Source organism: Microbispora triticiradicis (assembly GCF_005864065.1).
GTDB lineage: Bacteria > Actinomycetota > Actinomycetes > Streptosporangiales > Streptosporangiaceae > Microbispora > Microbispora triticiradicis.
In genome coordinates this window covers 1-57,671 of record NZ_VANP01000008.1, presented here as the reverse complement: position 1 = coordinate 57,671, position 57,671 = coordinate 1, and the positions used below count along the sequence as shown (strand labels likewise).

The 57,671-nt window shown below is 72.0% G+C and carries 48 protein-coding genes (1 of these 48 running past the window's edge); 20 read left to right on the top strand and 28 right to left on the bottom strand.

Going from position 1 to position 57,671, the window contains the following annotated elements; all coding sequences use genetic code 11:
* Positions 1-930: the 5' portion of an SGNH/GDSL hydrolase family protein gene (locus FED44_RS21110; protein WP_117410457.1), read on the bottom strand. The gene continues 6 nt to the left of window position 1, outside the view; only the first 930 of its 936 coding nucleotides appear in the window; it begins with the start codon at positions 928-930; the stop codon falls past the left edge of the window.
* Positions 931-1,108: 178 nt separating this feature from the next.
* Here FED44_RS21110 and FED44_RS21105 point away from each other — a divergent pair, with 178 nt between their 5' ends.
* Positions 1,109-2,479, top strand: a complete 1,371-nt coding sequence (locus tag FED44_RS21105; protein ID WP_117410468.1) for a cystathionine beta-synthase — start codon at positions 1,109-1,111, stop codon at positions 2,477-2,479.
* Between the two features lie 103 nt (positions 2,480-2,582).
* The gene (locus FED44_RS21100) at positions 2,583-3,722 is read left to right on the top strand and encodes a cystathionine gamma-synthase (protein WP_117410456.1); all 1,140 of its coding nucleotides are present in this window, start codon (positions 2,583-2,585) and stop codon (positions 3,720-3,722) included.
* 61 nt (positions 3,723-3,783) lie between these two features.
* Here FED44_RS21100 and FED44_RS21095 read toward each other — a convergent pair whose 3' ends face one another.
* Positions 3,784-5,040: an MFS transporter gene (locus tag FED44_RS21095; protein ID WP_138461792.1), complete on the bottom strand. Its 1,257-nt coding sequence runs from the start codon at positions 5,038-5,040 to the stop codon at positions 3,784-3,786.
* A 52-nt stretch (positions 5,041-5,092) separates the two neighbouring features.
* Between FED44_RS21095 and FED44_RS38160 the strand changes: the two genes are divergently transcribed.
* Positions 5,093-6,052, top strand: a complete 960-nt coding sequence (locus tag FED44_RS38160; RefSeq protein ID WP_262367125.1) for a CGNR zinc finger domain-containing protein — start codon at positions 5,093-5,095, stop codon at positions 6,050-6,052.
* A 10-nt stretch (positions 6,053-6,062) separates the two neighbouring features.
* Here FED44_RS38160 and FED44_RS21085 read toward each other — a convergent pair whose 3' ends face one another.
* Both FED44_RS21085 and FED44_RS21080 read right to left on the bottom strand, forming a co-directional pair.
* The gene (locus FED44_RS21085) at positions 6,063-6,494 is read right to left on the bottom strand and encodes a hypothetical protein (protein ID WP_117409295.1); all 432 of its coding nucleotides are present in this window, start codon (positions 6,492-6,494) and stop codon (positions 6,063-6,065) included.
* A 461-nt stretch (positions 6,495-6,955) separates the two neighbouring features.
* Positions 6,956-8,926: a vWA domain-containing protein gene (locus FED44_RS21080; RefSeq protein ID WP_138461791.1), complete on the bottom strand. Its 1,971-nt coding sequence runs from the start codon at positions 8,924-8,926 to the stop codon at positions 6,956-6,958.
* Positions 8,927-9,169: 243 nt separating this feature from the next.
* Between FED44_RS21080 and FED44_RS21075 the strand changes: the two genes are divergently transcribed.
* Positions 9,170-9,649 (top strand): SRPBCC family protein, encoded by a 480-nt coding sequence (locus FED44_RS21075; RefSeq protein WP_138461790.1) that lies wholly within the window; start codon positions 9,170-9,172, stop codon positions 9,647-9,649.
* Here FED44_RS21075 and FED44_RS21070 read toward each other — a convergent pair.
* On the bottom strand, positions 9,637-11,046 hold the full coding sequence (locus FED44_RS21070) for a sigma 54-interacting transcriptional regulator (protein WP_244302118.1): 1,410 nt from the start codon (positions 11,044-11,046) through the stop codon (positions 9,637-9,639). The genes FED44_RS21075 and FED44_RS21070 overlap by 13 nt on opposite strands.
* Positions 11,047-11,227: 181 nt before the next feature.
* Here FED44_RS21070 and FED44_RS21065 point away from each other — a divergent pair, with 181 nt between their 5' ends.
* The 3 genes from FED44_RS21065 to ilvA all read left to right on the top strand — a co-directional run bounded on the left by FED44_RS21065 (position 11,228) and on the right by ilvA (position 14,767).
* Complete coding sequence (locus tag FED44_RS21065) at positions 11,228-12,424, top strand: FIST signal transduction protein (RefSeq protein ID WP_117409291.1); 1,197 nt, start codon at positions 11,228-11,230, stop codon at positions 12,422-12,424.
* Positions 12,421-13,440, top strand: coding sequence for an ROK family protein (locus tag FED44_RS21060; RefSeq protein ID WP_138461789.1), 1,020 nt, complete (start codon positions 12,421-12,423; stop codon positions 13,438-13,440). Before FED44_RS21065 ends, FED44_RS21060 begins: the two co-directional genes overlap by 4 nt.
* Before the next feature lie 64 nt (positions 13,441-13,504).
* The gene (gene ilvA, locus FED44_RS21055) at positions 13,505-14,767 is read left to right on the top strand and encodes a threonine ammonia-lyase (RefSeq protein ID WP_117409289.1); all 1,263 of its coding nucleotides are present in this window, start codon (positions 13,505-13,507) and stop codon (positions 14,765-14,767) included.
* 9 nt (positions 14,768-14,776) lie between these two features.
* Here the strand turns inward: ilvA and FED44_RS21050 are convergent, their stop codons facing one another.
* The 3 genes from FED44_RS21050 to hppD form a co-directional block, all read right to left on the bottom strand.
* Entirely contained in the window at positions 14,777-16,255 is a 1,479-nt protein-coding gene (locus FED44_RS21050) for a M1 family metallopeptidase (RefSeq protein ID WP_138461788.1), read from the bottom strand.
* A 76-nt stretch (positions 16,256-16,331) separates the two neighbouring features.
* Positions 16,332-16,838: an RDD family protein gene (locus FED44_RS21045; protein ID WP_138461787.1), complete on the bottom strand. Its 507-nt coding sequence runs from the start codon at positions 16,836-16,838 to the stop codon at positions 16,332-16,334.
* Between the two features lie 57 nt (positions 16,839-16,895).
* Positions 16,896-17,972: a 4-hydroxyphenylpyruvate dioxygenase gene (hppD, locus tag FED44_RS21040; RefSeq protein WP_464515802.1), complete on the bottom strand. Its 1,077-nt coding sequence runs from the start codon at positions 17,970-17,972 to the stop codon at positions 16,896-16,898.
* Positions 17,973-18,095: 123 nt separating this feature from the next.
* Here hppD and FED44_RS21035 point away from each other — a divergent pair, with 123 nt between their 5' ends.
* Complete coding sequence (locus tag FED44_RS21035) at positions 18,096-18,563, top strand: Lrp/AsnC family transcriptional regulator (protein ID WP_117409285.1); 468 nt, start codon at positions 18,096-18,098, stop codon at positions 18,561-18,563.
* A 187-nt stretch (positions 18,564-18,750) separates the two neighbouring features.
* Positions 18,751-21,102 carry a transglycosylase domain-containing protein gene (locus FED44_RS21030; RefSeq protein ID WP_244302116.1) on the top strand — a complete coding sequence of 784 codons (2,352 nt, stop codon included), beginning with the start codon at positions 18,751-18,753 and terminating at the stop codon, positions 21,100-21,102.
* Between the two features lie 123 nt (positions 21,103-21,225).
* Here FED44_RS21030 and FED44_RS21025 read toward each other — a convergent pair whose 3' ends face one another.
* The gene (locus FED44_RS21025; RefSeq protein ID WP_138461785.1) at positions 21,226-23,298 is read right to left on the bottom strand and encodes a thioredoxin domain-containing protein; all 2,073 of its coding nucleotides are present in this window, start codon (positions 23,296-23,298) and stop codon (positions 21,226-21,228) included.
* Positions 23,299-23,460: 162 nt separating this feature from the next.
* Between FED44_RS21025 and FED44_RS21020 the strand changes: the two genes are divergently transcribed.
* Positions 23,461-24,624, top strand: a complete 1,164-nt coding sequence (locus tag FED44_RS21020) for a hypothetical protein (RefSeq protein ID WP_138461784.1) — start codon at positions 23,461-23,463, stop codon at positions 24,622-24,624.
* Between the two features lie 5 nt (positions 24,625-24,629).
* Here the strand turns inward: FED44_RS21020 and FED44_RS21015 are convergent, their stop codons facing one another.
* From FED44_RS21015 to mca, 3 genes are read right to left on the bottom strand one after another with little or no spacing between them, the layout of a single operon-like run.
* Entirely contained in the window at positions 24,630-24,929 is a 300-nt protein-coding gene (locus FED44_RS21015) for a GNAT family N-acetyltransferase (protein ID WP_117409282.1), read from the bottom strand.
* Positions 24,926-25,093 carry a hypothetical protein gene (locus FED44_RS35900; RefSeq protein ID WP_167521547.1) on the bottom strand — a complete coding sequence of 56 codons (168 nt, stop codon included), beginning with the start codon at positions 25,091-25,093 and terminating at the stop codon, positions 24,926-24,928. Before FED44_RS35900 ends, FED44_RS21015 begins: the two co-directional genes overlap by 4 nt.
* A 9-nt stretch (positions 25,094-25,102) precedes the next feature.
* Complete coding sequence (mca, locus tag FED44_RS21010; RefSeq protein ID WP_138461783.1) at positions 25,103-25,984, bottom strand: mycothiol conjugate amidase Mca; 882 nt, start codon at positions 25,982-25,984, stop codon at positions 25,103-25,105.
* A gap of 146 nt (positions 25,985-26,130) precedes the next feature.
* Here mca and FED44_RS21005 point away from each other — a divergent pair, with 146 nt between their 5' ends.
* The 3 genes from FED44_RS21005 (at position 26,131) to FED44_RS20995 (ending at position 28,611) form a co-directional block, all read left to right on the top strand.
* Entirely contained in the window at positions 26,131-26,556 is a 426-nt protein-coding gene (locus tag FED44_RS21005) for a DUF4307 domain-containing protein (RefSeq protein WP_117409280.1), read from the top strand.
* Positions 26,557-26,631: 75 nt separating this feature from the next.
* Positions 26,632-27,132, top strand: a complete 501-nt coding sequence (gene greA / locus FED44_RS21000) for a transcription elongation factor GreA (protein WP_117409279.1) — start codon at positions 26,632-26,634, stop codon at positions 27,130-27,132.
* Positions 27,133-27,258: 126 nt separating this feature from the next.
* Positions 27,259-28,611: a C40 family peptidase gene (locus tag FED44_RS20995; protein ID WP_244302115.1), complete on the top strand. Its 1,353-nt coding sequence runs from the start codon at positions 27,259-27,261 to the stop codon at positions 28,609-28,611.
* Here the strand turns inward: FED44_RS20995 and FED44_RS20990 are convergent.
* Positions 28,580-29,176 (bottom strand): TetR/AcrR family transcriptional regulator, encoded by a 597-nt coding sequence (locus FED44_RS20990; RefSeq protein WP_117409278.1) that lies wholly within the window; start codon positions 29,174-29,176, stop codon positions 28,580-28,582. The genes FED44_RS20995 and FED44_RS20990 overlap by 32 nt on opposite strands.
* A gap of 101 nt (positions 29,177-29,277) precedes the next feature.
* Here FED44_RS20990 and FED44_RS20985 point away from each other — a divergent pair, with 101 nt between their 5' ends.
* Positions 29,278-30,273 (top strand): NADP-dependent oxidoreductase, encoded by a 996-nt coding sequence (locus tag FED44_RS20985; protein WP_244302114.1) that lies wholly within the window; start codon positions 29,278-29,280, stop codon positions 30,271-30,273.
* Here the strand turns inward: FED44_RS20985 and FED44_RS20980 are convergent.
* The gene (locus FED44_RS20980; protein ID WP_117409277.1) at positions 30,246-30,878 is read right to left on the bottom strand and encodes an acyl-CoA-like ligand-binding transcription factor; all 633 of its coding nucleotides are present in this window, start codon (positions 30,876-30,878) and stop codon (positions 30,246-30,248) included. The two genes, FED44_RS20985 and FED44_RS20980, sit on opposite strands and share 28 nt — an antisense overlap.
* Complete coding sequence (locus FED44_RS20975; protein ID WP_117409276.1) at positions 30,856-32,367, bottom strand: DHA2 family efflux MFS transporter permease subunit; 1,512 nt, start codon at positions 32,365-32,367, stop codon at positions 30,856-30,858. The genes FED44_RS20980 and FED44_RS20975 overlap by 23 nt, the downstream gene beginning before the upstream one ends.
* 76 nt (positions 32,368-32,443) lie before the next feature.
* Between FED44_RS20975 and FED44_RS20970 the strand changes: the two genes are divergently transcribed.
* The 4 genes from FED44_RS20970 (at position 32,444) to FED44_RS20955 (ending at position 37,473) form a co-directional block, all read left to right on the top strand.
* Entirely contained in the window at positions 32,444-32,962 is a 519-nt protein-coding gene (locus tag FED44_RS20970) for a hypothetical protein (protein ID WP_138461782.1), read from the top strand.
* Positions 32,963-33,243: 281 nt separating this feature from the next.
* Entirely contained in the window at positions 33,244-35,040 is a 1,797-nt protein-coding gene (locus FED44_RS20965) for a phosphoenolpyruvate carboxykinase (GTP) (RefSeq protein WP_187405970.1), read from the top strand.
* Positions 35,041-35,154: 114 nt separating this feature from the next.
* On the top strand, positions 35,155-35,916 hold the full coding sequence (locus FED44_RS20960) for an isoprenyl transferase (RefSeq protein WP_117409274.1): 762 nt from the start codon (positions 35,155-35,157) through the stop codon (positions 35,914-35,916).
* A gap of 246 nt (positions 35,917-36,162) precedes the next feature.
* Complete coding sequence (locus tag FED44_RS20955) at positions 36,163-37,473, top strand: PhoH family protein (RefSeq protein WP_182877657.1); 1,311 nt, start codon at positions 36,163-36,165, stop codon at positions 37,471-37,473.
* A 6-nt stretch (positions 37,474-37,479) separates the two neighbouring features.
* On the opposite strand, the gene FED44_RS20950 is transcribed toward FED44_RS20955, so the two are convergent.
* From FED44_RS20950 to FED44_RS20940, 3 genes are read right to left on the bottom strand one after another with little or no spacing between them, the layout of a single operon-like run.
* Positions 37,480-38,073, bottom strand: a complete 594-nt coding sequence (locus FED44_RS20950) for a hypothetical protein (RefSeq protein ID WP_138461781.1) — start codon at positions 38,071-38,073, stop codon at positions 37,480-37,482.
* Complete coding sequence (locus FED44_RS20945; RefSeq protein ID WP_138461780.1) at positions 38,070-39,515, bottom strand: sensor histidine kinase; 1,446 nt, start codon at positions 39,513-39,515, stop codon at positions 38,070-38,072. Before FED44_RS20945 ends, FED44_RS20950 begins: the two co-directional genes overlap by 4 nt.
* Positions 39,512-40,186, bottom strand: coding sequence for a response regulator transcription factor (locus FED44_RS20940; protein WP_117409270.1), 675 nt, complete (start codon positions 40,184-40,186; stop codon positions 39,512-39,514). The genes FED44_RS20945 and FED44_RS20940 overlap by 4 nt, the downstream gene beginning before the upstream one ends.
* Before the next feature lie 214 nt (positions 40,187-40,400).
* Here FED44_RS20940 and FED44_RS36530 point away from each other — a divergent pair, with 214 nt between their 5' ends.
* Together FED44_RS36530 and FED44_RS37505 are read left to right on the top strand one after the other, a co-directional pair.
* Positions 40,401-41,090 carry an aggregation-promoting factor C-terminal-like domain-containing protein gene (locus tag FED44_RS36530; RefSeq protein ID WP_225311981.1) on the top strand — a complete coding sequence of 230 codons (690 nt, stop codon included), beginning with the start codon at positions 40,401-40,403 and terminating at the stop codon, positions 41,088-41,090.
* A gap of 94 nt (positions 41,091-41,184) precedes the next feature.
* Positions 41,185-43,233, top strand: coding sequence for a glycosyltransferase family 2 protein (locus FED44_RS37505; RefSeq protein WP_138461779.1), 2,049 nt, complete (start codon positions 41,185-41,187; stop codon positions 43,231-43,233).
* 27 nt (positions 43,234-43,260) lie between these two features.
* Here the strand turns inward: FED44_RS37505 and FED44_RS20925 are convergent, their stop codons facing one another.
* The 10 genes from FED44_RS20925 to FED44_RS20880 form a co-directional block, all read right to left on the bottom strand.
* The gene (locus FED44_RS20925; RefSeq protein WP_138461778.1) at positions 43,261-44,277 is read right to left on the bottom strand and encodes an alpha/beta fold hydrolase; all 1,017 of its coding nucleotides are present in this window, start codon (positions 44,275-44,277) and stop codon (positions 43,261-43,263) included.
* Positions 44,274-45,626 carry a 3-hydroxybutyrate oligomer hydrolase family protein gene (locus FED44_RS20920; protein WP_138461777.1) on the bottom strand — a complete coding sequence of 451 codons (1,353 nt, stop codon included), beginning with the start codon at positions 45,624-45,626 and terminating at the stop codon, positions 44,274-44,276. The genes FED44_RS20925 and FED44_RS20920 overlap by 4 nt, the downstream gene beginning before the upstream one ends.
* Positions 45,627-45,640: 14 nt before the next feature.
* A complete protein-coding gene (locus FED44_RS20915; RefSeq protein ID WP_138461776.1) occupies positions 45,641-46,978 on the bottom strand; it encodes an MFS transporter in 1,338 nt (445 codons plus the stop codon).
* 76 nt (positions 46,979-47,054) lie between these two features.
* A complete protein-coding gene (locus tag FED44_RS20910; protein WP_138461775.1) occupies positions 47,055-49,016 on the bottom strand; it encodes a helix-turn-helix domain-containing protein in 1,962 nt (653 codons plus the stop codon).
* Entirely contained in the window at positions 49,001-49,774 is a 774-nt protein-coding gene (locus tag FED44_RS20905) for a 3-hydroxybutyrate dehydrogenase (RefSeq protein WP_117410243.1), read from the bottom strand. The genes FED44_RS20910 and FED44_RS20905 overlap by 16 nt, the downstream gene beginning before the upstream one ends.
* Positions 49,775-49,841: 67 nt before the next feature.
* Complete coding sequence (locus FED44_RS20900; RefSeq protein ID WP_138461774.1) at positions 49,842-51,233, bottom strand: class II fumarate hydratase; 1,392 nt, start codon at positions 51,231-51,233, stop codon at positions 49,842-49,844.
* Between the two features lie 110 nt (positions 51,234-51,343).
* Positions 51,344-51,892 (bottom strand): hypothetical protein, encoded by a 549-nt coding sequence (locus tag FED44_RS20895; protein WP_138461773.1) that lies wholly within the window; start codon positions 51,890-51,892, stop codon positions 51,344-51,346.
* Between the two features lie 106 nt (positions 51,893-51,998).
* Entirely contained in the window at positions 51,999-53,018 is a 1,020-nt protein-coding gene (locus FED44_RS20890; RefSeq protein ID WP_167521546.1) for a COG1470 family protein, read from the bottom strand.
* Positions 53,019-53,136: 118 nt separating this feature from the next.
* The gene (locus FED44_RS20885) at positions 53,137-53,766 is read right to left on the bottom strand and encodes a hypothetical protein (protein WP_208759105.1); all 630 of its coding nucleotides are present in this window, start codon (positions 53,764-53,766) and stop codon (positions 53,137-53,139) included.
* Positions 53,767-53,879: 113 nt separating this feature from the next.
* Positions 53,880-57,671 (bottom strand): PKD domain-containing protein (locus FED44_RS20880; RefSeq protein WP_138461771.1); only part of this gene is annotated, 3,792 nt, incomplete at its 5' end.

Genomic DNA, 57,671 nt, shown 5'->3' with positions numbered 1-57,671 from the left:
GTTCGGAAGCGGCCCGGGTCTCCGGCGGAGCAGCGTCGCCCACCGTCCATGGGGGCCGACCGCCCGGCCGGCGACACGGGTCGCGGTGACCTCGGTGCCGGGCTCCTCCACGGCCATTGCGGCCAAGAGGTGTTGCGATCCTTCGACGCGTACGGGTTCCGGCTCGGGCCACAACCCCAACGCGGTGCATACAGACGGTAGCACTGCGTACGCGGCCTGTAGGTAACCTCGGGCAGATGGATGAAAACGATCAGGTCCGAACATCTCGGCCGGGTTGGCCTCGAACTCGGGTCCGAGCAGGTCGGCGAACGCGACGGTCCGCCCGCCCGTCTCGACGACGGCGACCGTCTGGGCCGCGGCGAGCCGGCGCGACCAGCGCCGGGTGACCCAGCGCAGGGGCTGGGCGATCGGGCGCACGGTGCCGAGGTCGGGGCAGGTGCCCACGACCACCTCCGCTCCGGCCTCGCGCAGCCTGCCCACCGCCTCCCGCAGGTGCTGTACGGCCCGGGCCGGCGGGGTCGCCGTGGTCACGTCGTTGGCCCCCACGAAGATGATCGCGATCTCCGGGCGGGTCTCCAGCACGCGATCCACCTGGCCGCCGAGGCAGGCGGAGGAGGCCCCCGACCGCCCGGCCACGGTGAGGCGCACCGGCCGCTCGGCCACCTCGGCGAGGCCGTACGCGATCAGTACGCCGGGGGTCTCCTGGGGGCGGGTCATGCCGAGACCGACCGAGGTCGAGTCGCCGAGCACGGCCATCCGGATCGGCTCCCCGGGATAGGCGCCGTACAGGCCGTCGGCGTCGGGGCCGTCGAGGCCGTGCGGCTGTCCCACGATGCGGCGGGCGACGGCGGCCTCGGCGAAGAGCAGGCCGTACGTGATCGCTCCCAGGGCGGTGAGGCCGCCCCCGCCCAGGGCGGCGGCGGTCGCCATGCGCCGCGCGGCCCGCGTCGTGCCGGATGTCGGAATCACCGGCCCTCACCCTCACGGTACGGTGTGGAACCTGACGGTACGGTTTGAAGGTAGGAGACACGCCGAGGTCCGGCCACCCCTACGGACCCCCGGCGTGAAGACGGCCGACAGGCCTCGGGCGGACAAGGTGGTCCTCGCGGTGCGCGTACACGACTCGCTGATCGAGCTGATGGGGAACACCCCGCTCGTCCGGTTGCGCAAGGTCACGGCGGGCGCGCCCGCCCAGGTGCTGGCCAAGGTGGAGTACTTCAACCCCGGCGGCTCGGTGAAGGACCGCATCGCGGTGCGGATGATCGAGGCGGCCGAGCGGAGCGGCGCGCTCAAACCCGGCGGCACGATCGTCGAGCCGACCTCCGGCAACACCGGCGTGGGCCTGGCCATCGTGGCGCAGGAGAAGGGCTACCGCTGCCTGTTCGTCTGCCCGGACAAGGTCGCCCAGGACAAGGTCAACGTGCTCCGGGCGTACGGCGCGGAGGTGGTCGTCTGCCCGACCGCCGTCTCGCCGGACCACCCCGACTCGTACTACTCGGTGTCGGACCGGCTGGCCCGCGAGGTCCCGAACGCCTGGAAGCCCGACCAGTACTCCAACCCCGGGAACCCGGAGAGCCACTACCTCTCCACCGGCCCGGAGATCTGGGAGCAGACCGAGGGCAGGATCACCCACTTCGTCGCCGGTATCGGCACCGGGGGGACCATCAGTGGGACGGGTAAGTACCTGAAGGAGATCTCCGACGGCCGGGTGAAGATCATCGGCGCCGATCCGGTGGGGTCGGTCTACTCGGGCGGCACCGGCCGGCCGTACCTGGTGGAGGGCGTCGGCGAGGACATCTGGCCCGCGACCTACGACACCACGATCTGCGACGAGATCATCGCGGTCTCCGACAAGGACTCGTTCGGCATGACCCGCAGGCTCGCCCGGGAGGAGGCGCTGCTCGTCGGCGGCTCGTGCGGCATGGCGGTGGTCGCGGCGGTGCGGGTGGCCCAGGCGGCCGGGCCGGACGACGTCGTGGTCGTGCTGCTGCCGGACGGTGGCCGCGGCTACCTGTCGAAGATCTTCAACGACGAGTGGATGGCGGACTACGGCTTCCTCACCGAGACGAGCGAGGAGGGCCTGGTCGGCGACGTGCTGGGCCGCAAGTCGTCCGGGCTGCCCGAGTTCGTGCACGTCCACCCGCACGAGTCGGTCGGCACCGCGATCTCGATCATGCGGGAGTACAACGTCTCCCAGCTCCCGGTCATGAAGGAGGAGCCGCCGGTCATGGCGGCGGAGGTCGTCGGCTCGATCGTCGAACGCGACCTGCTGGACGGCCTGTACCGCGGCCGGGTGCGGTCGGAGGACGAGATCGGCGGCCACATGTCCGCGCCGCTGCCGATGATCGGCTATGGCGAGCCGGTGGCCCGCGCGGTCGAGGCGCTGGAGAAGGCCGACGCCGCGGTGGTCCTCGACGACGGCAAGCCGGTGGGCATGGTCACCCGTCAGGACCTGCTGGCCTTCCTCGCCAACCACTGAGCCGGCCAGCGGGCCGGCCCCTGGGCCGGCCCTCGGCCATCTGTGTGTCAGCCACTGACGCGCCCGCCGGGACCAGGCGGGACGGGCGGCTACGCTCGACCCCATGAACCATGGTTTCGAGACACTCGCCATCCACGCGGGCCAGGAGGCCGACCCCTACACGGGCGCCGTCGTGCCTCCCATATATGCCGTTTCCACCTACAAGCAGGACGGCGTGGGCGGCCTGCGGGCGGGATACGAGTACAGCCGGTCGGCCAACCCCACCAGGACCGCCCTGGAGGAGGCGCTGGCCGCCGTCGAGGGAGGCGTGCGCGGGCTGGCCTTCGCGTCGGGCCTGGCCGCGGAGGACACGCTGCTGCGCGCCGTCTGCAAGCCGGGCGACCACGTGGTGATCCCGGACGACGCGTACGGCGGAACCTACCGGCTGTTCGCCCGGGTGCTGGAGGAGTGGGGGGTCACCTTCGACCCGGTGCCGCTCGGAGACGTGGACGCGGTGCGCGCCGCCGTACAGCCGCGGACGCGGGCGATCTGGGTGGAGACCCCCACGAACCCCCTGCTAAACGTCGCGGACATCGCCGCGCTGGCGAACGTCGCGCACGACGCGGGCGCGCTGCTCGTCGTGGACAACACCTTCGCCTCGCCGTACCTGCAGCAGCCGCTCGGCCTCGGCGCGGACGTGGTGGTCCACTCGACGACCAAGTACGTCGGCGGCCACTCCGACGTGGTCGGCGGGGCGCTGGTGACCCGGTCGGCGGACCTCGGCGAGCGGCTCGCCTACCACCAGAACGCCATGGGCGCCGTGGCCGGGCCGTTCGACGCCTGGCTCACCCTGCGCGGGCTCAAGACGCTGGGCATCCGCATGGACCGGCACTGCGACAACGCCGAGCGGGTGGCCGACCTGCTGCTGTCGCACCCGAAGGTCGTCCAGGTCCTCTACCCCGGCCTGCCCGAGCACCCGGGTCACGAGGTCGCGGCCAAGCAGATGCGGCGTTTCGGCGGGATGGTGTCCTTCCGGGTCGAGGGCGGCGAGGAGGCGGCCGTCGCGGTCTGCGACCGGGCCCGCCTGTTCACGCTCGGGGAGTCCCTCGGCGGCGTCGAGTCGCTGATCGAGCACCCCGGGCGGATGACCCACGCCTCCGCCGCGGGGTCGCCGCTGGAGGTTCCCGCCGACCTGGTGCGCCTGTCGGTCGGCATCGAGAGCATCGACGACCTGCTCGCGGACCTCTCCCAAGCCCTGGGCTGAGTTCTGCCGCACGTGGCCCACGGCGCCTCGCAGCGTCGTCGCCCCATCCACGCCGATTCTTCTAGGCGGAGGTGTGGGAGGGGGTCCGCCCGGCCGGTTTCGCCGACCGGGTCCGGCGGCCCGGCGCCCGCCCGCGCGCCGATCGCGCGCCCGTCGCCGCCCAGGGCTCGCCGAGCAGCGCGGCGAGCGCGACGGCGGCCAGGACCGCCCCGGCGAGGGTCACGCTGTGGACACCGGGCCCCTCGATCAGCGCGCCGCCGAGCATCGACCCGGCGGCGATCCCGACGTTGAACGCCGAACTCGTCCCCGCGGAGGCGAGGTCGGTGCCGCCGGGGGCGATCTGGAGCGTACGGTTCTGGATCGCGGCGGCGAGGGCGCTGAAGGCCATGCCCGCCAGGCAGAGGCAGACGACGGTCGCGGCCTTGACGGCGCCGAAGGCGTGGAGGCCGAGCAACGCGCAGGTGATCACGGCGAGCGGCGTCAGCAGCGCGCCCCTGGGGCTCCGGTCGAGCGCCCGGCCCACCAGCACGGTGCCGGTGACCCCGGCCACCCCGCCCGCGAGCAGCAGCGGGCTCAGCGAGCCCGGCGCGAAATCCCCCACTTCAAGCAGGTACGGCGTGATGTACGTGTACGCCGTGAAAAAGCCGGTCACGCCGACGACCGTGGCGACGACGAGGGTCACGTACCGCCCGAGGTCGGGCGCGGGGGCTCGGCCCACCTGCCCGCCGTCCTCGCCTCCCGGCCCGGCGGCGGCCGGGGGCAGGAGCGTGGCCACCGTGACGCAGGTGACGAGCCCGAGGACCGCGAGCGCCGCGAGCGCCACCCGCCAGCCCGCCTGCTGCCCGAGCCACGTCCCGGCGGGGACGCCGAGGACGGGCGCGAGCGCGTTGCCGATCGCCATCCGGGCGACCACGCGTCCGCGTACGGCAGGGGGGAACATCGCGGTGGCCGTCGGGGCGACGACCGACCAGAAGAGCGCCTGGGTCAGCGCGATCAGCAGCCGCCCCCCGAGCAGGACCGGGTAGCCGGGCGCGACGGCGGTGAGCAGGGAGCCCAGCACGAGCACCCCCAGGGTGGCGGTGAGCAGGGCGCGCCGGGGCACCCGCCGCGTGAGCCGGGTGAGCGGCAGCGACGCCAGCACCACGACGGCGGCGTATCCGGTGACGAGGAACCCGGTCTCGGACGGGGATCTGCGCAGATCGTGCGCGATCACGGTGAGCAGCCCGATCGGCAGGACCTCCGTGGTGACGTAGGCGAAGCAGGCCACGGAGAGGGCGGCGAGCGCCCACTTCTCCCGGCGTCCCGGTAAGGGCGTCATGTGTCCTCCATCTGCTACCGGTAAAACTCTCTTTACTGGTAGCATGACATGCGTGACTGAGGCCCACAACGGTGATCCGCGCATCGTCGGCGGACATCTCGCGCTCGACCTGGTCAACACGGTGGCGCCTCGGGTGCCCGGCGGGTCCGAGCATCACGAGTACCTGCCCGGCCCCGCCGCCCTGCTGGCGTGGGCGGAGCGCGCGGGAGTCGCCGACGCCGAGGAGGCGCGGGCGGTGGCGGCCGCCTGGTCGGCCGTCCCCTCGTCCGCCGCCCAGGCGTGGCACGCCGCCCTGGAGATCCGGGAGTCCGTCTACACCGTGCTGGCGGCCGGCCTGCCGGCGGCCGGGGCGCAGGGGGTCGGGGCGCAGGGGGTCGGGGTGCCGGCGGCCGGCATACCGGCGGCCGGCATACCGGCGGCGTCTTCGCCGGAAGCGGCCCCCGGAAGCCGTCCGAGCGCGGAATCCGAGGTGGTCGCGGCGCTGGAACGGCTCGGGCTGCGGTGGGCGGGCGCCGCGGCGCGCTCGGCTCTCGTCCCCGACACCGCCCTGGCTGTCCCCGACACCGCCCTGCCTGTCCCCGACACCGCCCTGCCTGTCCCCGAGGGCGCCCCGCTTGTCCCCGGCAGTGCCCAGCTTGTCCCTGCGAGCGCCTCGCCTGTTCCCGAGAGCTCCCCGCCCGTTCCCGGGAGCGCCCCGCTTGTCCCCGGGAGTGCCCCGCCCGCTCCCGAGACCGCCCCGGGCCGGGTGGTCCGCCTGCTGGTGGGCACCAGTCCCGCCCTCCTGGTGCCGGACCGGCTCGCCCACGCGGCCGTGGAGTTCCTGTCCACGGCCGACCTGCGGCGGCTGCGGGTGTGCCCCCTGGCGGAGGGCGGGTGTGGCTGGCTGTTCCTCGACCACAGCCGCAACGGCTCGCGCCGCTGGTGCGCGATGGCCGACTGCGGGTCGCAGGCCAAGGCCCGGCGTCTCACGGAGAGACGCCGGGCCAGGCGTGCTACCGGTGTATCAGGCTAGACCAGTAGCGTCAGGGGTTGAAGAAGACCATCAGGAAGAGGATGACGAGCCAGATCAGCGCGCTGATCCCGCCGAGCGCGGCGATCCGCCCGGTCTGCACCTTGGCGTCGTCCGCCGGCGACTCGGTGGACAGCGCCTCGATCGCCGTGCGCTGGTCCCGCTCGACGATCACCAGCAGGACGGCCGCCACCACGAACAGCGTCATCGACACCGACAGGTAGGGCGCGCCGAGGGCGCTGCGGCCCAGCAGCAGGCCGAACAGGAACACTCCGATCGTGAGCAGCCCGAACAGCCGGGTCGAGCGGTGCAGATAGCGCAGCACACCGATCTCCCGGGCCCTGATGTAGCGCGGCGTGACGCTCGTGACCGCCGTCAGCGGGCCGAGCGCGAAGATCGCGAATCCTATGTGCAGCCACAGCAGCAGATGGTCGAGAGGCGACATGGGGCAGAGGCTATCGCGTCGGTTCCGTACCGCACCCGTCGCGGCACGAAGCGCGTTGCCGCGGACAGGGCGGGCCGGGCCGCGCGGCCCGGCACCCGGCCTCATTTCCGGCGGCGCGGGCGGTTGTGGACCGACATCTCGTAGAGGACTCCGGTGAGGATCATCAGGACGACGAGGCCGACTGCTGCGAACATGGGAGCGCTCCTTCCACCGGCGTGTGGAACGACCAGCGCGAACACGGGGAGTGTCTGTCTATCGTCCGCCGATTGCAGCCCGGTCGGCAATGGATTATCGATCCCGCCGGCGACGGTCCCCGGATCCCGGGCCCACGATCGGATCGTGCCGCCTGTCCGTACGCCTCCTTCCGCACGTGCGGCGTGCCGGTGCGGGGCCGTCCCCCGTGACGCCCCTGTCCCACCAGGGTGCCACGCGCGGGCCCGGTGCACCCCGTCCGGGGCCGCTCAGCGGGTGCGGCGGGCGCGCAGGAAGTCGCTGACGACGTACTCGCCGAGCCGGTCGGCGCTGGCGGAGAAGACCCGGCCGCCGTTGCGCCTGGCCACCTCGTTGACGAACTCGCGCAGCCGGTCGTCGGCGGCCAGCATGAAGACGTTCAGCGTCGCGCGGCGCCGGGTCATCTTGTCCACCTCGGCGAGCGTGAGCGTCAGCGTCTCCTGCGAGGGCGGCCACTCGAACCGGGGCGCGCCGTTGCGCATCAGGTGCGCCGTGGGCTCACCGTCGGTCACCACGAGCACCACCGGCTCGAAGTCGGGGTGCCGGTCCAGGTGGCGGCCCGCGATCAGCAACGCGTGGTGCAGGTTGGTGCCCTGCACCATGTCCCATTCGAGCCCGGCGAGTTCGTCCGGCCGCAGCACCCGCGCGTAGTTCGAGAAGCCGATGATCTGCACCGCGTCCTGGGGGAACTTCGAGGCCACCAACGCCTGGAGCGCCAGCGCGGTCTGTTTGGCCGCCGCCCAGGTGCCGCGCAGGGCCATCGAGTACGACAGGTCGACCAGCAGGCACACGGCCGCCGCCGAGCGCCGCTCGGTCTCCACCACCTCGAAGTCGTCCACCGACAGGGCCACCGGGGCGCCCCCGCCCCGCCGTACGCCGTTGACGACGGTCCGTACGACGTCGATCGGCTGCTCGTCGCCGAAGCGCCACTGCCGGGTCGATCCGGTGGGCTCCCCGGCCGTCCCGGCGTCGCGCTGGTCGTGGTCGCCGCGCCGGCCGGATTCGAGCGAGGAGAACACGCGGCGCAGGGCGGTCTCGCCGAGCCGCCGTACGGCCTTGGGGGTGAGCTCCAGCTTGCCGCGGTTGCGCCGCAGGTAGCCCTGGGCCTCCAGCTCGCGCTCGACCTGGCGCAGGGACTCCAGGTCGTCCACCGCCGAACGGCCGAGAGCGCGGCGTACGGCCTCCTCGTCGATGTCGTCGAGCCGGGCGCCGGGGTAGTCCTGCCGGAGGGCGGACTCCAGGTCGCCGAGGTCGGCCAGTTCCTGCAGGGCGGTCACGGCGTCGCCCATCGCCATCGGCCGCTCGCCCGACACGCGTTCGGGAGCGCCCCAGGCGAGGTCGGGGCGGCGGGCGTGGAGGGCCTCGCCGAGCCGGCTCATCTGCTCGGCCAGGCCCGCCTGCTCCAGCGTGTGGTTGATCAGCCCGGCCAGCTCCTCGCGCTGCTCGGGGGTGAGCGAGGCCAGCAGCCGCTGGGCGGCGGCGGCGCGGCGGGCCAGCTGGTCGACCAGCTCCTCCAGGTTCCGCGGATTCTCGGGGTACATGTCCCCGTATTTCTGCATGAACCGGTCGAAGTCATCCTGGGTATGCTCGCCCCGGGCGTCCCGGTCGAGCATGTCGTTGAGATCCGACATCATCTGCCGGACCCGTTCCATCGCCGCCGGATCGGGGTTGGCCAGAGCCTCCTGCATGCCGCGGAACCGGCTGTCGAGGACCTCCCTGCGCAGCAGGTCGCGCAGCTCCTCGAACGTCTGCCGAGCGGAGGCCGACCGCCAGGCGTAGCCGGCGAGCTCCTGCACGGCGCGGGCGGTGTCGGAGGGCAGCGTGTCCAGCATCGCCTCCCGGAACCGGGCGTCGTCCAGAGCTTCCCCGGTCTCTCCCGAGTCCTCGGACTCCCGCTGGAGCTCCGCCCGCTCCTGGCCGATCGCCTTGTCGAGCAGGGCGCGGGCCCGCTCCAGCGTCCCGTCGAGCCGGGTGCCGTCCCTCAGCTCCCGGCGGCGGCGCCGCACCTGGCGGAGCAGATCCTCCAGGCCGCGGCGCCCGGGCGCGCCGGGCAGCCCCCGGCGCAGCAGGTCGCGCAGCGCGTCGAGCGGCGTCGAGCCGGACAGGACGGCGTCGCCCATCTCGTCCAGGGCCGCGCGCACGTCGTACGGCGGAGCCAGCGGATCCGGCCCGTCGTGGTACTCCCCGTAAGCGTAGGACACGCGACAACGCTACCCCCGGGGGCTGGAATGCGCGCCGTACGTGGAATCCGCCGATTCGACCGCGCGGACGGCCCGCCCCATGGCCGCTGCCCACACGGTCCGGGGGCGGTGGGCGTCAGGGGTGTCGGGGCCGGGCGCCGTCTTCCGATTTTTTTCCGTGGTGGTGTCGAATGGCGCCGATCCCTTTCGTAGCCAGGGTGAGAGGCCGGCGACGGGCCGGTCGCCACTCACCGGAGGCCCACCATGTCCGTGGAGAACGTGAGCGCCACCTTGACCGTCGCCGTGCCCGCCGCGAGGGTGTTCGCGGTGCTGGCGGACCCGACGACCCATTCCGCGATCGACGGCACCGGCTGGGTTCAGGAAGCCGCCGACCGGGCGCCGCTGACCGAGGTGGGGCAGGTCTTCCGGATGGACATGCATCACGCCCGCCATCCAGAGGGTGACTACCAGGTGGTCAACAAGGTCGAGGTGCTCGATTCGCCGCGCGCGATCGCCTGGCAGACGGGGCAGGAGAAGGGCGACGGCCAGATGGAGTTCGGCGGCTGGGTCTGGCGGTACGACCTGGCGCCGCTCGGTCCGTCCGAGACCGAGGTCACGCTCACCTACGACTGGTCGGCCGTGCCCTGGTTCATCCGGGAGCGGGGCATCCGGTTCCCGCCGTTCGGCCCCGAGCACCTCGTCAACTCGCTGCACCACCTGGCGGAGCTCTGTCACGTCCGGTAGACGGAACCTCCCGCCACGTCGTCCTTGGACAGCCTGCGCATCAGGTACAGCCCCTCCAGGGCGAACTCCAGCGCCGCGGCGGCGTGGCCGGGCGACTCGTCGCCCTCGCCCATGCCGAGCCTGGCCATGATCTTCGACAGCCCCTCGACGCGGCCGATGCGGCGCAGCAGCTCGGGGGCGGGCACCAGATCGCCCGACTCGACCCGCGCGCCCTCGCCGAACCGGTCCAGCAGCGGCGTGAGGTCGGCCCCGCCGAGAGTGCCGCGGAAGGTCTCCGCGGTCGCGCGGCGCAGTAGGTGGGAGAGCACGTCGACCTCCCGCCCCTCCTCGCTGACCTCGAACTCCACCTTGCCGCGCAGCGTGTGGACCACGCCGGGCAGGTCGCACACCCGCGTGACCGGCCGTTCCTCCCCGCTCAGCGCGGCCCGCCGTACGGCGGAGGCGGCGGCGGTCTCGGCGGCGGCGATCGAGAACCGCGCCGACACGCCGGAGCGGGAGTCGACGGCGGTCGACTCGCGGACGAGGCGGGTGAACCTGGCGATCACCTCCACGAGGTGGTCGGGCAGGTCGGCGCCGAGCTCGTCGAGGTCGGCCTCCTGGCGGATCAGGACCAGCTCGTCCTCGATCGTCTGGGGGTAGTGCGTGCGGATCTCCGCGCCGAAGCGGTCCTTCAGCGGCGTGATGATCCGGCCGCGGTTGGTGTAGTCCTCGGGGTTGGCGCTGGCGACGAGCAGGACGTCCAGGGGGAGGCGCAGGTTGTAGCCGCGGACCTGGATGTCGCGCTCCTCCAGCACGTTCAGCAGCGCCACCTGGATGCGCTCGGCCAGGTCGGGCAGCTCGTTGACGGAGAAGACGCCCCTGTTGGTGCGGGGGACCAGGCCGTAGTGGACCGTCTCGGGGTCGCCGAGCGTGCGGCCCTCGGCGATCTTGATGGGATCCACGTCGCCGATCAAATCGCCGACGGAGGTGTCGGGGGTGGCCAGCTTCTCGCCGTACCGGTCCTCGCGGTGCTTCCAGGCGACCGGCAGGTCGTCGCCGTGGGCGGCGGCCAGCCGGCGGCACCGGACGCAGACCGGCGCGTACGGGTGGTCGTTGATCTCACAGCCCTTGACCACGGGCGACCACTCGTCGAGCAGGCCGGTGATGGTGCGGATCAGCCGGGTCTTGCCCTGGCCGCGCTCACCGAGGAGCACGAGGTCGTGCCCGGCGATCAGCGCCCTCTCCAGGTGCGGCAGGACGGTCTCGTCGAAGCCGACGATGCCGGGGAACCGGGGCTCGCCGGAACGCAGTCTGGCCAGCAGGTTCTCCCTGATCTCGGCCTTGACCGTCCGGTATCGATGTCCACTCTCGCGCAGTTCACGCAGAGTGCTGGGGGCAGGCGTGGGCGATTTGTGCACGGAGTCGAGCCTACGTCCCCGCCCGGTGATCCGGCAGCAGGGTCGCGTCATCCGGGCCGCGCGATCGGGCCGTACGAGCGCGATTCGCCGGGCGTACCGCGCGTTGACCTCCGTTCAGTGGGGAGAATCGTGGAAACGACCGGCCGACGAGAAGCGGTCGCGCGAAAGAGAGGGCGAGACGATGGCGGTATTGACGAGCCGCTTCGCCGACGGTCTCGCCGTGGGCGCCAACCTGGAGGAGGCGGCCGAGACCGCCGTACGCCAGGCGTTGGCCGGCCTGTCGGGTCCGCCGGACCTGGTCTGTTTCTTCGTCTGCGGCGACGACCCCGACGACGTGGCCCGCGCGGGGCAGCGGGCGATGTCCGTCGCGTCCGGGGCCGACGTGATCGGGTGCAGCGCGACGGGCGTGATCGGCCACGGCCAGGGCGTGGAGCTCGCCCCGGCGGTCAGCGCGTGGGCCGCGTCCCTCGACGGGGCCAGGATCGACGCGTTCGCGCTGGAGACGCTGCGGACCGAGGACAGGTTCGTGGTCGTGGGGCTGCCCGAGCGGATCCCGGACGACCGGGTGGCGATCCTCCTGGCCGATCCCTACAGCTTCCCGACGGACGCCTTCGTCGAGCACTCCGACGAGGTGCTGGACGGTCTGCCGATCGTCGGCGGCCTGGCCAACGGGCTGCAGGGCCGCGGCTCCGTCCGGCTGTTCGCCAACGGCGAGGTGCACGAGTCGGGCGCCATCGGGGTGGTCATCGGCGGCGAGGTGAACGTGAGCACGGTGGTGAGCCAGGGCTGCCGGCCGATAGGCCCGACCATGGTCGTCACCCGCGCCGAGGACAACGTGCTGCTCGAACTCGCCGGGCAGCCCGCCCTCGCCCGTCTTGAGGACATCGTGAGCGATCTCGACGAGGAGGACCGCGAACTCGTCGCCGCCGGCTTACAGATCGGCGTCGCCATGGACGAGTACGCCGAGCGCCACGAGCGGGGCGACTTCCTGATCCGGGGGGTCATCGGCATCGACCCCGAGCGGGAGGCGGTCGCCATCGGCGACGTGGTCGAGATCGGCAGGACCGTGCGGTTCCAGGTCAGGGACGCCGACGCGGCCGACGAGGACCTCTACGAACTGCTCGACGCCCATCTGCGCGACACCGGCAGGGCCGACGGCGCGCTGCTGTTCTCCTGCAACGGCCGCGGCTCCGGGATGTTCGACTCGGCCGACCACGACGCGCTGGCCGTACGCGAGACGCTGGGGCCGATCGGGGTCGCGGGGTTCTTCGCGGCCGGAGAGGTCGGGCCGGTCGCGGGGCACAACCACGTCCACGGGTTCACCGCCTCGCTGCTCGTCTTCTCCTCCGGCCCGTCCGGCGCGGGGAAGGGCGCGTGAGCGATCTCACCCTGGCCGTCGACATCGGCGGCACGAAGTTCGCGGCCGGGCTGGTGGAGCCGGACGGGAGGGTCGTGGCCGCGCAGCGGTCCGCGACGCCCCGGGGAGGCGACGCGGAGACCCTGTGGAAGACCCTGACCGGCCTGCTCGACCGGCTGGAACCGCCCCCGGGCGTCGCGGGCGTGGGGATCGGCTGCGGCGGCCCGATGACCTGGCCCGCCGGGGAGGTCTCCCCGCTCAACATGGGCGGCTGGCGCGGCTTCCCGCTGCGTGAGCGGCTCGCCGCCCGGTTCCCCGGCATACCGGTCCGCATCCACAACGACGCGATCTGCCTGGCCGTGGCCGAGCACTGGCGCGGCGCGGGGCGGGGGAGCGCGGCCATGCTCGGCATGGTCGTGTCGACCGGCGTCGGCGGCGGCCTGATCCTCGGCGGCAGGCTCATCGACGGCGGGACGGGCAACGCCGGTCATATCGGCCACGTCGTGGTCGACCCCGGGGGACCGCCGTGCGGCTGCGGCGGCAACGGCTGCCTGGAGGCGATCGCCCGGGGTCCCGGGCTGGCCGCCTGGGCGGTCGCGCAGGGCTGGTCACCCGGCCGCGCCGGTTCGCCCCAGGAGCCGGGCAGGGCTTCGGAGCCGGGCGGGGAGCCGTCCGGGCAGGGCGGGGAGCTCTACCGGGAGGAGGGGACGGCCACCGCGCGGCGCCTGGCCGCCGACGCGGCGGCGGGCGACCCGATCGCGCTGGCCGCGATGACGCGGGCCGGGCGGGCCCTCGGCGTCGCCATCGCCTCGGCCGTCAACCTCTGCGACCTCGATCTCGTGACCGTCGGCGGCGGGCTCAGCCAGGCCGGTGACCTGCTCTTCGGGCCGCTGGAGAAGGCGCTGCGCGAGCACACCCGGATGGGCTTCGCCGGGCGGGTGCGGGTCGTGCCCGCCGCGCTCGGCCAGGACGCCGGCCTCGTCGGCGCCGCCGCCCTGGTGATCGCGGGCGACCGGTACTGGTCACCCGGGCCGTGACGACGCGTTCCGCCCGCGCCCACTCCGCACGCCGCCTCTCCCCGGAACCTGTGATGATGGGCGCATGGCTGTCCCACAGGTGACGTACGACGACGTCGTCGCCGCGCGCGAGATGCTGTCCGAGGTGGCGGCGCTGACGCCGGTGCTGCACTCGCGGGTGCTGTCCGAGACCGTCGGCGGCCCGGTCCACCTCAAGTGCGAGAACCTGCAGCGGGCCGGGTCGTTCAAGATCCGCGGCGCGTACGTGCGCATCGCGCGGCTGACCGCGGAGGAGCGGGCCCGTGGGGTGGTCGCGGCCAGCGCGGGCAACCACGCGCAGGGAGTGGCGCTCGCCTCGTCCCTGCTCGGGGCCAAGTCGGCCGTCTACATGCCCGAGGGCGCGCCGCTGCCGAAGGTGGAGGCCACCCGGGCGTACGGCGCGGATGTGGTGTTCGCCGGGCACACCGTGGACGAGGCCCTCCGGGCGGCCAGGGAGCACGCGGAGCGCACCGGGGCGGTGTTCATCCACCCGTTCGACCACCCCGACGTCGTCGCCGGGCAGGGCACGGTCGGCCTGGAGGTCCTGGAGCAGCTTCCCGGCACGGCCACGATCGTGCTGCCGATCGGCGGCGGCGGCCTGGCGGCGGGCGTCGCGCTCGCGGTGAAGTCCCAGCGTCCGGGGATCAAGGTGGTGGGGGTGCAGGCGGAGCGGGCCGCCGCCTATCCCGACTCGCTGGCCGCGGGCCACCCGATCACGGTCGTGCCGACGTCCACGATGGCCGACGGCATCGCGGTCGGGCAGCCGGGCGACCTGCCGTTCGAACTGATCCACTACCTCGTCGACAGCGTCGTGACCGTCTCGGAGGAGTCGCTGTCGCGGGCCCTGCTGCTCTGCCTCGAACGCTCGAAGCTGCTGGTGGAACCGGCCGGCGTGGCGGGGGTGGCCGCGCTGCTCGACCACCCCGAGGCGTTCGAGCCGCCGGTGGTCGCCGTGCTGTCCGGCGGGAACATCGACCCGCTGCTGCTGGCCCGGGTGCTGCGGCACGGCCTGGCGGCGGCCGGCCGCTACCTCGCCTTCCGCATCCGGCTGACCGACCGGCCCGGCGCGCTCGCCGTGCTGCTGGCCAGGCTGGCGGACCTCGGCGCCAACGTGCTCGACGTGGTCCACGAGCGGTTCGGCTCCCGGCTGCACCTCGACGAGGCCGAGGTCCTGCTGCAACTGGAGACCCGGGGGCCCGCGCACGGCGACGAGGTGCTCGGCGCGTTGCGGCGGCACGGCTACCGGATCGACGCGGAGTACGGCCTCCAGGTGGGCGGCGAGGGCGTCGTCGCGGCCTTCAGGCCCTGACCCGGCGGGTCAGGCGACCGGCGCCGGGCGCCCCGGCCGGAACAGCCAGGCGTCGAAGAGCGGCGTGAGGTTCTTCCCGGAGACGCGCTCGGCCAGCGCGAGGAACTCGGGCGTCGTGACGTTGCCGTACCGGTGCGCGGCGGTCCACTGCCTGATCAGCGGGAAGAAACTCTGATCGCCGATCTCCCGGCGCAGGGCGTGCAGCGCCATCGCGCCACGCGTGTAGACCGCGGCGTTGAACAGGTCGTCGGCGCGGGCCACGCCCGGGGGATAGCTCCACATCGGGTCCGCCTCGTTCGCGTAGTAACGGCGGAAGGTCGCGTCGGCGGTGCCCTGGCCGCTGTGCTCCGCCCAGAGCCACTCGGCGTACGTCGCGAAGCCCTCGTTCAGCCACAGGTCACGCCAGCGGCTGACGCTCAGGCTGTTACCGAACCACTGGTGGGCCAGTTCGTGGGCGATTATGGCGGGCTCGGGCGAGAAACCGCCGTAGATCGGCTTGGTCTGGTTCTCCAGCGCGTACCCCACCGCGTGGTCGTCGATCACCCCGCCCGTGGAGGAGAACGGGTACGGCCCGAAGACGCTCGACCAGTAGTCGGTGATCGTCCCCGTCTGGGCGATCAGGGTGTCGAGCGAGCCGCGGAACGAGTCGGCGACGGCCGCGTAGATCGGCAGCCCTCCGGCGCTCGTGCCGGTGCGCACCTGGAACTTCCCGGTGGTCATCGTGGCGAGGTAGCTCGCCATCGGGTGCTTCTCGCGCCACACGAACGTGGTCTTGCCCGCCGTGGTCCGCGGCGTTCCGGACATCTCGCCGTTGGCGATCGCGGTCAGTCCCGCGGGCACGGTGATCTGGAAGTCGTACGTCGCCTTGTCGGCGGGGTGGTCGTTGGAGGGGAACCACGTCTTGGCGCCGTCCGGCTCGCAGGTGACGAATGCGCCGTCCGGCGTGGCGATGAAGCCGTACTCGCCGAGGCTGGCCGACCGCAGCGACCGGGGCACGCCGGAGTAGCCGATCGTGACCGCGAACTTCCCGCCGTCGGCGATCCGCCCGGCCGGTGTCACCACGAGTTCGTCGTCCCGCCGGCTGAACGCGGCCGCCGTGCCGTCCACCGTCACCCGGCTCACCGTGAGCCCGTGCAGGTCGAGGTCGAACGACGTCAGGTCCTGCGTGGCCTTCGCCCGGATCGTCGTGCTGCCCGCGAGGTTCCGCGACGCCGGGTCGTAGGACAGCTTGAGGTCGTAGTGCTCGACGTCGTAGCCGCCGTTGCCGCCGCCGGGGAAGTCGGGATCCCCGATCCCGGGGGCGCCCGTCGTGCTTCCCGTACCGGCCGTGCTTCCCGTGTTCGCCGTCGGAGCGGTGACGCCGGCCGTGCCGGGGGAGGCCGAGGCGGCGGCGCTCTGGGACGGCGCGCAGGCCGTGGCGGTCGCGACGGCCACGGCGCAGACGACCGCCGGAACGGCCGGGATGACTGGGAAACGGTTCAGCGGCATAGAGTCGCCACTCTACGCGAGGCGACGGCGTGCTCCGTATCGCCACGTCAGGGTGTCTCCCCTGCTCAGAGGGGGTTCAGGCGTCCACGACGAGGGTCCGGGCGGCCTTGTCGTGCAGGGCCTGCTTCCTGGGGTCGAACAGGATCCAGGCGAGGTCGACCAGCCCCAGGCAGCAGAGCGAGCCGAGCACGGTCATCACCGCCTGCCGCAGCGCGACCGGCCGGACACCGGCCGGCTCCCCGCTCTCCCGGACGACGCGCATGCCGAACAGCCGTTTCCCCACGGTCTGCCCGTTCCAGTACGACTGGAGCAGCCAGTAGTAGAGGAACCCGATCACCGCGACGAGGAGGCCGTCACCGGCCGGGACCCTCGTCACCGCGCCCGCCACGTCGTCGTACACGGCCCTCCAGTCGTCCCAGGTGACCGGTGTCGTGATCAGCGAGACGATCACGGCGTCCACGATCCCGGCGAACAGCCGCCGCCACCGCCCGGCGAGCCGCGGCGCCGTCTGCCCGAACGGAGGGGGCGTCCAGGGAGTCCTCGGCTCCTCGTACGGGCTTCCCGGAGGCGGCGGCGTTCCCATGGCTGAATGGTCACCCCGCCGCCCTTCCGGCAAAGCCCGGCATGCGCAAAGTGTGCGTTAGAGGGTGCCCCGGCGTTCCTGCTCGCGCTCGATGGCCTCGAAGAGGGCCTTGAAGTTGCCCTTGCCGAAGCCGAGGGAGCCGTGCCGCTCGATGAGCTCGTAGAACACGGTCGGGCGGTCCAGGACGGGCTTGGTGAAGATCTGCAGCAGGTAGCCGTCCTCGTCGCGGTCCACCAGGATGCGGCGCTTCTTCAGCTCCTCGACCGGCACGCGGACCTCGCCGATGCGGGAGCGCAGTTCCGGGTCGTCGTAGTAGGAGTCGGGCGTGTCGAGGAACTCGACGCCCGCCTGCCGCATCGCGTCCACCGTCGCGACGATGTCGTTGGTGGCCAGCGCGACGTGCTGCACGCCCGGACCGCCGTAGAACTCCAGGAACTCCTCGATCTGGGACTTCTTCTTGCCCTCGGCGGGCTCGTTCAGGGGGAACTTGACCTTGCGGGTGCCGTCCGCGACGACCTTGGACATCAGCGCCGAGTACTCGGTCGCGATGTCGTCGCCGATGAACTCCGCCATCTTGGTGAAGCCCATGACCTTCTCGTAGAACCCGACCCACTCCTCCATGTGCTCGACGTTGCCGACGCAGTGGTCGACCGCCTGGAAGAACCGGCCGTTCCTCACCGCGGGCGGCGCGACGATCGGCTCGGCCGCGACGTATCCGGGCAGGTACGGACCGGTGTAGTTGGCCCGGTCGACCAGCGTGTGCCGGGTCTCGCCGTACGTCGCGATGGCCGCGACCACGACCTTGCCGTGCTCGTCCTCCACGACGTGGGGCTCCTCCAGCCCCCGGGCGCCCTGTTCCAGGGCGTACCGGTAGGCCGCCTCCACGTCCGGCACGTCCAGCGCGAGGTCGACGACGCCGTCGCCGTGGTCGGCCACGTGCCGCGCGAGCGGCGTTCCCGCACGTACGGCTCCGCGCAGCTCGAAGCGCGCCGAACCCGAGACGAGGACGTACGCCACCTCGTCGCGGCTGCCGGTCTCCGGCCCCCGGTAGGCCACCAGGCGCATCCCGAAGGCGGTCGAGTAGTAGTGGGCGGCCTGCTTCGCGTTGCCGACCGCGAAAACCACCGCGTCCATGCCGTGAACCGGAAAGACATCGTTCATGTGACAACTGTCGGTTGGCATGGCCAATTTGTGCAACAGTGAGTTGATTCGGTGGACAATTTGCTCAGTCTCCGCGCCACGGAAGGGGAAACGGTTATGACGATTGACCACCTCGACGCCCGGCTCGTCGCCCTGCTGGCCGCCGAGCCCAGGATCGGCGTGCTGGAGTGCTCCCGCAGGCTCGACGTCGCCCGGGGGACGGTGCAGGCCCGGCTCGACCGGATGGCCGCGAAGGGGGTCATCACCGGCTACGGCCCGGACATCGATCCGGCCGCGCTCGGCTTCGACGTGACCGCGTTCGTGACGTTGCACATCAGGCAGGTCGCGGGGCACGTGCCGGTGGCCGACCAGCTCGCGCTCGTCCCCGAGGTCCTGGAGGTCCACACGATCACCGGCGGGGGGGACATGCTCTGCCGGGTGGTCGCCCGGAGCAACGCCGACCTCCAGCGCGTCATCGACCTGATCGTGGACGTGCAGGGGGTCGTGCGGACCGAGTCGGTGATCGCGCTCGACACGCCGGTGCCGTACCGGACCCTTCCCCTCGTACGGGCGGCGGGCGGCTGATCGGGCCACCGGGGGGCCATGTTGGCGTGGTTTATCCACAGGTGCTTGTCCGCGGGGCATCTTTTCCACAGAGGTGACGGGGAGTGCGGAACCATCGTGGGCCATCGTTTACCGTGGTTGCATTCGCCCAGCTCACAGGGCCACAAGCGGGCGTATCGGGGGTATCGGACTTATCGGGGGTCGCAGGGTGGACAACACCGGGGAGGGCCCGATCGGGGAGGGCTCGGCCGAGAGGGACGCCGGCGACGGGGCGGGCAGGCCGGAACGCCGCCGGCGGCGACGGCTGCCGCGCGTCCTGCTCGCCTGCCTCGTCACCTCGATCGCCGGACTGGTCGTGTTCCTCGCCGTCGTGTGGGCGCTGACCCCGATCCCGGGCGGCACCCAGGAGCTGGCGACGGCCCAGGGGTCGGTGATCTACTACCGGGACGGCAGGACCGTCCTCGCCACCGAGGGCGTGAACCGCAAGAACGTGCCGCTCGCCCGGGTTCCCAAGGCGGTCAGGGACGCCGTGATCGCCGCCGAGAACCGCACCTTCTACCGGGACCAGGGCGTCTCCATGTCGGGCACGGCGCGCGCCCTCTGGTCGACGGTCACCGGACGCCAGCTTCAGGGCGGCTCCACGATCACCCAGCAGATGGTCCGCAACTACTACAGCGGCCTCGGCCAGGAACGCTCCGTCGGGCGCAAGCTCAAGGAGATCATGATCGCGCTCAAGGTGGATCGCTCCAAGCCGAAGGATTGGGTGCTGGAGCGCTACCTCAACACGATCTACTTCGGCCGCGGGGCGTACGGCATCCAGGCCGCCGCCCGCGCCTACTTCGACAAGGACGTGCAGAACCTCACGGTGGCCGAGGGGGCCTATCTCGCGGCCGTGATCCAGCAGCCCACCCGGTTCGCCGATCCCACCGGCCCCGCGCTCGACGCGGTCCGGGCGAGGTGGGCGTCGGTGATCCAGGGCATGCGTGAGATCGGCGCGATCGGCCGCGAGGAGGCCGGGTCGCAGACGTTCCCGACGCTCGCCCGGCAGCGGCCGCCGCTGTCCCTGGGCGGCCAGAACGGCTACATGCTCGCGCAGGTGCGGGCCGAACTGAACCGGCTGGGCTTCACCGACGAGGACATCAACCACGGCGGCCTGAAGGTCACCACGACGTTCGACAAGAAGCTCATGTCCCTCGCCGCCGAGGCGGTCAGGTCGGTGCTGCCCGAAGGCACCCCCAAGAAGGTGCGCACCGGACTCGCGGCCGTCGACCCCGGCACCGGGGAGGTCGTCGCCTTCTACGGCGGGCGCTACGAGACCAACCAGTACGACAACGCCTTCTCCGCCAAGGTCCAGGCCGGGTCGACCTTCAAGCCCTACACGCTGGCCGCGGCGCTCGAAGCCGGGTACGGGCTCGACACCCTGGTGAACGGCAACTCGCCCGTCACCATCGGAGCCGCGAGCATCCCCAACTCCGGCGGCAGGTCCTACGGCCCGGCGATCCCGCTGGTCCAGGCCACGCAGTATTCGGTCAACACCGCCTTCGTCGACCTCGGGCAGCGGATCGGCCTCGACAAGGTCGTCGCGGCGGCCCGGGCGGCCGGCATCCCCGAAGCGCAACTCGCCCCCCACTCGGGGGCCGCCACGCTCCCGCTCGGGGTGGCGTCGGTGAGCGCCGTGCAGCAGGCCTCGGGGTTCGCCACCTTCGCCGCCGGGGGGATCCACCGCGAGGCCCACGTGATCAGGTCCGTCACCGACGGCACCGGGCTCGTCCGGACGTTCTCGCGGCCCGGCGTCCGGGCCTTCAGCGAGAACACGGCCGCCGACACGACGTACGCGCTGGAGCAGGTCGTGCTGAACGGCACCGGCACGGCCGCGCGGCTGTGGGACCGGCCGGTCGCGGGCAAGACCGGCACCACGGACGAGTCGGCCGCCGTCTGGTTCTCCGGGTACGTCCCGCAACTGGCGGTCGCCGTCGACATGTTCCGCGACGACAACAAGCCGGTGACCGTCCCCGGATACGGCGAGTTGTACGGCGGCACGCTTCCGGCGGAGATCTGGAAGACCTTCGTGGGCGCCGCGATGGAGGGCAAGCCGGTGAAGGAGTTCCCCGAGCCGGTCACGTGGAACCCCTACTACTCCTGGGACTACGGCAGGGCCACGCCCCGGCCGAGCGGCGATCCCAACGCCATCCCGATGGACCCTTCGGGCACCTTCCCGCCGTACACGCCGGGGGCGCCGGGGCTGCCTCCCGGAGCGCCCGGAGACGCGGAGCAGTCCGGCGGCGCCGGCCAGGAGGGCACGGGCCAGGAGGGCGGTGGCCCGCGGGGCGGCGCCGACAACTTCGCCCCGAACCTTCGCCCGAACGGTTTCGATCCCAACGATCCGGACCGGTCCGACGACCCGGGGACCGCGCCGGGCGGGCCCGTCACCGGGCGGAACGCCCCCGCCTCCGGCGGCACGGACCGCACGGGCACGGACCGCACGGGCACGGGCATCGGGGGCACCGGCACGGGCGGAAGAAGGAGCGCCGGTGACGCCCCGGCACGCCTGCTGCCGTAACCGCCGGAAGAGCTGCCCGGACGGAGCGATGTCCGGATACGGGCGAAGACGACCCCGGGTGAGGCGACGCCGCGAGATGCCGCGCCAGCTGACGGAGACGATCGCCGGGGGGTCGGCCCCGCGTCAGTTCGCCAGTTCGGCCCGGAGCTCGGCGGGGGTGGTCACCGGCGCCCGGCAGGTGAAGCGGCGGCACACGTAGGCGGCGGGCGAACCGCCGATCATGCCGCGTCCCTCCAGCAGCGGCACGTCCACGGCTCCGTCACCCACGGCTCCGTCACCCACGGCTCCGTCACCCACGGCTCCGTCACCCACAGCTCCGCCGTCCACCGATCCGCTGCCGGCGGATCCGTCGCCGAGCGCCACCACCAGGCCCGGCGCGCCGGACAGGAGGGCCGCCCGGTGCAGCGCGCGGGTGCGGGGGTCGCCGGACGGGCCGACGATCGCCACCTCCACCGGCCCGCGCAGGGCCGCCTCCGCCACGGCGAGACCCCATCCCGCGAAGCGGGCGTACCGCCCCGCCAGCGTGGAGACCGCGCCGAGCGCCGCCTCGGCCGCCTCCCGGTGCCGGGCCGAACCGGTCAGCGCCGCGTACGACAGCAGCGCGCCCGCCGCCGCGAAGCGCCCGGACGGCGTGGCGTTGTCGGTGGGGTCGGCGGGTCGCTGGAACAGCCGTTCGCCGTCGTCCGGGGCGTCGTAGAACCCTCCGGAGCCGTCGGGGAACCGGGTCAGGACAGTCTCCAGCAGGTCACCGGCCCGGTGGAACCAGCGGCTCTCGCCGGTGACGCCATAGAGGGCGATGAACCCTTCCGCCGTGTTCGCGTAGTCCTCCAGCATGCCGGCGTTGGTCCCCGCCCGGCCGTCGCGTGAGGTGCGCAGCAGCCGGGCCGGACCGCGGGCCACCGTGTGCAGGTCGTCGAGCAGCACGGCCGCCTCCCGGGCGGCGTCCACCAGCACGGGCCGCTCGAACAGCGCGCCCGCCTCGGCCAGGGCGGCGATCACCAGCCCGTTCCACGAGGCCACGATCTTGTCGTCCCGGCCCGGCCGCGGGCGCCGTTCCCGCGCGGCCCGCAAGGCCGTACGGATTCGGTCGAACCGCTCCGGGTCGTCGGGGTCGGCCAGAAGCTGGAGCACGGACGTGCCGTGCTCGAACGTGCCCGTGACCTCGAACACCGAGGCCGCCCAGGCGCCGTCGTCCTCCCCGAGGACCTCGCGAAGCTGCTCCGGAGTCCAGACGTAGAACAGGCCCTCGCCGTGGGCGCCGTCCGGTCCCTCGCTGTCGGCGTCGAGAGCCGAGGCGAAACCGCCCTCCGGGGTGCGCATCTCCCGCAGCAGCCATTCGGCGGTCTCCAGGGCCACCCGCCTGGCGAGGACCGAGCCCGTCGCACGCCACCAGTGGGCGTAGACCCGCAGCAGCAGCGCGTTGTCGTAGAGCATCTTCTCGAAGTGCGGCACGACCCAGTCGGCGTCGACGGAGTAGCGGGCGAAACCGCCCCCGATCTGGTCGTACATGCCGCCCCTGGCCATGGCCTCCATGGTCGCCTCGGCCATGGACACCGCCTCGGGCGTGCCGTGCCGCAGCAGGAACTCCAGGGCCATGGACGGCGGGAACTTCGGCGCCCCGCCGAAGCCGCCCCGCCGCTTGTCGAAGCCCTCCGCGAGATTCCGTACGGCGAGGGCGAGCGTGCCGGCGTCCGGCAGCGGGCCCGACGGCACCCCGGTCCGCTCGCCGAGTGCCTCCACCACCTTCGCGCCCTGGGTCAGCACGCCCTCCCGGTCCTGCCGCCAGGCCTCCGAGACGGCCTGCAGCAACCGGTGGAGGTGCGGCCGGGGAAAGTAGGTCCCGGCGTAGAACGGATGGCCCTCCGGCGTGGCGAACACCGTCATCGGCCAGCCGCCCTGCCCGGTCATGGCCTGGACGGCGCCCATGTAGACGGCGTCCACGTCGGGGCGTTCCTCGCGGTCGACCTTCACGTTGACGAACAGGTCGTTCATCTGCCGCGCGGTGGCCTCGTCCTCGAACGACTCGTGGGCCATGACATGACACCAGTGACACGCCGAGTAGCCGACGCTGATCAGCAGGGGGACGTCGCGCCTGCGCGCCTCCGCGAACGCCTCCTCGCCCCACGGAAACCAGTCCACCGGGTTGTCCACGTGTTGCAGGAGGTAAGGAGAGGTCTCGCCGCCCAGCCGGTTCATACGGCCAGCCTCTCACACGCTCAGATGCGCGATCCCTCGTCTTCCGGCCAGGGCAGACGGGCTCCCGGGGCGTTCGCCGGGTTCGGGGGAAAGGCCCGGTGGGAACGCGCGGGGAGAACGTGGGGATGTGTTCGGGCGCGTCCGGGCGTAGGCTCACAGGACGTGGGCTTGGATCTGGACTTCGCGGTCAGGCACTCGGGGCGCCCGGCGGCCGCCATGACGCGGCGGGACGTCGCCCGGGTGCTGCTGGCCGTGCCGTCGGGGCAGGCCCTGGTCGCCCTTCCCGACCTGCGGCGGCAGTTGCTCGCCGTGGGCAATCCGCTGTCGGTCACGTTCTGGGAGTCCGCCAAGGCGGTGCTGACCAGCATCGAGTCGGGCGTGGCCACGGTGGGCGAGGTGCAGCGCTGGCTGGAGTCCAGCGGCACCGAGCCGATCATGCTCACCCGCAGCTACTTCCTCTGGCCAGAGGAGAGCGAGCGCGGCCCGGTGGCCACCGAGATGTACGAGCGGCTGGTCGAGTTCCTGGAGGAGCGCCTTGCGGCGGGGGAGATCGACGCGGACGCGCTGGCCGCCGGAGACGCCGGGGCCCGCCACGCCTACGAGGAACTCCAGGAACGCTGGCTCGGCACGCCGCTCCCCGACGGCCGGGTGCCCAACGTCGTGGTCAACGACGAGCAGGACAAGGAGCTGTACGCCGCCTGGGACGAGGAGGAGGCCTTCGCGCTGAGCGAGCTGCGGCGGGTGCTCGACGACCTGCCCGAGCCGCCCTTCCCCGAGGCCGACCTCCGCATGGCCGCCCGCCGGTTGCGCGTCACGCTGGGCCGGCCCGGCTACCCCGGCAACGTGCTACGCGCGTGCGCCGGCCTGGAGGAGGGCGACCTGCCGGAGCGGGACGAGGACCTGTGGCTCACGGTCGCCGCCGGGATCGCCGCGCCGATCTCCGACCTCCCGGACGAGGAGGACGCGGCCCGGTTCTTCGACATGGAGGGCGATCTCAGCCACGAGGACTCGATACTGGCCTCGCTGTGCGCCATCCACCACGCCGACTGGCTCGCCTCGGTGATCACTCTGGTCCGGTACGGCCCCGGCGTGCTCGCCTCACCCGAGCGGATCGCCCGGTTCATCGCCGACTCCGAGGACGTCGACGTCGACCCGGACGAGCCGGAGGACCTGGAGGCGACGGAGATGCTGTTCACGGCGGTCACCCCGCTGTGGGCGCACCTCGGCATCGTGGACCGGGCGGAGGTGCTGACCCCGCTCGGCTGGTGGGGCCTGCCCAAGGCGCTGGAGCGCGCCTGGTCCTCCGGCCCCGCCCTGCCGGACTGACGGCACTAGTTCCGGTAGTCGTCGTCCACCAGGTCGCGGTACTCCGGATTCCGCTGGATGTACCAGGCCACGAACGAGCACAGGGGCACGACGCGCAGCCCAGCCGTACGCGCGCCGTCGAGGGCGGCGCCCACCAGATGGCCGCCCAGCCCCCGGCCCTCGTACTCGCCGCGGACCTCGGTGTGCGTGAAGATCATCGCCCCGTCCCGCATCCGGTACTGCGCGAACCCGGCGACGACCCCGTCGACCAGGATCTCGTAGCGCGACGCGGCCGGGTCGGCGACGACCTCGACGGCCGCGCTCACGCGTCCGGTCCGTTCCCGTGGCGTTCGTCCTCGCGGCGGTCGTCCGGCACCTGGATCTTCCTCATCTGCTTGTTCATGTTCTTCAGCAGGAGGAACAGGGCGACGGCGATCGCGGCGACGACGAGGAAGCCCAGGAGGCCCGGCCCGTAGGTGTTTGCGTCCACCCGTCCAGCTTACGAGCGGGCAGGGGCGGCCTCCGCGTGGATCCCCGTGAACAGGTCGTCCTCCGGCAGCGTGGTGTCCACCAGCGACCGCGCGAGGTGGTAGTCCTCGGTCGGCCAGATCTCCTCCTGGAGATCCCTCGGGCAGACGAACCAGAAGCCGTCGGGGTCGACCTGGGTGGCGTGCGCGAGCAGGGCGAGGTCGCGAAGCTCGAAGTACTCCCCGCACGGAACCCTGGTGGTGACCTCCCACTTCTCCGGGCGGTCCTCCCACCGGGCGATCCAGTCGGCGTACGGCGAGCCGATGCCGCGCTCGGTCATCGCGTTGTGCAGCGCCTCGAACCGCTCCCTGGTGAAGCCCATGTGGTAGTAGAGCTTCAGTGGCTGCCACGGCTCCCCGGTGCCCGGGTAGCGGTCGGGGTCGCCCGCCGCCTCGAACGCCTCGACCGACACCCGGTTGGTCATGATGTGGTCCGGGTGCGGGTAGCCGCCGTTGTCGTCGTACGTGAGGATCACGTGCGGCCGGAACTCCCGCACGGCGGCGACGAGCGGCGCCGAGGCCGCCTCCAGCGACTGCAGCGCGAAGCAGCCCTCCGGCAGCGGCTCGTTCTCGTCCTCCGGCAGCCCGGAGTCCACGAACCCGAGGAAGCGCTGCCGCACGCCGAGGATCTCGCGGGCCTTCTCCATCTCCTGCCGGCGCACCTCGCCCATGTTCTCGAGGATGTCGGGCCGGTCCATCTTGGGGTTGAGGATCGAGCCGCGTTCACCGCCCGTACAGGTGACGACGAGGACCTCCGCGCCCTCCGCGACGTAGCGGGCCATCGTGGCGGCACCCTTGCTCGACTCGTCGTCGGGGTGCGCGTGCACGGCCATCAGCCTCAACGGTGCGCTCACGGCTCTCCTCATGGTGTCCTCTGGCTGTCAAAGAGGTTAGCTTCTAAGTGACCGTGCGTACCGGACCGGCATGGCCCGCGCGGGCACGGTCCCCTGTGCGGACGATCGTCTCGCACAACACCGACAAACCTCAGGGAGATTCCGCGATGCCCACCGATGAGGCAGGCGGCGGGGGGACACGCCCGGTGCTCGGCACGCCGGACGACTTCGCGCCGCGCCCGGCGCGGCCCGGCCGGCTGGTGCCGTACGTCGTGATGGCGCTGGTCGTGGCGCTGATCGCGGGCGGCTGGGGCTATGTCATGCTCCGCGCGAACGGGAACCCGGCCGTCAGCGCCCAGGTGATCACATTCGACGCGAGCGCTCCTGACTCCGCCGTAATAACGTTCACCGTGCACAAGCCCGCGGGCCGGGCGGCGACGTGCCGGATCCAGGCGCTCGACACCAGGCACCTGGAGGTCGGCAGCCGCGAGGTGGACGTTCCGCAGGGCCGGTCGGACCTGGAGTTCACCGAGCGGGTGAGGACGAGCGCGCAGGCCACAGCGGTACATGTCGACTACTGCGATCTCGTATAGTGGAATCTTTGGGGAAGCGTTCGAAGGCGTTAACTCGTTAGCCTTTCGAGTCACTTACGGAAACAAGGAGAGCCCGTGGCCGTCTCCCAGAACGACAACGTCACCTGGCTGACGCAAGAGGCGTACGACCGCCTCAAGGAGGAGTACGAGTACCTTTCGGGCCCGGGTCGCACGGACATCGCCAAGAAGATCGAAGCCGCCCGGGAAGAGGGTGACCTCAGGGAGAACGGTGGCTACCACGCCGCCAAGGACGAGCAGGGCAAGATGGAGGCCCGCATCTTCCACCTCCGGCAGATCCTGGACAGCGCCAGGGTCGGTGAGGCTCCCCGCGCCGAAGGCATCGTCGGACCCGGCATGACCGTGACGGTCCGCTTCGACGGCGACGACGAGGAGGTCACCTTCCTGCTGGCCTCCCGCGAGGAGAGCGGCGCTCCGATCGACGTCTACTCGCCGAACTCTCCCCTCGGGTCCGCCATCAACGGCAAGAAGGTCGGCGAGCAGGCGACCTACACGATGCCCAACGGCAGGCAGAACACCGTCGAGATCCTCGAGGCCGTGCCGTACGTCGGCAACTAGGGGCCGTGACCCAGGGGTCTTGTCCCTTTTCGCCCCGGCCGGGAATTCTGCAATCGATTGCGCTATTCCCGGCCGTGCGGCAGTCTCGTCGTGGAACGAAGCATTCGCTGCGGAAGGGGTGAGATCGTGCTCGAACGCCGAGCGCGCTTATCCACCCGTGTCCGCAGGAAGCTCGCCGTAGCGGTCTTCGAGGCGCGTCAGGACCTCGCGTACCGGCCGCGGCTTCCCCGGCACAACCTCGGACGGCACAGCCTCACCCGGCGGGCCGCCGGGCTGCGCAGGACGGTCCCCTTCATCGCCGTGCTGCTCGTGTGCGTGCTGGCGGCCGACGTCCTCGCGCTCGGCGAACTCACGTCCGGCACCGCGAACCCCGATGTGACCGCAGGGGTCTCCCAGCGGCGTACGGCCCACGGCTACGTGGCGGCGGCGCGGCAGGACCGCGCCGGGGGGACGGCCCCCGGAACGGTTCAGAACCCGGCGGCGGGCCCGCCGGAGAGCCCGGCGGCGGAGGTGGCGCCGCTGGGGCGCCTGATCCGTCCGCACCTGTTCGTGGTGGCCGATCAGCCGCTCCCCGCCGAACTGGTCGAGAAGGTGCGCCGGGTCAAGGGCGTCGCGGACGCCGAGGTGACCGGTGCCGCCGACGTGACCGTGGACGGCAAGCACGTGCAGACGATGGGCGTCGACCCGTCCACGTTCCGCGCGTACACGCCGAAGGTGACGGCCGCCACCGACGGGCTGTGGCGCAACATCGCGGCCGGGGACATGGCGGTCTCGTTCGAACTCGGCCACGACGGCGGGGTCAAGCTCGGGTCCGTCGTCGAGGGCGGCGGCAGGCGCCTGCGCATCGGCGCGTACGCCACGGTCGGCATGGGTTCGATCGCCGCGATCGTCTCGAAGAACACGGCGGCGGCGCTCGGCGTCCCGGACGGCAACGCCCTCGTCGTGAGCGCGCCGAAGGTCGACTCTGCCAAGCTCCGCCGGAGCCTGCTGAAGATCCTGCCCAAGGGCAGCCAGGTCGCCACGATCAATCCGGTGGTGGTCACGCCCAAGGGGCGCACCGTGTGGCCGTCGACCGCGTTCATGTCCGCCGACCAGCTCAAGGTGGCGCTGGAGGCGGCCGTCAGCAAGCTCGGCCGGCCGTACGTCTGGGGCGCCGAGGGACCGGACAGCTTCGACTGCTCCGGGCTCGTGCAGTGGGCGTACGCGCAGGCGGGCGTGCGGATGCCGCGGGTGACGTACCAGCAGTGGGTCACCGGGCCGCAGGTGCCGCTGTCGCAGGCGCAGCCGGGCGACCTGCTGTTCTGGCGCAACGATCCGACCAACCCCGGCTACATCTCGCACGTCGCCATCTACTGGGGCAACGGGAAGATGCTGCACGCCCCGCACACCGGTGACGTCGTGAAGATCGCGGACGTCTACACCAGGAACCTCGCCGGAGTCGTCCGGGTCAGTCCTCAGGTCTCCGCCCGGGTCCGCTGACCCCGCCGGCCGCGAGGCCGTCCATCACGAGCGAGAACAGGTGGTCCCGCCGGGCGGCGAGGGACGGCGCCTGTTCGGCGATCCAGCCGACGGCGTTCACCAGGGCGAACAGGTCGATCCTCGTGACGTCCGGCCGGATGCGGCCGTCGTCCTGGGCACGCCGCAGCAGCCGTCCCGCGGCCTCCCGCATCGCCGCGCACGACGCGTGCAGGGGAGAGCTCTCGTCGCCGATCGTGGTCATCATCGAGGCGGACAGGCCGCGGTAGGCGGCCGCTCCGTCGACGAACTCCCGCAGCCACTCCAGCAGCGCCGCGTGCGGGTCGCCGCCGCCGGCCAGTTCTCCCGCCCTGGCCGCGAGGTGGTCGAACCGCTGCCGCAGCAACGCCTCCAGGAGGGCCTCCCTGGTGGGGAAGTGCCGGTAGAGGGTGCCCATGCCGACCTCGGCACGGCGCGCGATGTCACGCAGCGACGCCTGCGTCCCCTGCTCCTCCACGACGATCCTGGCCACCTCCAGGATGCGCCCGTGGTTGCGCCGTGCGTCCGCGCGCTGCTGCCGGTCCGTCATGCGTCGATCCTCGCACCCCGGCATCTGGGGCGTTGACATTCGGAGCGGTGCTCCGCTTATTATCTGGAGCACCGCTCCGAATCGTACCTCCAGGAGGATCGATGTCCGCGATGAAGGCCGTCCGCATGCACCGGATCGGCGAACCCGGCGTTCTGGAGGTGGAGGAGCTTCCCCGCCCCGAGCCGGGGCCCGGAGACGTGCTCGTCCGCGTCCACGCGGCCGGCGTGAACCCGCCCGACTGGTACGCCCGCCGGGGCTTCGCCGGCATCCCCGAGGACATACGGCCCACGCTCCCTCTGCCGTACACGCCGGGCTCGGACGTCTCCGGGACGGTCGCCGCCGTGGGCCACGGCGTCACCGAGTGGCGGGAGGGCGACGAGGTGTTCGGCCTCGTGCGCTTCCCCTCCCTGGAGAACGGGGGGAAGGGCTATGCCGAGTACACGACTCCGCCCGCGTCGCACCTGGCCCGCAAGCCGGCCTCGCTCAGCCACGTCGAGGCGGCCGGCGTGCCGATGGCGGGCCTCACCGCCTACCAGTTCATCGTCGATCACATCAAGCTCGACGAGGGCCGCAGGGTGCTGGTCAACGGTGCCGCCGGCGGGGTCGGCCACTTCGCGGTCCAGCTCGCCAAGATCAAGGGCGCGTACGTGATCGGGGTCGCCTCGGGACGGCACGAGACGTTCCTGCGCGAGCTGGGGGTGGACGAGTTCCTCGACTACACCACCACGCGGGTGGAGGACGAGGTGCGGGACGTGGACGTCCTCATCGACACCGTGGGCGGGCCGGACGCCAACCGGTTCCTGCCGGTGCTGCGGCGCGGGGGCGTGATCAGCCCGGTCTTCCACGCCGAGTACCACCGGGAGCGGGCGGCCGATCTGGGCATCTCCTTCCGGCGCGGCCAGGTCCACTCGGACGGCGGGCAGCTGGCCGAGCTGGCACTACTGCTGGAAGAGGGCCGGCTGCGCGTGGGCGTCGACTCGGTCTTCCCGCTCGCCGAGGCCGCGAAGGCGCACGAACGGGCGGAGCGCGGGCACATCCAGGGGAAGATCGTCCTGCGGGTGGCGCCCGATCAGATCGGCAGGCCGGCCTCCAGGTAGCCGAGCGCTTCGTCGATCAGGACGAGCAGCGGCGTCCTGCCGTCCTGCTCCACCCAGCCGAACAGGGCCGTGAGGATGACTCCCAGGACCGCCCCAGCGAGCGTCCGTACGGCGGGGCCGCGCGGATCGCGGCCGGAGCGTTCCGCCATGGCGGCCGCGAGCAGCTCGATCGTGGCGAACAGTCCCTCCACGGTCCGCGCCCGCAGGGCGGGCACGGAGGTGGTGAGCTTGATCCGGGCGAGCATCTGGTCCAGCTCCTCCGGGCCGATCGACTCGAAGGCGGTGCGGAACGCGGCGCGCAGGGCGGTCAGCGGGGGCAGGTCCGGCGGCTGGGCCCTGATGGCCTCCAGCAGCATCGGATCGTAGTCGTCCTGGATGACCACGTCTTCCTTGGTGGGGAAGTACCGGAAGAACGTACTGGGGGAGACCTCCGCGGCCTCCGCGATCTGCTCGACCGTCGTGGCCTCGTAGCCCTGTTCGGCGAACAGCCGCAGGGCCTCCTCCTGGATGGTCCGGCGGGTCTTGGCCTTCTTGCGCTCGCGCAGGCTCGTGACAGCGCTGGTGGAGGCGGCGGAGTTCCGGTCAGCGCGCTGTGGTGAGCTCATGCCCCGATTCTGCCGTCTTTCCGCTCCTGGCCGTGTTCCTCGGCAGGAAGACGGCCACCAGGACGGCGGCGGCCGCGGACGCGCCCCCGCACAGCAGCAGGACCAGGTCCATGCCGTCGACGAACGCCTCGCGGGCGGCCCGCAGCAGCGCCGCGTCGCCCGTACGGACGGCCAGGGCCACGGCGGTGGTGATCGAGTCGTCTGCCGCCCGCGGGACCCCGGCGGGCAGCCCGGAGGCGTACGCCGCGGAGAGCACGCTGCCCAGGCCGGCCACGCCCAGCGCGCCGCCGACCTGCCGGACGGTCTGCAGGGTCGCCGAGCCCGAGCCCGAGCGCTCCTGCGGCAGCAGGGCGAGCACGCCGTCCATGGCGGGGACCATGGCCAGGCCCACCCCCGCGCCGAGGACGGCCAGCCAGGCCGCGACGAACCCGTACCCGGAGGAGACCGAGGTCGTCGCGCCCAGGACGAAGCCGGCGGCGAGCACGACCAGGCCCGCCGGCATCACCACGCGCAGGCCGAGGGGGGCCGTGAGTCGCTCACCGGCCAGGCCGCCGAGCATGAGCCCCGCCACCATGGGGATCACCCGTACGCCGGTGCCGAAGGCGTCGTGGCCGAGCACGGCCTGCAGGTGCTGGGGGACGACGAACAGCACGCCCGACATGCCGAGGCTCACGAACGTGGCACCGGCCGCGCCCCACACGAAGACCCGGCTACGGAACAGTCCGACGTCCAGCATCGGCCGCCGGACGCGGGCCTCGACCCGGACGAGCGCCGCCAGCAGCACCACCCCGGCCGCCAGGCCGGCGAGGACGCGGACGTCGCCCCACCCGCGGGCCGGCGCCTCGATGACGCCGTACACCAGTGCCGCCAGGCCCGTCACCGACAGCAGCGCGCCGGGAACGTCGGTCCGGGGCGCGGCGGGGTCACGGGACTCGGGGATGAACACGGCCGCCGCGACCGCCGCCACGACGACCACCGGGATGTTGACGAGGAAGATCGAGCCCCACCAGAAGCGGTCGAGCAGGTAGCCGCCCACGATGGGGCCGAGGGGCAGGCCGAGGGCCAGGGCGGCGGTGAAGACGGCGATCGCGCGGCCCCGCTCACGTGGGCCGAAGACCACCGGCAGGATCGAGGTCGACAGCGGCATGATCAGCGCGCCGCCCGCGCCCATGAGCGCGCGGGCCGCGATCAGCGCGCCGGTGCCGTCCGCGTACGTCGCGAACACCGACGCGATCCCGAAGGCCGCGAGCCCGGCCAGTAGCAGCCGCCTGCGGCCGAAGCGGTCGCCGAGGGCGCCCGCAGGAAGCATCAGCGCGGCGAACGGAACCAGGTACGCGTCCACGATCCACTGCAGGTCGCCGGTCGTGGCACCCAGGTCGGCCGCCAGCGTCGGCAGCGCCACGTTGAGCACCGTCGCGTCCATTCCTATGACCAGGACGCTCAGCACGAGGGCGCCGAGCGCCCACCAACGAGAAGTGAGAGAGGCCATGAATTGATAGTAACTATCAAAAACTAGTATCTGTCAATTCAGGCCACGAACTGAGTAGCGTTGTAATCTTGATTACATGGATGCAGAAGAACAACTGAAGGCGTGGTTCGCCGGCCGCCTGCCGGAGACGTGGTTCGCCGGCCGGCCGGAGGTCGTGGTGGACCGTGAGGAGATCACCGTGCTCGGGACCCTGCCGCCGCTGTCGGTGGCCGAAGGGCTGCCCGACCTCGAACGGGCCGCGGCCGTCGAGGGATACGTCGAACGGTTCCGCGAGGAGACCCGCGAGCGCAGGATCGAGATCGCCCGGGAGGCCGAGCACCGCTTCCGGCGCAAGGTGTCCTGGGGGGTCGTCGCCGGTGACGCGACAGTGATGTTCACCACTCTTTCCGTGCCGGTCATGACCCGCCTGCGCCAGCCGGAGCGGCAGGTGCTGGACACCCTGGTCGCCGCGGGTGTGGCGCGCAGCCGCAGCGACGCGCTGGCCTGGTGCGTCCGGCTGGTCGGGAAGCACACCGACAACTGGCTCGCTGACCTGCGCGATGCCCTCCAGCACGTCGACCGGGTCAGGGCGGAGGGTCCCGGCGGATTGGACTGAACCAATTTGCGCAGAGGTCTAAACCATTGCGATCGGTCTATACCAATGTGTAACGCCGGTGAGGCGGGTAAGGAGGGGAAAGACGTTTTTTTCGACAGGGCTCGAGTGGGTAAGGTCGCACAACATCACGGCCCCTGCCTGGGCGGATACCGTCGGGGGCCGTGGTGGAGAATGGCACCGAATTGCACGGGGGTGGAAACGCGATGGTCTACTCCAATCGGCTTCGGGGGCCGTTCGCCGCGAATGACGCTCTGGCCCTGAGAGATTAAGGAGCCGCCCCCGTGTCCATTTCAGTAGATGTACCGACGCCCACCACTCACAGCGATCTGGCGGCCTGGGTGAGCCGGATCGCGGAGCTGACCCAGCCGGACCGCGTCGAATGGTGCGACGGCTCGGAGGCCGAGTGGACGCGCCTGACCAACCTTCTGGTCGAGCAGGGCACCTTCCGGCGGCTCGCCAAGCGTCCCAACAGCTTCCACGCGGCCTCGGACCCGGGCGACGTCGCCCGGGTGGAGGACCGCACGTTCATCTGCTCCGAGCGTGAGGAGGACGCGGGCCCGACCAACAACTGGATCGCGCCGGACGAGATGCGCGAGACGTTCGCCACCCTGTTCCGGGGCTGCATGCGGGGCCGGACGATGTACGTCGTGCCGTTCTGCATGGGCCCCCTGGGCGGTGACCTCTCCCAGCTCGGCGTCGAGATCACCGACTCGCCGTACGTCGTGGTGTCGATGCGGATCATGACGAGGATGGGCGAGGAGGCGCTGCGCCTCATCGAGGAGCGCAACGACTTCGTCAGGGCGGTGCATTCGGTGGGGGCGCCGCTGGAGCCCGGTCAGGCCGACGTGCCGTGGCCGTGCAGCCGGACCAAGTACATCAGCCACTTCCCGGAGACCCGCGAGATCTGGTCGTACGGCTCGGGCTACGGCGGCAACGCGCTGCTGGGCAAGAAGTGTTTCGCGCTGCGGATCGCCAGCGTGATGGCCCGCGACGAGGGCTGGCTGGCCGAGCACATGCTGATCCTCAAGCTCACGCCGCCGGAGGGCGAGGCGCGGTACATCGCGGCCGCCTTCCCGTCGGCCTGCGGCAAGACCAATCTCGCCATGCTCCAGCCCACGATCCCGGGCTGGAAGGTCGAGACGATCGGCGACGACATCGCCTGGATGCGCTTCGGCGCCGACGGCCGGCTGTACGCGATCAACCCGGAGGCCGGTTTCTTCGGCGTCGCGCCCGGGACCGGACAGACGACGAACGCCAACGCGATCGAGACGCTGTGGGGCAACAGCGTCTTCACGAACGTCGCGCTGACCGACGACGGCGACGTCTGGTGGGAGGGCCTCACCGACGAGCCGCCCGCGCACCTCACCGACTGGAAGGGCCGCGACTGGACGCCCGGGTCGGGCGAGCCCGCCGCCCATCCGAACGCCCGGTTCACCACCCCGGCCGAGCAGTGCCCGACGATCGCCCCCGAGTGGCAGGACCCGGCCGGCGTGCCGATCTCGGCCATCCTGTTCGGCGGGCGCAGGGCGACCGCCGTGCCGCTGGTGACCGAGTCGCTGAGCTGGCGGCACGGGGTCTTCCTGGGCGCCAACGTGGCGTCGGAGAAGACCGCGGCGGCCGAGGGCAGGGTCGGCGAGCTGCGCCGCGACCCGTTCGCGATGCTGCCGTTCTGCGGCTACAACATGGGCGACTACTTCGCGCACTGGATCGGCGTCGGCGAGTCGGCCGACCCGGAGAAGCTGCCCAGGATCTACTACGTGAACTGGTTCCGCAAGGACGCGGACGGCCGCTTCCTGTGGCCCGGCTTCGGCGAGAACAGCCGGGTGCTCAAGTGGATCGTCGAGCGGCTGAACGGCGTGGCCGGCGCCGTGCCCACACCGATCGGCAACGTGCCGGACGCGATCGACACCGAGGGCCTCGGCATCGCGCCCGGGGACATGGAGCTTCTGCTCGGCGTCGACCCCGAGGTGTGGCGTGAGGAGGCCGCGCTGATCCCGCCCCACTTCGAGACGTTCGGCGACCACATGCCGAAGGAGCTGTGGGACGAGTACCACGCCCTGGTCGAGCGGCTCGGCTGACTCCCGCGTACGGCCCGCGCGCCGGGGAAGCCGGAGGAGAGCGGGCGGGGCACGCCGCGCCGCCCGCGATAATTGGTGACCGAACCCCCCACCGGTCGTGAGGAAGAGGGTCGCATGAGCATGCGCGATCTCGTGTACAAGCTGTACGAGCGCAGGCTCGAAGGGAAGCTGTCCTCCGCTCGGATTCCCCGGCACGTCGGCGTCATCGTCGACGGCAACCGCAGGTGGGCGCGGGCCATGGGCCTGCGGGACGTCAGCCGGGGCCACCAGAAGGGCGCCGACAAGATCTCCGAGCTGCTCGGGTGGTGCCGGGAGGCCGGGGTCGGCTACGTCACGCTGTGGCTGCTGTCCACCGACAACCTCTCCAGGGACAAGGCCGAGCTGGGGCCGTTGCTCCAGGTCATCGAGAACCTCGTGCAGGATCTCGTGGACCAGGGCTGGCACGTCAACCCGATGGGATCGCTGGATCTTCTGCCCGATCACACGGCTCGTGTCCTCAAACACGCGAAAGAAACCACATCGCATCGCCCCGGCCTGATTGTGAACGTTGCCGTTGGGTATGGAGGAAGGCGTGAGATCGCTGATGCGGTGCGCTCCCTCCTCCAGGAGCACGCCAGCAAGGGCGCGAGCATCGAGGACCTCGTCGAGGTCCTCGACGTGGAGCACATCGCGGAGCATCTCTACACGCGCGGCCTGCCCGACCCCGACCTCGTCATCCGGACCTCGGGAGAGCAGCGACTCTCCGGATTCCTGCTCTGGCAGAGCGCCCACTCCGAGTTCTACTTCTGCGAGGCCTACTGGCCTGACTTCCGCAGAGTCGACTTCCTGCGGGCGCTCCGCTCGTACGCCGCGCGACACCGTCGGTACGGCTCCTGAGACGGTACGTGACCAGCGCCTTTTAACCTGCCTAAACCTATTGGGCTGGGGACTTTCGTTACGTACCGTGGTAGCTGAGCGGCCGTCGAGAGGATCGGCGGTCACCACCTCGGGAGAGGGCCCGTCCTTGCGCGACCACCATGCGGGGAGGGCCGGAGACCCGGTCTGCCTTCGCAGGTCACGGGCCCGGTCCGGTCACCACCAGTCAAGGCAGGGCGCCGGCCTCAGGCGCCCGGGGGAGAACGCGTGGCAGTGTCCTCGAGCAACCCGTCCACATCCCGCACCTACGTTCTGGACACCTCCGTCCTGCTCGCCGACCCGGCGGCGCTGAGCCGCTTCGCCGAGCACGAGGTCGTCGTCCCGATCGTCGTCATCACGGAACTGGAGGCCAAGCGTCACCACCCGGAGCTCGGCTACTTCGCCCGGGAGGCGCTCCGCTTCCTCGATGACCTCAGAGTGCGGCACGGACGGCTGGATGAGCCCATGCCTATCGGCGACGGGACCATCCGGGTCGAGTTGAACCATAGTGATCCATCCTGCCTCCCGGCGGGGTTCCGCCTGGGTGACAACGACACCCGCATCCTGACCGTCGCCCAGAACCTCGCGGCCGAGGGCGCGGACGTGGTGCTGGTGTCGAAGGACCTGCCGATGCGGGTCAAGGCCGCGTCCATCGGCCTCTGCGCGGAGGAGTACCGCGCGGGCATGGTGGTCGAGTCGGGCTGGACCGGCATGGCGGAACTCCAGGTCACCACCGAGGAGATGGACACGCTCTTCGACGCGGGCACGGCCGACATCGACGAGGCACGCGACCTGCCGTGCCACACCGGTCTGCGGCTGCTGTCGAGCCGGGGCTCGGCGCTCGGCCGCGTCATGCCGGACAAGTCGGTACGGCTGGTCCGGGGCGACCGGGAGGTCTTCGGGCTGCACGGCCGGTCCGCCGAGCAGCGGATCGCGCTCGACCTGCTGATGGACCCCGACGTCGGCATCGTCTCGATGGGCGGCCGCGCGGGCACCGGCAAGTCGGCGCTCGCACTGTGCGCGGGCCTGGAGGCGGTGCTGGAGCGCCGCCAGCACCGCAAGATCATCGTCTTCCGTCCCCTGTACGCCGTGGGCGGCCAGGAGCTCGGCTACCTCCCCGGCACGGAGAACGACAAGATGGGCCCCTGGGCCCAGGCGGTCTACGACACGCTGGGCGCGGTGACGACTCCGGAGGTCATCGAGGAGGTCATCGACCGGGGCATGCTGGAGGTCCTGCCGCTGACCCACATCCGCGGCCGTTCCCTCCACGACGCGTTCGTGATCGTGGACGAGGCGCAGTCGCTGGAGCGCGGCGTGCTGCTGACCGTGCTGTCCCGCATCGGGGCCAACTCGCGGGTCGTGCTCACCCACGACATCGCCCAGCGCGACAACCTGCGGGTGGGCCGGCACGACGGCGTGCTCGCGGTGGTGGAGAAGCTGAAGGGCCACCCGCTGTTCGCCCACATCACGCTGACCCGGTCCGAGCGGTCGCCGATCGCGGCCCTGGTGACCGAGATGCTGGAGAACATCACGCTCTGATCCCCGTCAGGGTGGGAGCTGGCCGTCCTCGGGGGCCAGGTCCCAGTACTCCCGGCAGGTGTGGGCCTTCAGCCGCCCGTTCCTGCCGGGAGCCACGTGGGCGATCTCCACGGCCCAGACCTCCGGGCTCAGCCGGGCCGTACAGGTGATCTGGGCCATGGCCGCCCTGGAGATCTTCCATCCGCTGACGAACAGGCGCACGCGCAGGCTCAGCGTGCTGTCCGGGTCGTTGCGGCTGCCCTCGTACGGCGAGTACCTCACGAGCTGCGTCTGGGCCGGCGAAAGCCCGGTCAGCGCGGTGGACAGGCGGTTCGCGGGCCGTCCGCTCGCCTTGAACAACGCGTCGAGGACGTCGTTGACGTGCGCGGACCGCGCCGCGACGCGGGCGGGCCGCAGCTTGCCGTCCCGCAGCAGGTAGATCGTGACGAGGGTCGGGGTGCCGCTGATGGCCGGCGCCGGGCCGGCGTCGACCACCTCGCTCGGCCCGACCCCGCAGGCCGCGGAGGCCGCCAGCAGGGCCGTGATCAGGGTGGTGATCAGGGTCGTGCGCAGGCCCGCCGCCCCGGCCCGCCGTCCCCGGCCGTGTCCGATGCCGGTCATGGCGTGGGGATCCACAGCCGGAAGAGGATGCCGGGCTCGCGGCGCTCGGCCGTGACCGAGCCGTCGTGCAACTCGGCGTTGGCCCTGGCGATGGCCAGGCCGAGGCCGCTGCCCACGCTCCGCGCCCGGTCGGCGCCCGCCTTGTAGAAGCGCTCGAAGACGTGCGGGAGGGCGTGCTCCGGGATGCCCTTCCCGTGGTCGCGCACGGTCACCTCCAAACCCCGCGACGCGTCGGGGCGGACGCGCACCCGGGCGGTGACCACGACCGGCGGCGCGCCGTGGTTGAGCGCGTTGCCGACGAGGTTGGCCACGATCACGTCGAACCTCCGGATGTCCAGCGAGAAGGTGAGGCCGACGGGCACGGTGAGCTTCACCTTGTCGGCCCAGCCCCGCACCTCCAGGCAGTCCGCCAGGGCGTCGCCCACGTCGACGGTCTCCCGGTGGAGCCTGGCGGCGCCCGCGTCCAGCCTGCTGATCTCGATGAGGTGCTCGACCAGCACCCGGAGCCGGCCGATCTCGCGGACGACGATCCGGACGGCCTCCCCGGCGTCGTCCGGCAGGTTCTCGGCGTCCTCCGAGAGCATGTCGGTGACCGCCGTCATCGCCGTCAGCGGGGTGCGCAGCTCGTGGGAGACGTCGGCGACGAACCGGCGCGACATCGACTCCAGCGTCCGCAGCTCGCCGACCGTCTCCTCCAGCGCCGCCGCCGTCTCGTTGAACGTCGCGGTCAGCTCCGCCAGTTCGTCCCTGCCGCGTACGGGCAGCCGGACGTGGAGGTCGCCCGAGCCGAGAGCGCGGGCGGCGGCGCCGAGCCGGCGCACCGGCAGCAGCACGCGCCGGGCCGACAGCAGGGCCAGGGTCAGCGCCAGGACGAGGGTGATCCCCCCGGCCTGCGCGAGGGCCGTCCGCAGGCGGGAGAGGACGGCGTCCTCCTCCGACAGGGGGACGAACACGTACGCCGTCAGGCCGGTCGGCCGCACCACCCCCTGGCCGGTCTCCCGCTGGATCTGCGTGGCCACGATCAGCCACGGCCGGCGCCTGAGGAGCACCCGCTGGTGGACCAGCCGCCCGGCCGCCTGCTCGCGCAGCCGGCGGGGCACGTCGGCGATGGTGAACTCGAAGCCGGGGCTGGTCCGCAGGAGCCGGCCGTACGTCACGATCACGGTGCGCTCCGGCGCCTCCAGCGCGTGCACGACCTGGCCGAGGTCGTCCTCGGTGACGGTGGTGTCGCTCGGCCAGACCACGTCGCTCACTCCGATCGGCAGGGTGGTCCTGGACAGCGTCTCGCGCACGTCAGCGACCGCGCCCCGCTCGGCGCGGTCCAGCAGGCCGCGGCGGACGATCTGGTATCCGAGGCCGGTGACGACGGCGGAGGCGGTGACCGCCACCAGCAGGAAGGTGATCACCAGCCGCCCCCGCAGCCCCGAGGGCAGCCAGGTCATGGCGGACTGAAGCGGTATCCGAAGCCGCGCACGGTGTGGATGTAGACGGGGTCGGCGGGCACCGGTTCGACCTTGGCGCGGATGCGCTGCACGCAGGCGTCGACCAGCCGGGAGTCGGCCACGTGCGTGTGGTCCCAGACGGCGCGCAGGAGATAGCGGCGGGTGAGGACCTGGCCGGGACGGCGGACCAGTTCGAGCAGCAGGCGCAGTTCGGTCGGAGTGAGATGGATCTCCCGGCCGGCCAGGCTCACCTTCAGCGCGCCGCGGTCGATCACCAGGTCGCCGAAGACGAGCCGGTCGGGCGAGGCCGACTCCAGCCGGCGCAGGATGGCCCGGATGCGGGCGTCCAGCACGCGGGGCTCGACCGGCTTGACCACGTAGTCGTCCGCGCCGGCCTCCAGCCCGACCACCACGTCGAGGTCGTCGCCCCGGGCGGTGAGCAGGATGATCGGCAGGGGGTCGAGCCTGCGGATGCGGCGGCACACCTCCACGCCGTCGATGCCCGGCAGCATGACGTCGAGGATCGCGATCTCGGGACGCCGGGTGCGTATGTGGTCGAGCGCCTCCTCGCCCGTGGCGTACGCGGTCACCGCGTGGCCCTGCCGGGTGAGCGCGAGTTCGAGCCCGGTGCGGACCGAAGGGTCGTCTTCGACCAGGAGAATGCCTGCCACCTGGTCATTATGCGACGTACACAATGATTCCCCTATTCGTCCCAATATCGATGCCGGGTTGTCACGAGACGAGGTGTGACCAAAATCACACCGACGGGGAAAGCGCATGTGATCGGTGGTGGGGTCAAGACGTCACCAAACAGGTACCACGTTTCGGTTGCGGACCACCCCCCGGGACAGGGCAAGCTCATTGGCCGTGAGCTCTGGTCAGCAGTTGAAGGATCGCCCCCGCGCCTCCCGGTCCCGACGGGGCGGAAACGGCCGTTCCGGCCCCGGCTGGCTGACACCCAAGCGGATCGCGATCCTCGGCGTCTCGGTGGCCGTGCTCGCCGGGGGGACGTTCTACACGGTTCGTACGGCCGTCGACCACGCCAACGCGCCCGCCAAGCCCCTGGAGCCGGGCGACTTCCTGGCCCTCGACCCCGCTAAGCCCGACCCCGAGGCCGACACGCTGAAGGAGAACGCGGTCCAGGCCCTGCGCAAGGACCGGCTGGAGAAGGCCCGCGACCGCTCGAAGGTCCTCGACCCCGTCGACATCGTGGAGAAGGCCCCCGGCGGGGCCGGCCTGCCGCCCGCGAACTTCCCGCCCGGTTCGACCCCCGACCCCGGCAGCAACAAGGCCCTCGGCAAGCAGATGGCCGAGGCGCGCGGCTGGGGCGGCGAGTGGGGCTGCCTGGAGAAGCTGTGGGACAGGGAGAGCCACTGGAACGAGCGGGCCATGAACCGCTACAGCGGCGCGTACGGCATCCCCCAGTCGCTCCCCGGCAGCAAGATGGCGAGCGCGGGCGCCGACTGGCAGACCAACCCCGCCACCCAGATCAAGTGGGGGCTCGGCTACATCGCCGGCCGCTACAAGACGCCCTGCGGCGCCTGGGCCCACTCCCAGTCCACCGGCTGGTACTGAGCCACCGGACGGCTCCCCGAAACTCTGGTCAGGGTTGGTCGATCCTTCGGCAAGCCCGCGCGTCCGGCGGGGCCCGCGCTGCACCCTTGGCCTCATGGGTGTGAAGGTCAGCGTGGTTATGCCCGTGTCCAACCCCGGGCTCTCGAACGACGACTTCGGTGCCGCAGTGCGTTCGGTGCTGGAGCAGTCGCTGCCGCCGGACGAGTACGAGGTCGTCTTCGCCGACGACGGGTCGACGGACGGGACCCGCAGGCGGCTCGACGCCATCGCCGGGCAGCGCGGCAACGTGCGGGTCCTGCACCTCGACCACACCGGCTCGCCCGCGCGCGGGCGCAACGTCGGCCTGTCCGTGGCCCGCGGCGAGTACGTCTTCCTGCTCGGCCAGTACGACAGGCTGGAGCCGCACGCGCTGGAGCGGATGTACGACCGGGCGGTGGAGACCGACGCCGACGTCCTGATCGGCAGGCTGGCCGACGGCGGACCGCCCCCGGCCGCGTTCGCCCGCGACCGCGACCGGGCGGACGTGCTGCGCGACCACCTCCTCGCGCTGCCCACCGCGCACAAGCTGTTCAGCCGGGAGTTCCTGGAGACCTGTCAGCTCCGCTTCGCCGACCGGCCGCTGTCGGAGCAGGCCTTCGTGACCCGGGCGTACCTCGCCGCGAAGGTGGTCGCGGTGCTGTCCGATGAGATCTGCTGCCATCTCGGCCCGGCCGCGCCGGGCACGGCGGGGGAGGAGCGGCTCGACGCCGAGGCGCTCTTCGACGGGCTGAACGCGGTCTTCGACGTGGTGGACGCCTGCACCGAGCCGGGATCCCAGCGCCGGCGGATCCAGGCCCACTGGTACCGGGCGCTCGGGCTGCGCCGTCTCGCGGGGCCGCGCTTCCTCGCCGCGGAGCCCGACGAGCGGATGGTCCTGTTCTCCTTCCTGCGCCGGTTCACGCTCGACCGGTTTCCCCCGGAGCTCGACGTCCACCTGCCCGCGCACCTGCGCGCCCGTACGGCGCTGCTGCGGCAGGACCGGCTCGACGCGCTGCTCGCCCTCGCCGAGGCGTCGCGGGGCACCGGGATCAGCGCGGAACTGCGCGGGCTCCGCTGGGACCGGGGCGCGCTCCTGCTCGACCTGAGCGTCGAGGTGCTGCGGCCGGGCGGGAGCCCGCTCTGGCTGCGCCAGCGCGGCGACCGGCTGCTGTGGACGCCGCCGGCGGCCCTGGATGGGCTGCTCGACGGGCTCCTCGGCGACGAGGAGGCTGACGTGACCGAGGCGGTGCGCCGGGCACGGGTGGAGGTCTGCGTACGGCACGCGGAGACCGGGGTGACGTACGCCCTGCCGGTCGACTGCTCGGTCGGCCAGGCGACGGTGGGCCAGGCGACGGTGGGCGAGGGCCCGGCGGCGGGTCAGGGCCCGGCAGGTCAGGGCGCGGCGGGTCAGGCGGCGGGCGGCCGGGGGCGGGCGGTCGGTGAGGGGCAGGCGCGGGTCTGGGTGAACGGCCAGGCGCGCCTCGACGTCGGCTCGGCGGCCCTCGGCCGCTCGTTGCCCGCCGGGCTGTGGGAGATCCATGTGCGGCTGCGTGGCCTGCCGGGGGGCCGGGCCCGGATCGTCCGCCCCACGCATCCGATGAGCTGCGCGGGCGCCCTCGCCGGGGAGCCCGGGAGGCTGGTCGTGCCGTGCTGGTCGGAACGCGGCGAGCTGGGCGTGTGCGTGGAGCCGAGGTCGTTCCCCGAGTCGATCGCGCTGGTCTCGTCCCGGGCCACCGTGGCCCGGCAGGAGGGGCACGTCTTCGTCGTCGTGCCCGTGCCGTACGTGCCGCCGAGCGGCGGCCCGCCGGCCGAGCTGGTGCTGCGCGAGCAGGACGGGCGGGGGCGCAGCATGGTCGTGCCCGCGCTGGTCGAGCCGGGGATTCCCGGCCGGGTGGCCGGGCAGCTCGTCGCGCGGGTGCCGGTGAGCCGGCTCGGCGGCGACGACTGCCTCGGCCCCGGCCTCTGGCGGCCCGCCCTGCGGATCGGGCAGAAGGACGTCGACCTGCTGTTCGGGCTGACGATCCGCCGCGGCGGGCAGGCGTCCGTCCTGCCCGCCGGAACCCCGCCGCGGGCGCCCTCGCCGCTGCGCCGCCTCGCCGTACGGGTGCTGCGCGACCGCCGCTGAACGGGCCGGCCGGGGATCAAAAGGGGATCAGCCCCGCAGGTGGGCGAGCAGGGCCGCGCGGAACTCGGCGGGCCGGTCGAGGTGCGGGCCGTGGCCCGCGCCCTCGACGACCACCTCGCGGTAGGCGCCGTAGCGCTCCAGGACGGCCCGCGTCTGGGCGACCATCGGCTGGGCGGGCGTGCCGTCCCAGCCGGGCACGGCCCCGATCGCGCCGAGATGCGCGAGGTCGAACAGCGAGGTGTCCGACACGATCACGTCCTGGTCGCCCCTGATCCACAGGATCGGCGGCTTGGGGTCGATCTCGTGCAGGTCGTCGATCCGGAAGTTCGTCGGCGCGATCGAGTTGAGCACGCCGCGCTTGCCGGGCGCGAGGTTCGGCCAGACGTCGGAGGGCAGGAAGTCGCCGGGGTAGTGGTCGTCGCCCACCCGGGTGGACAGCATCGACTCGACGAACGCGTCCTCCTCCTCGCCGAGGTCGGTGCCGGGCGCGACGTACGTGGCGCGCAGCACCGACCGGGGCGAGAGCGGGGAGCCGTCCGAGCGGTCGCCCTCCCGCAGCAGCCGCACGAACTCGGGGTTGGCCCCGCCGCCGCCCGAGCCCACGCCGTCGGGTGAGTTGAGCGTGCCGTCCACGCCCGTCGTGCCGCCGAAGCCGTACGGCGAGACGGGGTTGACCAGCGTCAGGCTGCGGACCGCCGCCGGCCGGTCGCGCAGGACCTGCATGACCACCCCGCCGCCGAGGCTCCATCCGACGAGGTGCACGGGCCCGAGCCGGTCGAGCAGCGCGAGCACGTCGGCGGAGTAGTCGCGCACGCCCCGGCTCGCGTCCACCGGCTCGGGATCGGAGCCGCCGAACCCCCGCAGGTCCACCGCGTACGGCCGGAACCCCTCGCCGAGCGAGGTCATCGTGGACCGCCAGAACGCGCTGCAGGAGACGTTGCCGTGCACGAACAGCACCGGCTCGCCCGACGTCCCGGGTACGGACAGGACGTTCAGGGTGAGACGGTCCGTGCGGATCCGCTCGGCCGTGACGGGCAGGGTCATGGTGTTGCTCCCAGTGTGCAGGTGTTGTCGAGATCGCCCGTGGCCGGGCGGGGCAGGGTGGCGCTCGGAGGCGGTGTCGTGCCCCTGCCGATCCACGCCTCCAGCGCGGTGAACGCGCTGCGGAAGCAGGGCAGCAGAGGCCGCAGCCGGTCGGGGAAGGCGGGGTAGAGGCTGTCGACGTGGGTGCCGTCCTCGACCCGGTAGTAGCGGAGCAGCCGGTCGCGGTGCCGGTCGGCGATCATCTTGGCGTAGACGTCGGAATCCACGCGGATCGGCAGCAGCGCGTCCAGGGTGCCGTGCACGATGACCAGCGGCTTCTTGATCTTCCCGGTGAGGCTCACCCGCGCCATCGCCTGCTTCACGGCCGCGGGCCGGGAGGCGTAGTCGTAGTCGGTGTCGCAGCCGGGCGTGCCGGAGGCGCAGAACGGCGTGCCCGCCTCGGTGTCGCCGTCGTAGGCGGGGTCGAACTCCTCGCGGAAGACGCGCTGGGTGAAGTCCCAGTAGTACTGGTAGTGGAACGGCCAGAGGAAGTCGGACTCGGGGGCGAAGCCCGCCGCCGCGATCCCGGCGGTGTCGCCCTTCGCGTACGCGCGCAGCGCGGACGGCAGGAACGTCAGCAGGTTGGGGCCTTCGGAGGTGAAGAGCGTGCCCTCCCAGTCGACGCCGCCGTCGAACAGGTCGGGGCGGTTCTCGATCTGCCAGCGGACCAGGTAGCCGCCGTTCGACTGGCCGGCCGCGATCGTCGTGCGGGCCGGCCTGCCGTACCGCTGCCGGACGACGGCCTTCGCGGCGACGGCCAGTTCGCTGACCCTGCGGTTCCACTCGGCCACCGCGTCCCCGGGCCGTACGCCGTCGCGGTAGAACGTCGGGCCGGTGTTGCCCTTGTCGGTCGCGGCGTACGCGTAGCCCTTCGCCAGCGCCCAGTCGGAGATCGTGAAGTCGTTGGCGTAGGTCTCCCGGTTGCCGGGCGACCCGGCGACCACCAGGCCGCCGTTCCACCGCTCGGGCAACCGGATCACGAACTGCGCGTCGTGGTCCCAGCCGTGGTTGGTGTTCCCCTTCGAGGTGTCGGGGAAGTAGCCGTCGATCTGCGTGCCGGGGACGCCGGAGGGGTTGACGGCCCCGGCCGAGTTGAGCCCCGACCAGTCCGCCTGGTCGGTGTGCCCGGAGGCCAGCGTGCCCTTCGTGGTGAGGTCGGCCAGGCAGGCGGTCACCTGCTTCTCCGCGCCCGGCACGGTCACCGCCGGGCACGCCCCGGGCGGCGTGGCCCGGGCGGGAAGGGCGGCGGCCATGAGGGGCAGGGCCGCCGTCAGCGCGGCCAGGCCGGCGAGACGCCCGCGCCGAATCATGTCTTTCCCTCGCATCAGGCCTCTTTCGTGATGACAGCGGCCCGGGCGGCGCCGGAGGCCGGTTCGATCGCCGACAGGTCGCGGTCGCGGGTCTCCCTGGAGGCGACCACCGCGACCACGGTGAGCACCGCCGCCACGACCACGTAGACCGAGACCGGCACGCTCGATCCGTACGCGTCGAGCAGCGCCACCGCGATCAGCGGGGCCACGCCGCCGGCCGCGATCGAGGCGAGCTGGTAGCCGATCGACACGCCCGAGTAACGCATCCTGGTGGCGAACAGCTCCGAGAAGAACGCCGCCTGCGGGCCGTACATCGCGCCGTGCAGCACCAGGCCGACCGTCACGGCCACGGTGATCAACGCGAAGTTCCTGGTGTCGATCAGCGGGAAGAACGCGAAGGCCCACAGGCCCACGCCGACGGCGCCGAGCAGGTAGACCGGCCGGCGGCCGAGCCGGTCGGACAGCGCGCCCCACAGCGGGATCGTGACGAAGTGGATCGCCGAGCCGATCAGCACGGCGTTGAGCACGGTGCCCTTGGGCAGGCCCGCGGTGGTGGTGCCGTACACGAGCACGAACGCGGTGATGATGTAGTAGGAGACGTTCTCGGCCATCCGGGCGCCCATCGCCACCAGCACGTCGCGCCAGTGGTGGCGCAGCACCCCGAGGATGGGCGCGGCGGGCGCGGGCTCCTGACGGGCCAGCGCCTCCTGGAACACCGGCGACTCGGTGACCGTGATCCTGATCCACAGGCCGATCAGCACGAGCACGCCGGACAGCAGGAACGCGACCCGCCAGCCCCAGGCGAGGAACGCGTCGTCCGGCTGCACCGCGGCCAGCAGCGCCAGCACGCCGGTGGCGATCAGGTTGCCACCGGGAGCGCCGGCCTGTGGCCAGGACGCCCAGAAGCCGCGGTTGCGGGGGTCGCCGTGCTCGGAGACCAGCAGCACCGCGCCGCCCCACTCGCCGCCGAGGGCGAAGCCCTGCACCAGGCGGAGGAGGGTCAGCAGCAGGGGCGCGGCCACGCCCAGGGTGGCGTACGTCGGCAGCAGGCCGATCAGGAACGTCGCGCCGCCCATCATGAGCAGGCTGATGACGAGCAGCCGCTTGCGGCCGAGCCGGTCGCCGTAGTGGCCGAAGACCAGCCCGCCGAGGGGCCGGGCGACGAAGCCGACGGCGTAGGTGAGGAACGCCAGCAGCGTGCCGGTCAGTTCGTCCTCGTTGGGGAAGAAGAGCTTGTTGAAGACCAGGGCCGCGGCCGAGCCGTACAGGAAGAAGTCGTACCACTCGATCGTCGTGCCGACCAGGCTGGCCCCGACGACCTTGCCGATCCGGGCAGGTGGGGTGTGTGCCATGGGAACTCCTCCGATGGGGGGTGCCGCCACGGTACGCAGTGACCGGGGTCACTCCTATGGGGCGGTTCCACACACCTCACGCGTCGGGCATGTGGGTCCTGAGCCGGTGCAGCCGCAGGGCGAGCTGGATCTCCAGCGCGTGGTCGGGCTCCTGCCAGTCCACGCCCAGCAGCTGCCCCACCCGGTCGAGCCGCTGGGTGACCGTGTTGACGTGGATGTGCAGCGCCTCGGCCGTGCGCGACAGCGAGCCGCCGGTGCCGAAGTAGGCGGTCAGCGTCGTCACCAGGGCGGTGCCCCGCCGCGCGTCGTAGTCGAGGACCGGCCCGAGCACCCCGGAGAGGAAACCCGCCACCTCACGCCGCTCGCCGACCAGGAGGCCCACGAAGCCCAGCTCCTCGGCGCTCGCGCCGTCGCCCGTACGGCCCAGCGCCACGAGCGCGCCGGCGCAGCGCCGCGCCTCGGCGTAGGCCGCGGCGACCGACGTCACCGGCCCGCCACCGGGCTCACCGGCCTGACCGGCCTGACCCGCATCCTGACCGGCGCCCGGGCCGGCGGCGGGGGCGGCCCCGGCCGTCGCCGGCCGCCCGAGCGAGGCGGTCAGCTCGGCCGCGACGCGCCGGGCCAGCGCGCCCGGCCGGTCGCCGGGCAGCAGCAGCACCACCTCGTCGCCCCGCGCCGCGGCCAGGCCGCGGGCGAGCGTCGCCTGCGACGAGGCCCAGAAGGCGGCCCGCTCCCGCTGCCCGTCGTGCCGGGCCACGACCAGCACGTGCGGCGCGTCGAGGTCGACGCCGAGCCGGCGCGCCCGGTCGCGCAGCCCGCGCAGTTCGGGCCGGGAGACCAGGTCGTCGAGCAGCTCCCCGCGCACCCGCCCCTCGGCCTCGGCCACGCTGCGCCGGAACAGCAGCAGCAGGGCGGTGACGAGCGCGGCGCGCTCCAGGATGCGCTGGTCGGTGTCGGACACCGGCCGGTCCGTCCGCAGCACCAGCGTGCACAGCGGCGCCGCCCCGACGTCGACGGAGGCGACGTACGCGTCGCCGCGCTTGACCGTGCGGCCGAGCGCCCGCGACGACTGGGCGGCGTCGAAGACGCCCGCGTCGAGCTCGCGGGCCTCGCCGACCAGCGGGCGGCCCTCGTCGTCCAGCACGGTCAGGCGTCCGCCCAGCACCTCCGTGACCACCGCGGCGACGTCCTCCACGCCGCCGCCGCGCAGCACCAGGCCGGTCATCCGGTCGTGCGCGTCGGCGGCCCGCTCGATCGCCTGGCTGTGCGCGCTGATCACCGCGTTCGCCCCGCTCAGCTCGGCGAGCGCGGCGCGGGTCTCCTGCAGCAGCCGGGCGGTGTCGATGGCGACGGCCGCGTGCGCCGCCAGCGAGCACAGCAGCGCGACCTCCTCCTGGGCGAACGGCCGGGCGCTGCGGTTGGCCGCGAACAGCACCCCGATCACCTGGGGGCCGAGCCGCAGCGGCACCCCGAGGATCGCGACCAGTCCCTCCTCCTGGACCGCGCCGTCGATGGTCGTCGTGTGCCGGAAGCGCGGGTCGGCGAAGTAGTCGGCCGTGTTGTACGGCGTGCCCGTCTGGGCCACCAGCCCGCCGAGCCCGGCGCCCATCGCCAGACGCAGCCGCCGGAAGTCGGCCGAGATGGACCCGTCGGTCACCCGCATGTAGGTGTCGCCGCGCTCGGGGTCGTTCAGCGTCATGTACGCGATGTCGGTGCCGAGCAACTGCCTGGCCCGGTGGACGATCGCCTCCAGCACGGCGTCGAGGTCGCGCAGCCCGGCCAGGTCGCCAGCGGTGTCGAACAGCGCCGACAGCTCGGCCTCCCGCCGGGCCCGCCGGCGCAGCATCGCCCGCACCTTCAGCGCGGCGACCTTGGCCTGCTCCAGCTCCTCCAGCGTGGCCGCGTCGGCGCCGGCCGCCCGGGCCTGGAGAATCGGGCCCTCGAACTCGAGCGCCGACGCCTCCCGCGCGAGCAGGTCGAGGTACGCGCGTGCGCCCTCCGCGGACGCCGGGGCCGGAGTGGTCAGCGGGCGCTCCATCCGCCGTCGATGGGGATGGACACGCCGGTGACGAACGACCCCGCCGGCCCGCACAGGTAGGCGACCATCTCGGCGACCTCGTCCGGCTCGATCAGCCGCTTGATCGCCGCCGGAGCGAGCATGATCTGCTCCACGACCTCGTCCGGGCCGATCCCGTGCGTACGCGCCTGGTCGGCGATCTGGTTCTCCACCAGTGGCGTGCGCACGTAGGCGGGGTTGACGCAGTTGGAGGTCACCCCGTGGGCCGCCCCTTCGAGGGCGATCACCTTCGACAGGCCCTCCAGCGCGTGCTTGGCCGTCACGTACGCCGCCTTGTACGGCGAGGCCCGCAGGCCGTGGACGGAGGAGATGTTGACGATCCGGCCCCAGCCGCGCTCGTACATGCCCGGCAGCACGGCCCGGGCGAGCAGGAACGGCGCCTCGACCATCACCCGCATGATCGCGCTGAAGATCTCGGGCGGGAACTCCTCGATCGGGGCCACATGCTGGAACCCCGCGTTGTTCACCACGATGTCGGCCCGCAGGCGGGTGTCCGGCGACGGCGGCAGCTGACCCCGCCAGGCCACCAGGAACTCCGGATCGGAGAGGTCGACGGTCACCGGCGTCCCGCCGATCTCGGCGGCCACCTTGCCCGCGGCCTCGGCGTTGACGTCCGCGACGACGACGTGCGCGCCCTCGGCGGCCAGGCGGCGGGCACACGCCCGGCCGATGCCGCTCCCCGCGCCGGTGACCAGGGCCGTACGGCCTTCAAGGCTCATGCTGCCTCACGATAGGAACCACATCGGGCGAGGCACATGGCGGCCGGCGACATAGATCTCCGGCCTCCTATGTGGGCCGGGTCATCGAGAGGACGTCGAGGGCCTCGTCGAGTTGCTGCTCGGTCAGCGCGCCGCTCGCCACGTGGCCACGCTCGATGACGACCTCCCGGATCGTCCGGCGCTCTCTGAGCGCCTGCTTGGCGATCTTCGCGGCCTCCTCGTACCCGACGTACCGGTTGAGCGGGGTGACGATGGACGGCGACGACTCGGCGTACTCGCGGAGGCGGTCCACGTTGGCGGTGATCCCGCTGACGCAGCGGTCGGCGAGCAGCCGGGAGACGTTCGCCAGCAACCGGATCGACTCCAGCACGTTGCGCGCCATCACGGGCAGCATGACGTTCAGCTCGAACGCGCCCGAGGCCCCGGCCATCGTGACGGCCGCGTCGTTGCCCACGACCTGGGCGGCCACCATCGTGACGGCCTCGGGGATCACCGGGTTGACCTTCCCCGGCATGATCGACGATCCCGGCTGGAGGTCGGGGAGATTGATCTCGGCGAGCCCGGCCCGGGGGCCCGACCCCATCCACCTCAGGTCATTGGCGATCTTGTTGAGGGAGACGGCGATCACCTTGAGCACGCCGGACAGCTCGACCAGGCCGTCCCGCGCGCCCTGCGCCTCGAAGTGGTCCCTGGCCTCGGTGAACGGCAGTCCGGTCTCCCGGCTCAGCTCGCCGATCACCGCCTGCGCCCACCCGGGGCCCGGCACGTTCACCCCGGTGCCCACCGCCGTGCCGCCCAGCGGCAGCTCGGCCAGGCGCGGCAGCGCGGCCTGCAGCCGTTCGAGGGCCAGCTCGATCTGGGTGGAGTAGCCACCGAACTCCTGGCCGAGCGTGACCGGCGTCGCGTCCATGAGGTGCGTGCGGCCCGACTTCACCACGTCGGCGAACTCCGCCGCCTTCTCCTCCAGCGCCGTGGCCAGGTGCTCCAGCGCCGGCGTGAGCTCGTGCACCACCGCGTACGCCGCCGCGACGTGGATGGAGGACGGGAAGACGTCGTTCGACGACTGGGCGGCGTTGACGTGGTCGTTCGGGTGGACGGGACGGCCCAGCCGCTCCTGCGCGAGCGTGGCGACGACCTCGTTCATGTTCATGTTGGAGGAGGTGCCCGACCCGGTCTGGAAGACGTCCACGGGGAACTGGTCGTCCCAGCGGCCCTGGGCGACCTCCGCGGCCGCGTCCTGGACGGCCCGCGCCATGTCCTCGTCGATCACGCCGTACTCGGCGTTGACCTTCGCGCAGGCGGCCTTGATGCGGGCCAGCGCCGCGATGTGGGCGGGCTCCAGGCCCCGGCCCGACACGGGGAAGTTCTCCACCGCGCGTTGCGTCTGCGCCCGCCACCTCGCACGGGCGGGCACCCGCACCTCGCCCATGGAGTCGTGCTCGATGCGGAATTCGTCCATGCCTCAGTCCTTCGGCCGCTCGTCGATGCCCTTCCTGCCCGGAACCACGGCCCTCCGAACGTGGTGCCGGGCACAGGGAGGGCTCGACGACAGGGCCGTCTCAGCCGAGGTCAGCGCCGGGCGTACAGCCCTCTGCGGCGCATGATCACGGCGAAGGCGCCGAGGGCGAGGACCGCCACCAGGACGATGACCCCGATCTTGAGCAGGGAGTCCGAGGAGTCACCGCTGTCCGCCACGGCCGCCCTGTCGCGGGTGAGCGCCTCGGCCGCGGCCATCGGCGAGGCCGCGAGGTCCTTCGCCGTCACCTTCGTCGTCGCGCGTGCCTTGGAAGGCTTGGTCGCGGTGACGGTGACGCTCCACTCGCCGTTTGGCAGCGGCTCCGCGGGCTGGTAGACGTTCTGGCCCTCGGACGCGGACCTGAGCTCCACGGGCCCGAAGGAACGGCCGTCGGCCGACGTGGCGGTCAGCGTCGCCTCGACGACCTCCTCGACGGGCTGGCCGTTCTTCTTCCAGGTGGCCAGCACGTTGACGTTGTGGCCGCCGTCACCGATCACCTCCAGCTTGATCGGTCCGTTGTCGGCGGCGGCCGCCGATGCGCCGAGCACCAGCACGAGCCCGGCCAGCAGCAGGGTCACGGCGTGGCGCAGTGTCTTGTTCACGAGTGGTGCTGCCCTTCAGGTTGTCTCAGGGGTCGTCTCGAAGTCGTTTCGGGTCGTGGTCTGGTTGGGGTTGGGGTTGGGGAGAGGTCGTGGACGCGCCGGGCGCTCACGCCTTGAGCGGCGTGCCGTTGAGGAGGAGCAGCTTCTGGATGCGCCTGCGGCGCAGGACAGCCGATATCCGGACGGCGAGCACGACAAGGAGGAGGAAGACGAGGAGGGCGAGCTGCGGCCACGGCAGCGCCCACAGCGAGGTGCCGCTCGCCACCCGTTCGGCGGTGATGCCCGGGAGCGGCTTACCCGCGGGAGCGGGGATCGCCATGATCGTCGTGTCGATCGATCCCATCGGCCAGGCGCCGGTCACCCGTGCGCTGAAGGTGCGGCTGCCGCCCGGCATGATCTCCCTGGCCTTGGCCTCGGACTTGTCGTCCCAGCTGCTCTCGCCCACGAGCGTGGACGTCAGGACCCGGGCGTCCGGTGCCAGCCGGACGTTGCCGACGTTGGCGAGGGTGTAGCTCACGTCGACCGTACCCGGGGAGAAGGGGTTCCACGACCAGTGGTAGTCGGCCCGCAGATCGGTCACGGCGACCTTGGCCACGTAGTTGCCGGTCACCCGGATGTTCAGCCGGACGCCCACCCGGTTCTGGACCCGCACCTGGCCGGAGATGGTGTCGATGGACGCGGTGACCCCCGCGGGGTGGTCTCCCGGCGTCGCGTTCTGGGGAATCGAGACCTTGACGGGCACGACGGCGGTGGCTCCGCCCTCGATGGTCACCTTGTCGGGGATCTCGATCCACGAACCGCCGTCGGTCGGCTTGGCGTCCGACGGCCGCATGTCGAAGTAGCCCTTGGCGGTCAGATAACCGTCGTTGGCGTCGATGGCGAAGTCGACCGGCTGGGTGGAGCGGTTGATGACCGCGATGTGCTCGGTCACCTGCTGTCCGCCGGCGAGGTCGATGTCGATGACGCTGCGGCCGTCGGGGCCTTTGGCGTCGGCCGGCACGACCGACCAGGTGGTGTCGGCGCTCGCCGGGGTGGCGAATCCCACCAGGGCGACCAAGACGGTCGCGCCGACAGCGTGAAGCACGGCCAGGAGGGCGATGGCGCCCCGCGAACGGCTCTTGGTCACAGAGGTGTCTCCTGTCTCAATGCGGACGTCCGGAACGTTGAGTCAGACTCGCACACGTTCCGGACGTTTGCACTGGGGCGGTCCGTTCCTGCCTCCGGTCGGGATGTTCCCGGATGGGTCAGGACTGGTTGAAGAGGGAGAGGGTGAGGGTGGAGTGGTATTCGCCGGCGGCGACGTCGACGGGGGTGCGCAGGGCGAGGTCGGCGTTGACCTTCGAGGTGCCGATCTCGGTGGCGGAGTCGGCGGTGGAGACGAGGAGTTCCTGGCCCTTGAGACCGACGGTGGGGGCGCCGGAGCCGTCGGACACGACGGAGGAGACGGGCTCGCCGGCGGCGACGGCGCCGGTGGTGGTGTCGGACAGCAGGCGGGGCTTCCAGCCGAGGTATTCGGGGCCGATGGGGGCGATGCCGGTGCCGGTGGCGGTGAAGGCGCTGGCCTGGCCGACGACGGCCCAGAATTCGCCGTCGGGGATCTCGGCGGGCGTGCGGGTGTCGGTGACGGTGACGGTGGGCAGGGTGCCGACGAACTGGCGGGCGGCGGCGTCGGAGCCGTTCTCCTGGAGGGAGACGCCGTTGTTGTCGGCGACGGTCATGGAGATCTGGCCGGGGGTGGTGGTGGGGGTGATGGTGACCGAGACGTCGATGCCGGCGCCGGGGTCGTCGGCGAGGGCGGGGGAGACGCCGATGCCGGTGAGGGTGAGACCGAGCACGGAGGCGGCCAGTATCTGGGTGGTGCGGGTCATTCGCATGGGGTGATCACTCCGATTTATGAGGGGGCGGGGCCGGCCGGCTGTTCGGCCGGCCGGCCCCGGTTGTGCTGTGGCGGTGGGTCAGCGCGTGCGCGTCGTCACCGCCCTTGCGGTCAGCTGCAGCTGGCCGCGGCGTAGGCCGCGTCGTAGGACGTGGTGACCTGCTTGCCGCCGATGGTGGCGGTGCCGGTCACGGTGGCCTTGCCGGCGGCGACCTGGGCGGTCCGGGTGTTGAAGGACTGGTAGGCCTGCTTGCCCGGGGCCACGTCGGTCACGGTCTTGTTGCCGAACGCGGTGTTCAGCACGATCGTGGCCGGCACGTCGCCGTCGTTGACGGCCGTGACCGCCAGGTAGGCGGTGGTGCCGATGCAGCGGGTGGCCGCGGTGACGGTCAGCTTGACCTTCGGCGTGGCGATCGTCAGCTTGAGCGACTTGGTCGCCTCGACGTTGCCGGCCTTGTCGGTCGAGCGGTAGGTCACCTCGTGCTGGCCGTCGCCGGAGACGGTGACCGGGGCGGTGTAGGCCGTCCAGGCGCCGCTGTCCAGCGCGTACTCGGTCTTGGCGACGCCGCTGCCGCCGGTCTCGTCGACCGCCTTCAGCGTGACCGTGACCGGACCGGTGAACGAGCCGTTGTCCGGCTGCGCCGGGTCGGTCGTCGCGGTGGTCACCGGAGCGGTCTTGTCCTCGCTACCCGCCTTGACCAGCTTGAAGTAGTCGAACTTGACCGTCTTGGACGCGCCCTGGTTGGTGCCGATGGTGTAGACGCCGACCTTCGACGCGTTCGCCACGGCGCTGTTCTTCACCACGGCGACCGCGCCGCTCGTGGTGAGGTCGGTCCAGGTGGTGCCGTTCGAGGAGTAGGCGCCGGTGAAGCTGTCGCCCACCTTCTTCAGGCGCAGCCAGTACGGCCCGGCGGTGAGGTTGTTCACCTGCGGCTGCGGGTTCTGCACGGTGCCGCCGACCTCGCTGCGCAGCTCGATCGTCCGCGCCACAGTCGACCCTGCGGCGTTGGTGGTGAGGAAGTCGAACTTCACGTAGTTGTCGTCGTCGCCGTAGACGATCAGGCCGCCCTGCTGGTACTGCTCGCTGAGAGCGGAACCGTCGACCTTGGTCTCCAGCGTCCAGTCACCGCTCGGCGCCGTCTGCAGGATGAAGTTCTTCGGGCCGCTGTTGGTGGTCCCGTAGATGTCACCCGTCGTGGTGTCGAGCTCCAGGTTGCCACCGGTCACCCGAGCGGCCGTCGCGTCGTAACGCACGTTGGCGCTCCAGCGGCAGGTGTCCAGCGTGGTGCCGTTGAACTCGTCGTCCGGCGCCGGCGGGCCCGCCTTGTCGTCGGGAGTGATCTGGAACCAGTCGAAGGCCGCGTCCACCACCGGGTGGTTGGCCCCGGCCAGCGAGATCAGGCCGATCTTCGGGTTGGAGATCCCGGCGAGCGGCTTGGTCTCCGACATCGCCGTGAAGTTGGTGCCGTCCGAGGAGTAGTGCGCGGTGATGTTGGTGCCGTCGCTTACGAACCGCACGTACACCGTGTCGGGGTAGGCGTCCCCGAGCTGGGCCGTGTTGCTCGCCGTCACCTCGTTCGGTGCGCCCTTGTCTTCCCGGATGAACTGGAAGACGCGGTTGGCGTGGTTCGACCCGTTGGTCGACCGGCCCTGCAGCACCATCTTGGCGTAGTTGTCGTCGTCACCGTAGATGACCAGGCCGGCCTGCTGGTAGGCGTCCTGCGCCTTCAGCGTGAGCTTGGCGGTGGCCGTCCAGGCGCCCGCCGGAGCCGGCTGCACGACGATGTTCGGCGTGTTGTTGGTCGTCTGGTAGATGTCGGTCGTCGAGGTCGGGATGATCAGGCTGCCGTCGGCGACCCGCAGGTCCTGGTTCTCCCGGATGACCGACCAGCGGTCATGGTCGAGCTGGGTGCCCAGGAAGTCGTCCGAGCGGCCGCTGAGGCACACCGTGGCCGGCGTGTTCACCTTGACCTGCACCTGAGCGCTGCCGACGGCGCCCTTGGCGTCGGTCACCGTCACCGTGGCGGTGTAGGTGCCCGGCGCGGTGTAGGTGTAGCTCGCGTTGGCCGTGGTCGGCTGCGGCGCGCCGTTCACCCCGAAGTTCCACTTGTAGGTGAGCGCGTCGCCTTCGGGGTCGCTGGCGGTGGTGGTGAAGTCGACCTTCAGCGGGGCGACGCCCGTGGTCGCGTTCGCGGCCACCGACACCGTCGGGCGCTGGTTCTCCGTGACGCCCTTGCCGACGAAGTCGACCCAGTTGACGTTGATCAGGAACGAGTTGTCCGCCACGCTCGCCGGCTTGCGCACGACGAAGTACAGCGGGCCGCTGGTCGTCGGCGGGTTGGTCAGGTTGACCGTGACGTCCTGGAACGTCTGCCAGCCGCCGGTGCCGGGCACGTTGGCGGTGCCGACCAGCGTCCCGGTCTCGGGGTTGCCCTGCCGGATCTCGACGGTCCCACCGGAGGCGTTCGACGCGGCCCGCAGCCGGATCGCGTTGATGTTCCCCAGGTTCACCGGGTCGAACGACCACCAGTCGCCGTCCTGGATGTTGCCGATGTCGCTGGAGCCACCGGCGGTGTCGCTGGTGGTCTCGATCGCGACACCTGCGGTGTCGGTGCCCTTGCCGCCCGCGACCCGGCCGGTCTGGCTGAAGTGCTCGGCCTGCTTGCGCTTGGGCTGCAGGACGACCGAACCCTGTCCGGTGAGCGGCTTGGCCGCCCCGGCGCCCTTGTCGGTGTAGGTGGCCGCGAGCGCGTAGTAGAGGTTGTCGTAGGTGCCGTGACCGCTGTCGGTGAGGGTCTGGATGACACCCTCACAACCATTGTGCTGGTCGAGGGGGTGACCATGGCTGTCGTGCCCGAGGAACGCCTGGACCTGGACCTTGTCGCAGTCGATCGTGCCGTCCTCGGGGTCCGTGACGACGACCTTGTACTTCACCTGGTCGCCGAACTCGAAGAACCCTCCGTCAGGCGGCGGCACCAGGGTGACCGTCGGGCGGGTGTTGCCGGCGACGATCGGCACGCTGGCCGTCGCGGTCACATTGTCGGTGTTCTTGATGGTCAGGACCGCGTTGTAGTTGCCGGCGGTGGTGTAGGTGTGCGCGGGGTTGGGGTCGGTCGAGTCGACGGTGCCGTCGGCGTCGAAGTCCCAGGCGTAGGTGATCGCCTTGCCGTCGGGGTCCCGCGACCCCTCGCTGGAGAACTTCACGGCCAGCGGCGCCGGGCCGTCGGTCTTGTCGGCGGCGGCGCGGGCGACCGGCGGGCGGACGCCCTTGATGTAGTCGACGCGGTAGACGCCGGAGTCGGTGTTGTTGCCGTTGAAACCGGAGCCCCACTCGATCAGGTAGAGGGCGCCGTCGGGGCCGAACTTCATGTCCATGGGCTTGATGAAGCTCAGGGTCTGAAGGATCCGGTTCATCTCGACGAGCTTGGTGGCGTCCTCGTTGAGCTGGAACGACCACATGGCGTTGTTGTTCCACTCACCGAAGATGGCCTTGCCGTCCCAGTACGCCGGCCACTTGTTCGTCGCCGTGATGTCGGCGTTGTAGCGGTAGACCGGGCCGCCCATCGGGGCGCCGCCGCTCAACTCGGGGAAGTTGTTGGGGTCGGAGGCGTAGTGGTACCAGACCGTCGCCGGGATCACCGGCGGCAGGTTGGTCAGGCCGGTGTTGTTCGGCGAGTCGTTGACCGGAGCCGCGCAGTTGAACGCCGAACCCGACTGCTTCGTCGCGAAGTTGTAGTCGATGTAGGGCGAGTTGTTGCCGATGCAGTACGGCCAGCCGTAGTTGCCCGGCTTGGAGATGAGGTTCCACTCCACCGTGTTCTGCGGGCCACGCGTGGCACTGGCGGAGTTGGAGTCGGGGCCGTACTCACCCAGCATCACGTTGCCGGTCTTGGGGTCGATCCC

Bases quoted from the DNA above. Each gene is read 5' to 3' on its own strand.
- FED44_RS20885 (WP_208759105.1), bottom strand. From the start codon at position 53,766: ATGCGAATGACCCGCACCACCCAGATACTGGCCGCCTCCGTGCTCGGT.
- FED44_RS21045 (WP_138461787.1), bottom strand. From the start codon at position 16,838: ATGGGAACGCCGCCGCCTCCGGGAAGCCCGTACGAGGAGCCGAGGACT.
- hppD (WP_464515802.1), bottom strand. From the start codon at position 17,972: ATGGACGCGGTGGTTTTCGCGGTCGGCAACGCGAAGCAGGCCGCCCAC.
- FED44_RS21095 (WP_138461792.1), bottom strand. From the start codon at position 5,040: ATGACGCCCTTACCGGGACGCCGGGAGAAGTGGGCGCTCGCCGCCCTC.
- FED44_RS21100 (WP_117410456.1), top strand. From the start codon at position 2,583: ATGAACCATGGTTTCGAGACACTCGCCATCCACGCGGGCCAGGAGGCC.
- FED44_RS20950 (WP_138461781.1), bottom strand. From the start codon at position 38,073: ATGACCGGCATCGGACACGGCCGGGGACGGCGGGCCGGGGCGGCGGGC.
- FED44_RS20915 (WP_138461776.1), bottom strand. From the start codon at position 46,978: ATGGCACACACCCCACCTGCCCGGATCGGCAAGGTCGTCGGGGCCAGC.
- FED44_RS21025 (WP_138461785.1), bottom strand. From the start codon at position 23,298: ATGAACCGGCTGGGCGGCGAGACCTCTCCTTACCTCCTGCAACACGTG.
- FED44_RS20905 (WP_117410243.1), bottom strand. From the start codon at position 49,774: ATGAGCCTTGAAGGCCGTACGGCCCTGGTCACCGGCGCGGGGAGCGGC.
- FED44_RS20910 (WP_138461775.1), bottom strand. From the start codon at position 49,016: ATGGAGCGCCCGCTGACCACTCCGGCCCCGGCGTCCGCGGAGGGCGCA.
- FED44_RS20975 (WP_117409276.1), bottom strand. From the start codon at position 32,367: ATGGCCTCTCTCACTTCTCGTTGGTGGGCGCTCGGCGCCCTCGTGCTG.
- FED44_RS21065 (WP_117409291.1), top strand. From the start codon at position 11,228: ATGGCGGTATTGACGAGCCGCTTCGCCGACGGTCTCGCCGTGGGCGCC.
- FED44_RS21050 (WP_138461788.1), bottom strand. From the start codon at position 16,255: ATGCCGCTGAACCGTTTCCCAGTCATCCCGGCCGTTCCGGCGGTCGTC.
- FED44_RS20925 (WP_138461778.1), bottom strand. From the start codon at position 44,277: ATGACCCTGCCCGTCACGGCCGAGCGGATCCGCACGGACCGTCTCACC.
- FED44_RS20970 (WP_138461782.1), top strand. From the start codon at position 32,444: ATGGATGCAGAAGAACAACTGAAGGCGTGGTTCGCCGGCCGCCTGCCG.
- FED44_RS20920 (WP_138461777.1), bottom strand. From the start codon at position 45,626: ATGATTCGGCGCGGGCGTCTCGCCGGCCTGGCCGCGCTGACGGCGGCC.
- FED44_RS21035 (WP_117409285.1), top strand. From the start codon at position 18,096: ATGACGATTGACCACCTCGACGCCCGGCTCGTCGCCCTGCTGGCCGCC.
- ilvA (WP_117409289.1), top strand. From the start codon at position 13,505: ATGGCTGTCCCACAGGTGACGTACGACGACGTCGTCGCCGCGCGCGAG.
- FED44_RS21005 (WP_117409280.1), top strand. From the start codon at position 26,131: ATGCCCACCGATGAGGCAGGCGGCGGGGGGACACGCCCGGTGCTCGGC.
- FED44_RS21085 (WP_117409295.1), bottom strand. From the start codon at position 6,494: ATGTCGCCTCTCGACCATCTGCTGCTGTGGCTGCACATAGGATTCGCG.
- FED44_RS20945 (WP_138461780.1), bottom strand. From the start codon at position 39,515: ATGACCTGGCTGCCCTCGGGGCTGCGGGGGCGGCTGGTGATCACCTTC.
- FED44_RS21075 (WP_138461790.1), top strand. From the start codon at position 9,170: ATGTCCGTGGAGAACGTGAGCGCCACCTTGACCGTCGCCGTGCCCGCC.
- FED44_RS20980 (WP_117409277.1), bottom strand. From the start codon at position 30,878: ATGAGCTCACCACAGCGCGCTGACCGGAACTCCGCCGCCTCCACCAGC.
- FED44_RS20985 (WP_244302114.1), top strand. From the start codon at position 29,278: ATGTCCGCGATGAAGGCCGTCCGCATGCACCGGATCGGCGAACCCGGC.
- FED44_RS20960 (WP_117409274.1), top strand. From the start codon at position 35,155: ATGAGCATGCGCGATCTCGTGTACAAGCTGTACGAGCGCAGGCTCGAA.
- FED44_RS20990 (WP_117409278.1), bottom strand. From the start codon at position 29,176: ATGACGGACCGGCAGCAGCGCGCGGACGCACGGCGCAACCACGGGCGC.
- FED44_RS20900 (WP_138461774.1), bottom strand. From the start codon at position 51,233: ATGGACGAATTCCGCATCGAGCACGACTCCATGGGCGAGGTGCGGGTG.
- FED44_RS37505 (WP_138461779.1), top strand. From the start codon at position 41,185: ATGGGTGTGAAGGTCAGCGTGGTTATGCCCGTGTCCAACCCCGGGCTC.